The organism is Thalassotalea profundi (genome assembly GCF_014653195.1).
In the GTDB taxonomy this organism is placed as follows: Bacteria; Pseudomonadota; Gammaproteobacteria; order Enterobacterales; family Alteromonadaceae; genus Thalassotalea_B; species Thalassotalea_B profundi.
In genome coordinates, this window is the sequence record NZ_BNAH01000010.1 from 1 (window position 1) to 57,671 (window position 57,671).

Genomic DNA, 57,671 nt, shown 5'->3' on the forward strand with positions numbered 1-57,671 from the left:
ACTCGAATATCAACGGACACAAAATACATCGGAATAACAGCTAGTTAGAAATGCAACCTTTCTCGATACCATCATCTATACCATGCGTAGAATTTTTTTGATTTTTTGCGTCTCGTCGGCGTTTTAGTTCTACTTTGGCCCAAGCTGAGGATTCTTGCATATCACGACGAAGCTCTTGTATCTCTTCAACACTAAGCCGTCGTGGACCCGAGGTAATTCTATCCATCTTGTGCCTCCAACTTGTCGCAGTACATTTTAAAACGCATCAAAACATGAGTTACCAGCAAGAAACCTTGGGGATATTTTTAGATTGTTTTTCATACACATCTTGAAAGCCATCAATACTGCCCAAAGATTATACAACGAGGAATAACCTCGTTAAATAAAAGGATCAAATCATGGGTTTGAAACCAGGACCAAAACCAATAGCCAAGTCGACTGGTAAACCAGATCAACGTCGACGTGACAACAAAAAAACTCCAGGAAACACTCCGGGCTTAAAGCCGAGTAAATCCTCGACCAAGTAAGGTGTCACCAATGCCGAGTCAGAGTAAGTGGTACTGACTCTTGTTGTTAAATTTCTAAATCGCAAGCACCCTTAGCCAATGTGAAACATTACATGCCCGTTCAACATATATACCCTAGAATGCCATCTAAATTATCAATCTACACGATCTGTTTGCTGAAACATACTAACTAAGTGCTCAGCATTATCATAAAACTTTACAGATGATTTTTTTATTTTGGTGTGGTTGCATTGTGTTGAGTTAATTGCTTGAAAAATATAATTACATAACAAAAAGGATGCATCGATGCCACTACAGACTTATGAAGATACTCTTCAGCAACTAGAAGAAAGGGAGCAGCCGTCAATACTGCTTGCTAATGGCTTTTCTCGGGCATGGAACAATAGAACATTCAATTATGAAAATTTGTTCGATGAAGCCAACTTTAGAGACAGCGACCGAGAGCTGAGAGAAATATTTGATCGTTTTGATACTTTTGATTTTGAAAAAATAATGCATGCTCTGCAATCAGCGGAAAAAGTTTGCGAAACCTATGACGTGAACATAGATATCATTGAACAGATTCAAGCTGACCAAGAGCAGTTAAAAGACTCACTTATTGAGGTAATTGCTAATACTCATCCTCACCGCCCCGGAGCCATTGCGGATGATAGTTTCACCTTAACTAGAAGATTCCTCACTCGTTTCAACAATATATTTTCTCTCAATTACGACTTACTTTTGTATTGGGCTGTAAACAAATGGAATCTACCTCCCTTTAGACCAGATCGATGGTGTGGTATGAAAGATGGTTTTAATGGCGATGAATGGCAACAACGTACTCAAAACTTGCACTTTCTACACGGGGGCCTCCATCTCTACAATACTGAGCAAGGTATTTATAAACGGGTTTATGACCAAGAAGATTGGGATGCGATCGTTGACCAAGTAAGACGATGGTTAGATGCAGGAGAGTTTCCCCTTTTTGTGTCTGAACCCACCTACCAAAAGAAGCTTGAGAAAATCAAACATAACCCATATCTAAATGCTTGCTACCAAGCGTTGGGTGAACTGAGAGGCACTCTCTACATTCATGGTCACTCAATAGCTCATAACGACAGACATATATTCGATCAGATTAATCGTAGTAGAGTAAACAAAGTCTTCATCAGTATCTTTGGAGATGAGAACCAGGACTTAAACCGAGAAGTAATGGCAAACGCAGATAGATTTCTTGACCGTCGCATAGATATAGAATTCTATGATGCCGCATCCACACCTATTTGGTAGCCGTTGATAAAGATGCATCTAAAACAATCCTGACAGCATCCAAAAATCACCAAATAAGAGCGACTATGTTTCAAGAGAGAAACTCATGTCATTCGTTATTTATCAATTAAGGGAGAAGAATATTGTCTTGGATAGAAGAATACCTAAGAGATTACACAAAGGAACGGGACAAGTTATTCAAAGAGCGTTGGTTTACAGCAAAAAGTTGGTTTGCTCGGTCTAAAGAATCTACTAAGTATCAAGAGCTAGAAATACTGCTAAGTATCGAGAAAGAATTTAACTCTAAGTGGTTGAAACATTTAAAGCATGCAGTGGTTAGATATAAATTGAAGGAGGATGATATAGCTGAAGCGAAGTTGCTTATAGACACTCATATATCCAAACATAAAGAGCGAGACTTTTTCCTCATTATTGTTGGTGTCCTGTTCGCTGCTTCTATAAAAGCCTTGGGGAATGACATCCTTTTTAGTTCAGCGGTTGTTCTCACAGCTCTTTTTCTTGGCTATGAACGCTTGTTTGGTAGTACGACAAAAAATAGCTTAGAAGAGTTTAAAGCGATACTGAATGTTGCATCGCAGCCTAAAACATAGCAAATTACCATGAATTAAATTTTATTAATCAAGTACCTATATAAAATACGATATATAATAAAAGCGGGCAGGTGTACCATTGCCAGCCCGTGAGCTTTATCACAAGACATTATGATACTTAACATCAAAAATATTTATCAATCATAGCTGATAGTTCAAAGTCATCCCTACTTATATTGTGTCTAAGACCTTTCACTATTCTCTCTAGTTTTTCATCTTTGACCCCATATTGATATCTAGCTAAGACAATATGAGAAATATATTCACATTGAGAAAAATAACCTTCTTTATCAAATTCTCTCATTGTTCTCAAAACTATACTCAAATAATAACTTTTCTTATCTTCATTAAACTTATCACTAGCTAAAACCTCATTCAGCATTAAAGCATATGACTCAATAATAAGATAAGAATCATACTTTAAAGTTTGTTTCATTCTGTCTTTAACCATTTCAAGCCAAGAACTTGTTACAGAAAATGATTCATAAATTAACCTGTCGTATCTAGTTGGAAATTCACAATCAATATCATCGACAAGGCTGTAATCAAGTTGTTCTACTATATTCTTAACAAATAGAAATATTTTATTTGGATATAAATGGTGCTCATATGCTTGTTCAACTGAAGCTCTTATCATAACGTCAAAAAAATGGATCGACATATAAATAGGGCAACTGAATGCTTTATCGGTATCGTAGTAATTTATGTGGGGAACATTGTAGGAATTATCCTTCCCAGTTAATTCAATAAAATCAGAGACATAATCATAAATTGATTGATAAACTTCCATATCATGGGCAACAGAAACATCAGAAAACAACTCTGTTAATAGTACATTCGTTGGATCTAATTCATAGCAGTCTGTTGTAGTAATGCATTGACATAAAGCTAACTCTCTATAAAGAGGACTAACCGAATTGCTAATCAAAAATTTAAAGAACTCGTGTCTGTACATTGACTCTGAACAAAAATCTTTAGTCAAAATTTTCACACCAAGAACTGGATTAGCAATTGCTAAATGATGCATATAAGATCTAGATTTATATAAGTAGAGAAAGTACTCTTTCACCTCATTTGAAAGCCAATAAGTTTTTGGAAAAAAATTGGAAACCTTGCTCCTTAATTCATTAATTTTAATTTCAATCCGTGATTTTTCATTCTGCCTAAATTCAAATATTATCAGTTCTGATTTTGGCTCTATTAAATTTCCAAAACGAACGAAAACTGATTTATATAAACAATATCTTCTTAATTGGAAATAATATTTATCGACGAAAAATGAAACATCCTTGAAATTATTATCTTTTAGTAATTGGCTAGTTGTTAAATTTAACTTACGAAAATTCTTTCTACTTATTCTAGAGCCATTTATCTTTAATATTGCGTACAATATGGCCACAATAGATACTAATAACAACGAGCTTTCTTTATCAAAACCGAATAACCAACTAAATGGTAAAGCCATGTTATTATTGATCAGGACATCAAGAAACAATAAATAAAGGCTAGAAACTGACAAGATAAAAACTATTATCCAATCAATAATTGTCATTCGAATAACTAAATCAAGGATAACTCTCCTTGGGAGAAGAGCAGCTCCCGTAAGTAGAACTGCGATAACCGTAAGTAAGCCTGATGCATCCATTTTTCTATTTTTCCATAAAGATCAAACTAATATAGTTTCCTTTAATTGAAATGTGAACTCAACAGCTACTTGATATATCACTTGCTCAACTTCGATATTATGTGTGGTTGCCATGTGTCACCTCTCGGTCAGGTGGTATGTGGAAATGCGGGCCGGTGCACCATCACCGGCCCGTGTGCTTTCTAACTACTTGCGTCGACCAACCGGCCAGCGTCTCATTTTGTCGATTTGATCGACCGATCTCGTCATGTCCTTGTAGGCACGCCCGGCCAGCTTGTTTTGGAATACCTCCATTTTGTCGGCAATGGCTTTCATCTTCGGCCCGTGCCTGATGTTGTGCAACCACTGCCCAAAAAAATAGAAGGCAAGCATCACAATGAACATCACGGCGAAGAAACCAAATAACTCCGCAAGGTTTTGAGGTGGAAAGCTAAACTCCATAATGAGTAATCCTTATCTAGTTAGGTCATGCGACCTTTTTTAACAAAACTGGCAACCTCTTCGTTGCGCTCCTGCTGGCGTTCCTGGGCATACGACACATAGTCCTCAACGTCGAAGGTGTGCTTTTCCAGATCGCGCTCTTGCCATTCTGCGTGTGCTTGTCGGGCTTCTTCCTGGTCCTCACTGGATAATCCATCAAAGCCGCCGGTTTGATTCATCCAGCCAGTGCTGCCACCGCCTAAGTTATCGTTGTCAAATGCAGGGGAAGCGTCGTCAGTCGCCCTCCTGGTCATCGCTATCCCCGTCATCTTTCGTGCTGTTTCGGATCGAGCTAGCTAGACGACCTCCTGTAGTGCCGCTGATTCTATCCCCGGCCATATCACCCATTCCCTTCATCAAATTTGCACCGGTATCCGCTGCAATACGCCCCGCTTTTACAGCGCTACCTTTAAAACCGCCAGAGGATTCGCCACCACTAGAAGATTGACCGGAAGCTTGGGTAAAGGAGCCAGCTTCATCAGAATCGCCGCCGCCGCTAAATGCACCGCCCAGGCTCGACATAACGTCAGTATTATTCGCTACGTTCTCGCCTGCTTTTGCAAATGCAGCCTGAATAGCAGACGCTCCGCCGGCGGTAGCCATTGCGGCACCGGCAGCCATACCACCAGTAGCAACAGCCGCTCCGGCCATCGCCCCAGCACTGATACTGCCAGCACCTGCCGCCGCGCCGCCTCCAGGGACTAGGCTGGCAACCACATTGGGAACCGAGTGAATGAGCATCACGAGAACCAGTGAAACGACAAAGATCACCAGCAGTTCACGCATAGGGGCATCATTGGATAAATCGGCATAGAAACCGTCCATGATCGACATGGCAATACCAATGAGCAACGTCATTGTCATCAACTTCAAAGCAACGCCCAATACGCTTTTGAAGTAGTTGATTGCTATATCTGAAGTCCAACGCGAACCACCAAACCCCAGCACGAAAACACCGGCATAGACCAATATCCAAGCCGTCACCAAAGCCAACAACACATTTGCCGCCACTACCGCCATACACGCCAAAATTGCCAGCGTGATTAAGAAGATAGACAAGTTATCTATCGGGCTTGTGATGCTATAGGACTCACCAGCTTTCACAATAATGTCAAACGCAATACTAATAGGCTCTGACGGAGTTAGGTCTCTCGAAAGGCCACCGGCTTGAGCACCGATCGTTCTCAATGAGTCGATGATTGACGTGGCAAAATCTGGGCCGTTTCTGAGCAACCAGAGAAAGAAACCAAACGTCAAAATGAAGCGCACGAACTCGGCAAAGAACTCCCTTATATCCGCTTGTTTAAGAATTAAGGTCCCGCCAGTCCAAACAAGGGATATAGTGCCCAGCGTCCAGAACAGCCAGGCGGCATAGTTTGTAATTACCGTGCCCCAAGTAGCACTTGCTGTCATGAAACGCACGGCCACTTCATCCAAAACACCATTAGGCTCAATGGCCGCTGATGCTGTTTGCGAAGTCAGTAAAACGATCAGAGTCATCACAAGTCGAATGAATACCTTGCTCATGATTAGAATCCCTTGTTCTTGGAGCGGTCAGTGGGTTCGCCCATATCCCAAAAGCAATGTCCTTCTTCCCTCTGCTCTTTCGTTAGGTTTGGGTTGTCACAGTCGATCGTTGCAGGCTTGGGCCCGTCATCTTCACCGCATCCCACCAGAACGAAGGAGACCAACGCACTAACGATAAAAACTCGTGTGATATTTTTCATAATTAAAACCCCCTGTTTTCTGAACGGTCGGTTGGTTCACCCATATCGAACAACCTTTCACGGGACGCTTGATATTGCGCTTCTCGGTCAGCATCCGCCTGCATTCGTGTGCCAACGGCATTCTGCTGAGCGATCAGCAAGCTGCGGATTTGCAGGAGCTGGTTGGCCTGGTTGCTAGCGAGCTGGTTAGCATAACCAATCGCAGCCAGTTGGCCGTCCGCACTCTGAGCACCAGATTGCAGGCGATTGAGCTGGCGGGCATCGGCTTCCAAGTTATCTTGCTGCTGTTCCAGACTCCTAAACAGTGCGTCGTTGGCCTTTTTCTGCGATTCTGACGCAAGGCGTCGGTTCTCGGTCATTGCGGCTCGTTCAGCATCACTGCACCCCACTGACGAGAAGCAGGGCGAACTGCGGTAATAGGCCACGTCCTGGAACTTGCCCAGGTACGCATCGAGACTACCAAGCTGGTTTTGGTAATAGGCGAGTGTGTTGGTAGCCTGATTCAAATCGTTGATGGTGCGTTGCGCTTGGTCCCAAACATAAGAAGCCGGGGCCATCGAGTTTTGCAGCATGTTTTCATACTGCTGCAACTGGGTTTGATACTGCTGAATTTGCTTAGCAGTCTGTGTAACAGCTTCCATTGCCGACATGATGTTCTGAACTAGATTCGTACCATCAGCAACCGGAATCCCCGCATATACAGGATTAGAAAGGTTTAACGCCAAGGAGATGGCAAGCACGGGAATTTTAGCCGCTAAAATTTTTCGTTTTAGCATGGTTAATTACTCTTAGTTGTTATGACTAAAAGTTGCATTCACCAACCTGTAGAAACTTGATCTCTACTCCTGCCGTTACCAGCGGTGAATGTGGGCCTGTACAGAGCTAGCTCGCCACTTACTATCTCGGCGCCCGACCAGCGCGACACCGTTAAACGCGCGGTCAAATAGGGTTAAACATCGGTGTCATTACCAACCGAAGCGGTTAGGGCTTCCGTCGATTCCTATGCCATCACATCAACGTGATCGGCTCTTATGTTGTCGTTTCGCTTTTTTAGCTGCCTGCTCAGCTTGCAGCTTGGCTTTACGCTGCTCTAATGCTGGCATGACCACCGCTTTTTCAGTTACAGGGGCTGACTGAATAGCTAAAACCTCTAACTGAGATAGATTCTGCAACCGGCCACGGCGTGAAGGTGGCACTTTGCCAATCGGTAACACACCAGGCTTATCTGACCGTTTGGCCTTTTTGCTCTGGGCTATTAATGCCTGACGGCGACGCTCTAGCCCTGGGTCGGCAAACTTTATAGACAGGTTGCCATCTACTGCCGCCTTGATCACTCGCGCCTTGAACTCAGGCGAGCCATTCACGGTAATACGATCACCGTAACGCTCCATTGCTACCTTTAGCGCAGCTAAAACACTGGTTTGGTTGGAAGCCGTCGACACTTGTAGACGCTCACCATCATCACGCACGGCGCTGTTACCTGCTCGATAAATAATGGTGCCTTTTTTCGTAATCGTATCGACCGTTGCTTTGAGCTCTGTCTGAACTGCATCCCCTTTTAGCGTGTTGCCTTTAAGCTTTTGTGCCGCTTCTCGGCTACGTAGCGCTTTGAGGGCTTCGCTATCTCCCTGCAATGCTTGGCTTTTTAACCAATCCGCCCAGGCTTGGCGTTTATTGCTTTGATATATCGTTTGCCGTTGCTCTTGGTAACGCTTGTGAATGCGCTCAAGCTCGCTTTTCAATGCATTGCTGGCCTGTTTGTACAAAAGCTTCTTAGTAAGCTTATTGCTGCCAGTTAACTTAATCGCCGCACGACGGCCTCGCCCTTTTCTCTTGGCGTTTTCAACCTGTCGATCTTTATCACGGCGGGCCTGTTCAAGGGCTTGCGTTTTACTCTCTGCGGCATGTTTCTGCTCTGCTTGATAACGGGCATATAGCTCGGTGGTATTCACCTTTAAGCGAACAGGTCGGTGTGTATATTGGCGGCTCGGCTTAACAGAACCCGATGCAGTCGCTTCAAAGGGACCAAGGCGCGCTTCGAGTCTGGGTTTAGAAAACTCACGTCCCAAGGTGCTCGCTTTGATGATCGCTTCACCATCGGCAACGATCACTAGGCCATTTCCTCTGGTTCTTAACTGCAAACCATTGTCCTGCATGACTTGGTGCAACGCCTGCCAGCTATTGGCTGATTTAATCTCGTCCATGCATTCGCGCTTCACCCAGCCCACTAAGCTTTCAATACCCGAATGGCGCTCCATATCCATCGCACGAGATTCCGCCCCGCGCTTGCGCGGTATATGATTATCCGGCTGTAAGCCATAGTCTTGCTCGATGGCCTCGCACATTTCCGCTAGCTTCTTATGCGGGTAGTTCGGCTCATGGATTGTGTTGCGAGTAGGGTGAATCTTGTTAATTGCGATATGGATATGTTGATTGTCCGTATCGTTGTGTAAAGCACTGACACGCTGATGCTCGCCATAACCCAACCCTTGGCAAATGCGCTCTTCTATCGCGGCCAAAGTATGCGCTTCTAACTGTTCACCATTAGGGAAGCTCACTATGAGGTGATAGGTTTTATCACTCTTCGCTCGGGTATTCGCGAATTGAGTTGCTAACACTTCGCTGATCGCATCGCGCACGGTTTTCGCTTCACAGTTATTTAAACGAACGTTACCGAGTCGATGCTCTTTGCTCTGGTGATCGGTGATGTAATTCACCAAGCCCGCAAAGTCAGATTTCCCCTGAGAACGCATCGGTACATGCTTGGCGATCATTGGTCCGCCCTCGGGCGAAGAATAGACTCCATAAGTGAACTCATTTGATCTTGCGTCGCTTCAATACGATTAAGCACCGCTAAGATTGTATTGACTCCCACATTCGCTACCTTGGCATCATTACTAAGCCATAACTTAAGCAAACCACCCAAACGCCCTAAGTCACCATTCACTCTTACCAGTTCGCGTACCTGTTCTACATCGGTAATACCTTGAATGCGATAACCTTGGCCGACTTCACGTAGATAAGTAGAAATACTAAGACCTGCTTGCACAGACAGCGACTCGATCAACTCACGCTCCTCTGGCAGACAGTAAACCTTAATCGGTGGGCTATTCTTTCGAGTGATCTTGTTCGTGCTGTTCCCCATGCTTTGCCTCCTCTTTCTGGCCCCGCAGGGCAGGATTAACGTTGAGCTCCGAAGGTGCGAATAAGTCCAAAGTGAAGAGGCTTCGCCATGCTTGCATGGTGTGCCTACTTCACACATCCTGCCCGCATTTCAACTTTGGTTTTATCATGGAAAGTTATGCATTCCCTTGTGCATTTCTCTGCATTTAACTGTTTATTCCCGTGTAAACCATGTTTACCCGATAAGTCCGATACTTATAGCGATATGACAGCGCACTTATAATGATTCAATAGCGCTAAAATAGCGGTCTACAGCGATTTATGCGTGTTGGCTTTACTCCAATATCACGACACAGAAAAACACAGCTTTCCTAACACTTTCCGCTCTAGGCTAAATTCAAAGCCTTCGTGTTTAACTGCCCCTCAAGTGTCAATGAATGTTTAGACGCCAAGAAAAAAAGAATAAAAAACACTTTATTTTCATGTAGTTGAAAATACATAACTTCCCAAAAAATGATTTCATTGACAGTTTTAAGCAGTTTATTTTTATAAATCTTATCCACAATATTTGTTTGCTTAACTACAGGTTAATTTTTATATAGGTATACCTACAGGAAAGTACTATAGGGAGTTCTACAACCACCTGTTATTAAAAAACTTTTTGGCACTTTGCGGGACAGAACATGCGCACTCCGGGACAAAACATGCGTAAGCCGGGACAGAACATGCGCAAAATACCCCCTTTAAAGCGGGACAGAACATGCGTGGATAACTTTCTAAATACCCAGGCTTAATAACATCTAGAATGGTGCGTACATACTGTTTCATACCGTTCACTCTATCGCTTTGTCCGTCGAGGTACTTGTGGAGCACTTGGTTTCAAAAGCAATCCTTTTTCGGTTGAAGTAGCATCTAGCTCTGGCCATGCATACTGAACCTTTTTAAGCCCATCGAGAAACCGTTTTCTGAAATCTCGATGTCCCTGAGGAGTATTAGGGTAATTGGCTCCTATTTGGTCCATTAGTCCTTCCCAGGGAATGACTGTTGAACGTTTTAAATAGCTGACTCGGTATGTTGCCCAGCAATATATATCGAGAGCCATAGGAGAACGCTTAATCAACCGTAATACCCTCATATCTAGAGGAACTGGTTTATCTGTTATCAGTTGAAAAAACTTTGGCGACAGATCTACCCAAGAGCCCCATAATGAATTTTGATCTGGATGCTTTGTGCTCCACCATATATGTGAAACATCCGCTACTCTGGCACCAATCTCATCCTCAGAAATATATTCATCACCTTCATTATGTTCCGTAAACATAACGCTAATGGTGGTTTTAAAAAGTTTGCTCATCTGCTCACGCAAACGCGGAATAGAACCATCTTTCCCCCCAGTTCCCGATAACCCTAGTTCGGCCATAAAGCTTCTCTGAGAATTCCCTAATTCAAGCCTACGCGCCTCTGTCTCACCGATATAACCCTTATCCAATCTGGACTTGTTTCTTACTGCTTGAGTGGTCATCCAAACCAGAAGCAAACGTGCATAGCAACCGTAAGGCAAACCTACAGATGAGGGGGCCATCATGTGCATTGTGAAATTACCATTCTTCCGACTCCACTCATTCGATTCTGGCTTACTGTGCGGTATGGTTGCTTGAATCAGAAGCCGAGCAATAAAACCGAGTTCATTAGCCTCCTGAGCACTGCACTCCTGGATTGCTATGATGTTGTCTATATATTTCGTGCTTAGCTCTAGTTTACCGCTGGCACCCGAGGCACTTTTTTGCCGAATAGTTCCCCTAGCCTGAACATCCGTTACATCTTTAAGCGTCATGTGAACTCAGACTTACCAAATAAAACCAGGTCTTGCGGCTTTTAACGCAGACCTGCGCTTTTCTTCTATCCAGTTCTCCACTTCAGCCAGGTCCCAAGCAACACTTCGGCTGGTCAGAACAATACGACGAGGAAACTCACCGCGCTGTTCCAGGTTATAGATGGTTCGATCAGACAAAGGGATCATGCTGAGTAAGGTTTTGCGATTTATCAGCGTTTTGTTTGTCATTGATGGATTCATAACCTTCTCCTTTTCAACATTCTTGGGTTGATAATGCCAGGAGCTGCCTGTAGATTAGGCTAATCATTGGACAAAAAAGTTGGATATGAAAATATTTGAAACTGAGATGGATGCGTCAGAACGACTAGGTCCGTTTTATATTCCTGTATGGGAGAATTCTGACAACTCTGTGGCAAATGCCATTCGCATTTTTAGGGAGAAATGGCATTCATACTCGGAAGAGTCTAAAAGCCACAGCATCATAAACTTGATTAAACAGGTGATTGATCCCGTGGTATCGGAATACTTGAGTAGCCTTCCAAACCAGTATTTGTCCTATTGCCCTATCTCAAGAGAAAAGTGTAACTATAGTGCTCTCATCAAGTTGAGAGGTTTTCGTTATACGGCCGACCAAATTCACTTTTATTTACGCGACTTTGTTGATAAGAGCTCCCACACAGAGCAAGACATACTATTCATATCGACTCAGGATATGCTCAAATCATTGTTTATGATTTGTGAAGGAAAGAAACCTAATAGATCAAAACTAGCGCCTGATATCAGTTTAAAGTCGGATAAAAAAACACGACTGTGTGCCTTGTGTGGAAGCCCAACAGAGTTTTCACAGTTCATGCATACATGGACGAAACACGGATATATTGAGAGAGAAAACAATGATCGTGACAATGATGAAAAAGACGGAAAGAAAAAGCGACCAGATCTGAGTACGAATTACTGTCTAAACCATCGTCCCAAGCTTCATGGCCGATGGAACTCTCTATATAAGCAAGCCAAGCGCTCTGCAGAACAATTTGAGAAAGAAGTCTTGAGATTACGACGCCAAATCGCTCATCCAGACCGTCATAACGCTAAGTCCGGAGATAGATTAATTGATGAGTACTTTTATCACTTCATGCTGAACTCTTCACTGGCCCCAACTAATGTACCCGAACTGCGCAATTTAGCGCGCAAGATGGTAGATTCTCGGATAACGGACAATAAAAAACGCATGCTGGTTCTTCGCAAACAGAACAAATCTAATGAAGATATTGGTATATTGCTGGGTGAAATCACGGGTAAGCTTTTGTCAAACCAGGCAGTTTCTAAAGCCTTGGGAACCATACGTGATGAGTTTAAACTATGAATATCCAAACCCTGTCAGAATCTTAGAAGGTAAGGTTAGGATAAGATCATCGACTAACCTTATCCTTAGTAACTATATCAATCGTTAAAAACTTAATCTTCTAAATACTCAATTCTAAATAATTTATCACTCTCAGATAGTTTAACCACAAAATAATCTTCATTATTTAGAGAATCTGGCAATTTATCTTTCAAAATTGACGCAACAAATTGAACGTTATTTTTATCAACTAAATCAGCTATTTTTACTAGTTGATTATCATGCATTAGCTCTTTTTTATCATTTAATAAAAAATGCATACACGGTATATTTTCTTCATCTGCAAAAAGAGTATAAGCAATGTCAAAACAAGAAATTTCACCCTGTTTTTTTCCTGAGCTAAAATTAGTATTAAACGCAGAGAACTTGTATAATCTCTGACCTTTTTTATTTATTATTTTATCATATTTTAAAGCGTACTTTTCACCATAGAGATTCTGGGACGTGGCTGAAAAATGCTTATTAAATCTGTTAACCTGCTGTTTAACCACTGCCTCAAATTCATCAGAAAACAATTCATTATCTATATCACTTAATTGTGACTCATAATTTTGTATATTTTCTTCAACCTCTATCAATTGACTTATAATACTTTCAAACTCGCCTTTATCACGATACTTATCATTAAGTTTCGATATTAGCACTTCAAGATCCTCAAAGGAGGAACTTTTCGACACCAGTTCTGCTAAATCTTTTTCCACTTTCAAAAAATTATTTAATTCATGATTTTTTGACTTTATTTTACTTTCTATTATTGGAAGTTCTTTTGTAATATAAGAAATTCGTTCATTCACCATTTTATTATGGTAACTTACTAACTCACCGAAAGTCTTATTTAATTTACCTAAATTATTAGAAGCTTGATTATAGATTGATTCCAATTGAGATAAATCAATATAAGAAGCAGTAGAAGATAACTCTGATTTTGTTTCTTCTATTAAATCTTTCCTTAAATTAAGGTTACCCAAATCATTACTTACGCGGTTAATTTCATATCTAACTTTGTTTAGTTTATTAAGATCTCTTTCAAAGTTCTCGTTAATGTTTAATGAAGATTTTTTTCTATCTAACTCATCAATTTCAGTCTCAACAATAGCAAGCGCAGCTTCGTACGCTGATTTTGTTTGTACTTTTTCCAATCGATTTTTAAACACATTTTCTTGATGTATATCTTGAAGAATCTTCTGTTTAGAGCTTCCCTGAGAAAAATCACACCCTAATAAATACAGATATAAAGTTTCATATTCTGCATCACTAGTATAATTATCGAGTGTTTTTAATGTATTAGATACACTGAGATCACTATAGCGAATATTATGTGATATAATTTGACGAAATGTTGGTTTTTTCCCAACTTGGCTAGGAAAAAATATTTCCGTGAGTTTATCTTCAAATTCGCTCTCGGTATATTTAATCCCATCTATTTTTCTTATAATTTTACTTCTAGCGAGAAAATTCCTTTCTATAACAACTGTTCTTGAGTTCTCATCGTCTAAATTTTCTGATAAATAGAGAAATATTGATACATTATTATCCACTAGGTAGCCTTTGACTAGTGAATAGATCTCTTTTTTATTCTCAGGGTCTTCATATATGATTTTTGGCTTGGCTCCAAGACAAAAATCAATCAACTTCAATACGGTAGTTTTTCCGACACTATTACCAGTTACCTGACCATCACTCTCATCAACAACAAGATTTAACCCCTTATGGAAAGGTATCTCACGAATAATATGAGATGGAGTGGCTATAATAATTTTTTTTATAAACATAATTCAACGTCACCCGAGTTTAAAACCGCCACATCAATCAAATATAACCAATCTAGACATAATATAAACAATGGAAATGATATAGTTTTTACTTCTCTTACTTTTTCATAAAGCTCTAATAACTCTACTTTCTTATATTCTTGAAGAATTTTAAGAACAATAGCTCCGTTGTAATAAACACTATTATCTGGATGAATATTATCAGGAAGCAGCATAACTATATCCTTCCGGGTTATCCATTATTTTACATCTAACAAATGCATCTACAACTAGTATATCTATACATAACTCAAGTTCATCTATAGGAATCTCACTGTAATTAGCACTTTCAATAACTTTATTCTTTAGCACTTCAATGACATTAAAGAATATTTCATCTGAATCAGAAGCTCCTTTCTTAGACTTAATATACTCTCTCTTAATTGTCGCCAAAACAGAACTACTTTTGTTACTACCTTGACTATCAAAAACAGAATATTTAGAATCAACTCTCCCATGGAACAGGCTATATTCTTCTATCAAATCTTTAGCGCTATCTAATTCATTATGAGATATTTTTCTTTCTATTTCAAACTGTTTGACAGTAGACTCACCCACATTACCATGCCAATTTTCTTTTGCTAGAATATTTATAATAATAGCAAGATTAGAGTCTAACTTCGCAACATCAACACCATTGCCTAACTCACCTTTAATGAAACTATAAACAGACATTTGTCCAGCTATATCTTTTTGTAAAATCTCATTCAATATTGATGTTATATCAATAATATCTCGTGATGGTGAAAAAGAAATTCCATGTGGATTTTTAAATTTACTCTTCCTTAAATTTGACGCATCTTTTGATATTGAAATAAACTTAAATTTATAACTTAAGTAATTTTTTATTATTTCTTTTTCTAAAGCAGACTCGACTTTGTTTTTTGTGCAAGTAGAAGACACTTGGATAATTATTTTGTTTTTATGATCAATTAAGTCAATAGCTTCAACATTCTGTAAAACCTTATTGAGGTTTTCAAGTTCATAACCGTATAATAAATTCAAAAGATGTAAGTAGAAGCTTTCTGAGTGCATATGCAAATGCAACATATTTAGCTTACCGTTGGTTTCGATTCTGTAAGCTAAGGTATGAATTTTTTCATCAATATAGTTATAATATGCTGTTCTATTCATTTATTTTTCTAGCCGAAGTCTGTTTTAAGAACATATGCGTTTAAACAATGGTTAAGTTATAAAAACTTAGTACTCAATATAACAGTTTTCACCTTGAATTTATACGGCAAAGTAACTCATCTTAGCAAAGAGTAAGTGACATACAAATCAATGAGATAAATATGTTTTCATTGTCCACTCATCAATCATATCTGCCCAGTCCTGTAGCATTGATGCACGTTGCTCTCGATATTCAGCTTTGTTGTAAACTGCCCTCACCCCTTTCTGTTCGTGCGCCAGGCATTTTTCTATCCAATCCGTGTTGTATCCAGCTTCATGCAGCAGTGTACTCGCTGTTCTACGTAGGTCATGCGGTCCAAACTTACTTAAGGACTGACCATCTTTCTGAGCAGCTTTATACGTCAATGCCAATACTCGATTCATCGTTGCACTACTCATTGGGGCATCTGAGTCATAACGGGAAGGAAGAATGTAATCAGATCCACCGGCAAATGTCTTCAAGGCGATCAAAATATCCATCACCTGGCGTGACAAAAACACCAGATGCGGGTTACGTCGTTTCATCCTTTCTTTAGGGATTGTCCACAACGCTTCGCTAAAGTTAATTTCACTCCAAGTTGCATTGGTTAACTCGCTTTTACGTACCATAGTCAGCAAAAGCAACTTTACCGCAGCACGAATCGAAGGCGTGGTTCCTACCTTTTCCATATAGCGGTACATCAAACCGATCTCAGCAGGTGTTAATGTTCGGTCTCTTGGCTCAAACCGAGCGATACTTGCAGGCCTCACCAAATCTGCCGGGTTCTCAACTTTCTGCCCTCTCTCAATTGCCCACCGATACACCTGGAGTACAATATCACGCGTGTGTACAGCCGTTGCGGGCGCGCCACGCTCTACTATCGCATCAGTCAGTGCTCGCAGATCTTCATGGGTGATTTCGGTCAGCTTCTGATTGCCAAATTTGCCCTCTAACTCTCGTGCATAGACTGAGCGACGCATATCCCGGGTAGATTCGGCCATCTGATAGCCACGCAGCCATTTCTGAGCCCAGGCACCAAAGGTTTCAGCATCTTTCGTTCTCGCCTTAGCACGTGCTTTCTCTTTGGCCGGTGACTTTCCATCAGTAACCATTCGCTTCGCTTCATTGAGACGCTCACGCGCTTCAGCTAACGTGATGCCTCCTACTCCGTAACGACCAAAGGTAATAGTTTCTTGTCTGCCATTGATCGAGTAGTTGTAGCGAAAAGAGATAGAGCCTGCGGTAGTGACAGCAACATAGAGGCCATCACGGTCATTGACTTTGTAAAGTTTATCTTTGGGTTTGAGATTGCGTAGCTTGGTATCAGTCAGCATGTTTCGACCTTTTATTCTTGTTTGATACCATGCTGAAAAACCTCTAAAAAAATAGAGATTAATATTTATAAAACAGATAGATATGTAAATTTAATACCATGTCCCATCAAAAACACTCAGCATGGTATCGGGCGTAATCCATGGCATTACCGATGAATCATACCCATCAAAATACCACGGTCAAACCGTGCTTGGCGTTGCCAGACATTGCCAAAAATGACTAAGCCAAAAGCAAAAAAAGTCCGCAATTACGCGGACTTAAGTATGATTTGGTGCCTGTTAATGCCAGACCTTTCTTAAAGGAGCATTATTCCCATTCTATGGTCGCTGGCGGTTTCCCTGAAATGTCGTATACCACGCGTGAAATACCATCAATTTCATTAATAATACGGTTAGATACTAACCCTAAGAAATCATAAGGTAAATGCGCCCAATGTGCTGTCATAAAGTCAATAGTTTCTACTGCGCGTAAGCTTACTACCCAATCATATTTACGCCCATCCCCCATTACTCCAACTGAGCGAACCGGTAGAAACACAGTAAAGGCTTGGCTAACTTTATTATACAAATCGTGCTTGTGAAGCTCTTCAATAAAAATATGATCAGCGCGACGCAATAAATCAGCATATTCTTTTTTCACTTCACCTAAAATACGTACACCTAAACCTGGTCCCGGGAAAGGATGGCGATAAAGCATGTTATAAGGTAAACCAAGTTCTAAACCAATTTTACGCACTTCATCTTTAAATAATTCACGTAACGGCTCTACCAAACCTAATTTCATATGCTCAGGCAAGCCACCTACGTTATGATGAGATTTAATAACATGAGCCTTGCCTGTTGCTGATGCTGCTGATTCAATTACATCAGGGTAAATCGTGCCTTGAGCTAACCATTTGGCATTAACTAACTTACTCGCTTCTTCATCAAAAATATCAACAAAGACATTGCCAATAATTTTACGTTTTTTCTCTGGATCATTTTCTCCAGCTAAACGGTCTAAAAAGCGCTGCTCAGCATTGACATGGATAATATTAAGACCAAAATGGTCCCCAAACATTTCCATTACTTGTTGACCTTCGTTTAAACGAAGTAAGCCATTATCAACAAATACACATGTCAGTTTATCGCCGATAGCACGATGCAACAACATAGCGACAACTGATGAATCTACACCACCAGATAAACCTAATACCACTTCATCATTGCCAACTTGCTCTTTCATTTTAGCAATTGCATCTTCAATAATTGATGCTGATGTCCAAAGTTTTTCACACTGACAAATATCAACAACAAAGTGCTCTAAAATACGTATACCTTGTTTGGTATGTGTCACTTCTGGGTGAAATTGAACGCCATAGAGATTTTTCTCTTCATTGGCCATTGCAGCATAAGCACAGCTAGGAGTTTGAGCAATAGTTATGAACCCCTCAGGTATTACCGATACTTTATCGCCATGACTCATCCAAACATCTAACAATGCATTACCTGAGCTGCTCACACTGTCTTCAATAGCATTAAATAAAGCTGATTTAGCAACAACCTCAACTGCCGCATAACCAAATTCTTTGTGCTCAGAACTTTGCACTGCACCACCAAGCTGTTCAGCCATAGTTTGCATACCATAACAAACACCTAACACAGGTACACCTGCATTAAACACATACTCAGGTGCACGAGGAGAGTTATGCTCAGTCACACTTTCAGGGCCGCCGGCTAAAATGATACCGCTAGGGTTAAAACCTTTAATTTGTTCTTCGGTTACATCCCACGCCCATAGTTCACAATAAACACCTATTTCACGTACACGACGTGCAATTAGTTGGGTGTATTGTGAACCAAAATCTAAAATTAAAATTCGCGAGTCATGAATATCTGTACTCATGTGTGTTTTCCTACTGTTACCTAAAAAGGTATTATTGATTAATAACAACACCCTGATTTGTAATTAAACCAAGGTGTTTAAATTTTTCTTTATAAGAATATCGTTTTATAAAGCAGCTTTGTTCGACAACAAAAAAGTATGCAGTTAACGTTAGCCATTACCCCGTACATTCTGTACTTCGCCTTACAGGCCAACGTACTGCTTTTCAAATTCTTTCCCGAAGAATTTATGAGTACTTCTAAAACAGCTATCGCTGACTAGCAAGAAATATTCAGCTTAGCCCATGCGGTAATTGGGCGCTTCTTTAGTGATAGTCACATCATGTACATGTGATTCTCCCATACCTGCAGCAGTAATCTTCATAAATTCAGGCTTAGTACGCATAGTTTCAATATCTTTACTACCAGTTAACCCCATAGAAGAACGTAACCCTCCCATTTGTTGATGGATTATTGCAGAAACAGGTCCTTTATAAGCCACACGTCCTTCAATGCCTTCAGGGACTAATTTATCAGCCTCTCCATCAGACTTTTGGAAATAACGATCACTTGAGCCTTCTTTTTGACTCATTGCGCCTAAAGACCCCATACCTCGGTAAGACTTGTAATATCGGCCTTGATATAGTTCCACTTCACCAGGTGCTTCTTCAGTACCCGCAAACATTGACCCTACCATTACACAATGAGCTCCAGCAACAAGTGCTTTAGCAATATCACCTGAAAAGCGAATACCACCATCTGCAATCACAGGAATCCCGGTTCCTTTAAGCGCATCTACTGCATTTGAAATAGCGGTAAGTTGTGGCACACCCACACCAGTAACAATACGAGTAGTACAAATAGAACCCGGACCTATACCTACTTTTACAGCATCTACGCCAACATCGGCTAATGCCTTAGCACCGGCACCTGTTGCTACGTTACCCGCAATAATTTGTAAATCAGGATATTTAGCACGTGTTTCAGCAACACGGTCAATAACCCCTTGTGAATGGCCATGTGAAGTATCAATGAGTAATACATCTACACCAGCAGCGACTAATGCATCAATACGCTCATCTGTGCCTGCACCGACGCCAACAGCGGCACCTACGCGTAAACGTCCTAACTCGTCTTTACATGCATTAGGCTTACTTTCAGCTTTTTGATAATCTTTAACCGTTATTAAACCGGTAAGTTTAAACGCATCATCAACCATCAATATTTTTTCAATGCGATGCTCATGCATTAAACTTAAAATTTCTTCGCGCTTGGCTCCTTCTTTAACGGTCACTAAATTCTCTTTTGTGGTCATTAATGCAGTCACTGGTTTTGTTAAATCAGTTTCGAAGCGCAAATCACGTCCTGTAATAATACCGACTAAGTTATTGGTGCTATCAACTACTGGAAAGCCTGAAAAACCTAATTCATCAGCAAGGTCCATTACTGATTGAATACTGGCATCTGGGCTGACTGTTACCGCATTAGATACAATGCCGCTTTCAAACTTTTTAACTTGAGATACATTACGTGCTTGTTCTGCAATAGTCATATTTTTGTGGATAAAACCTAAGCCGCCTTCTTGAGCTAATGTAATAGCTAAGCGAGCTTCGGTTACTGTGTCCATAGACGCAGAAACCATTGGTACATTTAGGTTGATTTTACGGGTTAATTTAGTTTTTAAATCAGCCGTGTGGGGTAATACCTGTGAGTGAGCAGGCACTAAAAGAACATCGTCAAACGTTAAGGCTTCTTGGGCAATTCGTAGCATTGCAACATCTCTCTACAAAAGTGAATTAGGGATGAAATATTGCGGCAGAATTTTAACCGTTTTTACAGAATAGGTAAACTTAAATTTCACTATTTCATTTAAAAACTTATAATGCGATAGTAATTCTTGGAAAATAAATAATCGAGTATGCTTTAATGGCGCAACAACATATATTACAAGTAAGCGAACTAACAAAAAAAGTTAAGTTTATGTTAGAAAGCGAACTTAATACCGTTTGGTTATCAGGTGAAATTTCCAACTTTGTTGCCGCTAGTTCCGGACACTGGTATTTATCATTAAAAGACAGTCGTTCTCAAGTACGTTGTGCTATGTTTAAAGGAAATAATCAACGCGTACGTCTACCTTCTCAAAGAATACCGTCAAATGGTCAGCAAGTGCTAGTAAGGGCTAAAGTATCGCTATATGAACCGCGTGGAGATTTTCAATTAATAATTGAACTTATGGAAGATGCAGGAGAAGGTTTATTACGCCAGCAATACGACCAACTTAAAGCCCATTTAAATGCACAAGGTTTTTTTTCTCAAACCCATAAAAAATCTATCCCAGCACACGCTACCACTGTCGGTATTGTTACTTCACCAACAGGTGCTGCAATAAAAGATATTTTGACTGTGTTAAAACGAAGAAACCCAACAATAAAAGTAATTATTTACCCGAGTTTAGTTCAAGGTGATCAAGCAAGTGAAGATATTGCTCAAGCCATTCATATAGCCAATCAACGTCAAGAATGTGATGTACTTATTGTAGGTCGTGGTGGCGGATCGTTAGAAGATTTATGGTGTTTTAATAGCGAAGTTGTAGTTAATGCTATTTATCAATGTCAAATACCCGTTATCAGTGCTGTCGGCCATGAAATAGATACAACATTATCCGATCACGTTGCTGATCTAAGAGCACCAACGCCATCAGCAGCGGCAGAAATTGTTTCACAAGACAATAGCGAGTTAATTAATAAAGTACTCTCTTTTAGCCAACGACTTCAACGAGCGATTCAGAACCAATTGGTAAAAAATCAGCAAGTCTCTATCCAGCTAACTCATCGTCTCAGTCGTGTTCACCCTGTTGCGCAATTACAAATACAACAACAAAAATCAGATGAATTACACCTTCGTTTACATACAGCTATTCAGCGCCGGTTAATAATATTAAAACATAAGCCTGAGAACTTAGTGATTAGACTTATCAATGCATCTCCACATTCAATGATAAGTAAAAACCAACAACAAAGCTTACAACTTGATCATCGACTAAAACAGGCTATTGGTCAGTTATTAAAGCAAAAGCAGCAAAGTTTTGCAGGGATAATCGAACAATTAAATATTGTCAGCCCTCTAGCAACAATTGCCCGTGGCTATAGTGTCAGTAGATCACAGAAGAATGAAATTATTCGTTCTGTTGATCAAGTTGAAGTAGAAGAAAATATGACAGTAGAGGTAGGTGACGGCATTTTAACCGGCAAAGTTTTATCTAAACAGCCTCATCGATAATCACTTGGTTAATGAGTTTAATAACATTTTCTCGTATTTCAGGTTGAAACTTAACTCCTAAAGATAAGTCTTCATTACTACTTTTTATGGAGCATATCGTAGAATCAAGAATCAGGTTTTCTTTATCGAGAAAGTCTTCAATAATCATATGAAGACTATCCCCCTTTGCCATGGTAATACTATCGCCATTTTGAATAAGTATCTGACAACCACTAATAGAAATGTCGGTAATCAAGGCTTGCCAGTATTCTTGAGCTATTTTAACCTTTGCGGGAATTTCAGTATCAATTCGAATAGCAGTCCTTAAGCTTTGGACACTTACCGTTTGCGGAAAATCTAGCACCATAATACGAGATGGCAGCTGTAATGTTTGTTTTATTGAAGAAACAAATGCAGCCACGGAACCTTCATGCCCTTCAATCAATCCTCTAACCGTTACTGCAGTTCCTTGTGTTATAAAACGAGAAAAATTGCCTATTCGGTTATTATCTGGCATTTGAATGAGTACATATTTTTTGGGTAAGTAACCAATAAAAACAGTTCTAAATTTTACCTTTTGGCCTGCAGGAGTAGAAATATCAATTGTTACCATCGAGCCAGCTTGTAATAAGCCAAGATTCCGATTCAAACGCTCTGTTGTTTCAATTTTTACTGGTATGGTTGACATAAAACAATGTTCTAGCCGTATAAAGTGTTTTCACATTAGCAAATTAAATTCATTTTGCAATCTTATGAACAATATATTTCTATCATTGATACATCGAGTAGTGCGAAATACTAGCTTAAAGACTAAAGCCAACCCTTTGTTAGCTTTAGTTGATTTCGATATTTTCTGTAAAGTTATTAATAGGTAACTACTCGGCTTTTTTGTACCCTTGGGTTTTACGAGCAAGTTTTTTTTGCTCTGAAAAGCTTAAACGTTTTTTACCCGCAAATGGATTACTTGTTTCTCTAAATTCTATTTTGATAGGTGTCCCCATCATTTTTAAAGCTTTACGGTAATAATTCATTAAGTAACGCTTGTAAGACACAGGTAAATGTTTAGCTTGATTACCATGAATAACAATAATAGGTGGGTTATAACCACCAGCATGCGCATATTTAAGTTTTATACGACGACCATTGTGCATAGGAGGTTGATGATCAAATACTGCCATATCTAATATTTTAGTTACCATAGAGGTCGAAATACGTTTAGTGGCAGAAATAAAGGCTTCTTCGACTGATTCATATAAATGACCAACACCGGTACCATGTAATGCAGAAATAAAATGCATACGCGCAAAATCAATAAAACCTAAACGACGATCAATTTCAGTTTTAATACGATCTTTAGCATGTTCTTCTAAACCATCCCACTTATTCACCGCAATCACTAAAGAACGACCGGCTTCAAGAATAAAACCTAAAAGACTTAAATCTTGATCCGACAAGCCCTCTTGAGCATCAATAATCAATAAACAAACGTTAGCATCTTCGATGGCACGTAAGGTTTTGATCACTGAGTACTTTTCAACAACATCTGTCACATTTTTACGACGACGAATACCAGCAGTATCAATTAAGGTGTATTGGCGGCCTTTATGCTCCATAGGGATATACACACTATCTCGAGTAGTGCCTGGCATATCGTAAACAACAACGCGCTCTTCCCCCAAAATACGGTTCGTTAACGTTGATTTACCCACATTAGGTTTACCAATGATCGCTAATTTGATCATATCGTCTTCTTCTGGCGATTGCTCAATTAACTCTTCATCGGTTAATTCTGCCGATAACTCATCGTCACTGTCAGGTGTTTCGTCAGCTAAGTTTGTTAACGCTTCAATATGCGGTGTTAATGCGAGTGTTAATAATTGAGTCACACCTCGACCATGTGCTGCCGCTATTTGATGTACGTCACCTAACGCAAGCGCATAAAATTCAGCAACAGCAGAATCAGCATCAATACCATCAACTTTATTAGCTACTAAGAAGACTTTTTTATTTTGCTTTCTTAAGTGCTCAGCAATACTTTGATCTGCAGACGTTAAACCAGCCCTAGCATCAACAAGAAATAAAACCGCGTCAGACTCTTCAATGGCCATTAAAGATTGTTCAGCCATTAAAGCATCAATTCCAGTTTCATCACCATGTATACCGCCAGTGTCTATGACGATAAAAGGATGTTCTTCAACTTGAGCTTGGCCATACTGGCGGTCTCGTGTAAGCCCTGGATAATCAGCTACAAGGGCATCTCGACTACGAGTTAATCGATTAAATAAAGTTGATTTACCAACATTAGGACGCCCGACTAGCGCTACTACAGGAAGCATGAAAACCTCAAATTATTCAGTAGCAATTAATAAAATTGTTATCATTAATTGCTCATATTATATAAACACAACGGCTCCACCAGCGAAATGCTGTGGAGCCGTTTCTAATTTTAGCACAATAATACCAACAACCGATTGGTGTTATTATTGTTACTCTTTTAAGGCGCTTTTATCGCCTCTAAGTCACCATCTCTTGATTGTACAATGACTAAGTCATTCACAACTGTTGGGGTAGTATTCAATCCACTCCCGTCAACGTGATGACGTGCAACTATATCGCCGCTTTCTTGTGATATCCAATGTAGATAACCTTCAAAGTCACCCACTACAACATAATCACCAACTACTGCAGGGCCTGTTACGCCACGATTAGTTAACGCTAATTGACTCCACCTCTCTAAACCATTAAGTCGATCAATAGCGTATACATGACCTTTTATGTCTGTTAAGTAAAGATTGTTTCCATCAATAGATACTGAATAAAATGAAGAGTATTGACGCTCCCAAAGCTTACGACCAGAACGTAAATCAACCGCAGCCAAATGACCTCGAGCTGAAATAGCATACACTTTATCGTCATACGCAACTGGCGCTGCATCTACATCAATAACACGCTCAAGCTCAGTTGAACCAGTAGCTTCCCCTACTTCAACTGTCCAGCCTTGTTGACCATTTTCTAATATATATACCACTAGCAAGCCATCGGCGGTTCCCACTAATACACCGCCAGCAATAGTGGTTGGAGCACTGATGCCCCTCAATGTTAACGCAGGAACATCTTGCTCTATTTGCCAACCATCTTCACCTGTTGAAGCATTGAAACTTTTCATTACGCCTGAAGAGGTATTAACAACAACTGTACCTTGATCAAATGCTGGAGCAGCAATAACTTCGCCTTTAACTTTTCCTTGCCATACAACTGATCCGTTATCTGCTTCAAGCGCATAAACAATACCATTTTCGCTACCTAAGAAAATCTGATTGATACCCGCTGTAGGCCCACCACTGATTAATGCAGAAGTACGATTACTAAAGAAACCACGCGCATTATCTAAATCACTTAAATCTTTATGCCAAACTTTTTTGCCGGTTAGTAGATCAAAAGCGTAAGCATCGCCTTCGCGGCTTGCAGTAAATACTTTATCGTATGCAACAATAGGTCTAAGTTGAGAATAATAATCGTCTACACCACCTACACTTTGGTCCCAAACAACTTTAGGCTCAAATTTAGCTTGTATATCGACTAACTCAGCTGGTTCGTTTGGGTCAATCTCATCTTCCGTTGAAGAACATGCCGCTAAACCGATCGACATAAAAAGTATTACTAATAATTTTTTATTTAAACTAGGCACTTAACACTCCTAAAATGGATTTATTGGATAGTGAATTAATTAGCTAGGCTAATATTTTCAGCCAAATCATCCAATTTCATTTGCAATGTAGGCGCTACAACATCCCCACTCGCATCAATAGCCGCTTGGTAAGCATTGCGTGCTAATTCATTTTTATTTTGAGCTAAGTAAGCATCACCTTTAATTTCTTCTGCTGAAGCTTTAAACGCATCAGATAAAGGCATAGCTAAAGTTTCTAAAGCCAAAGCCGCTTGTTCTTGTTGTAATTGAACACGTGCTTTACGTAAAATAGCAATACCTTTTAATGCCATATCATCTGATTTTTCAATAGCTGTAGTTAAATAGCTTTCAGCTTTTGCCCAATCTTTATGGGTTGCAGCATCTTTTGCTAATGCAAATGCTGTTAACACTGCATAATTTGAATCGGCATGTTCAGCGATAAATTGATCACCTTGCTGACGAAATGTTTCATTGTTTTCGTCTGTAATAGTTTCAACAACTGATTGATAAGCTTCAGAGGTAGCAACTTCATTTTCAAACTGTTGTTCTTGATAATAATTAAAACCAATAAAACCAGCAAAACCGATAGTTAAACCTGCTATTATTGAAGTACCATATTCAGACCAAATACGTTTGATTGTTTCTACTTGTTGTTCTTCTGTTTGATTGATATCCACAACTAACCCTTAATTAAACTTTCTAATAAAGCTGGCACATCACTAAATGCCACACTTTGTTGTTCATGTTGTCCGCGTAAATATTTTACGGTGACACTTTCTTGGCTCAGTTCATCTTCGCCTAGAATTATCGCTATTTGAGCACCTGATTTATCCGCGCGTTTCATTTGCTTCTTCATATTGCCACCACCTACATGATTTTGAATACGAATTTCTGGTACTTTATCACGCCATTGTTCAGCCAATCCGCTAGCAGCAATATCAATACCATCACCTAAGCTAATTAAATATGCATCAACTTGCGGCCTAATATTAGTGACTTTGTCTAAACTAGTCAGCATTAATACTAAACGTTCAATACCTAAAGCAAAACCAAACCCTGGCGTAGCTTTACCACCTAGTTGCTCAACTAAACCATCGTAACGTCCGCCTGCACAAATAGTGCCTTGAGCACCTAAACTGTCAGTAACCCATTCAAATACTGTACGGTTGTAATAATCTAAGCCTCTGACTAAACGTTCATTAATCACATAATTAATACCAGCCGCATCTAAGCGTTGACAAACCTGTTCAAAATGCTCTAGTGACTCCTTGCCAAAGTATTGTGATAACTTTGGCGCATCAGCTAATGCAGCTTGAACTTCTGGATTTTTACTGTCAAGAACACGTAGCGGATTAGTATGCATTCTCCGCTTACTATCTTCATCAAGTAATGATTCTTTTTCAGTTAGAAATTCAACAAGTGCGTCACGATAAGATGCTCGTTCTTCATTTGAACCTAACGAATTCAACTCTAGTGTGACAAACTCATTGATGCCAAGTTCCCGCCATAAACGAGAAGTTAACAAAATAACTTCTGCATCTATATCTGGAGTCGCTATACCAAAGGCTTCTAGGCCAAATTGATGGAACTGGCGATAACGACCTTTCTGAGGACGTTCATGACGAAACATTGGCCCCATATACCATAAACGTTGTTCTTGGTTATAAAGTAAACCATGTTGATTGCCTGCACGTACACAAGATGCCGTCCCTTCTGGACGTAATGTTAAACTATCGCCGTTACGATCTTCAAAGGTATACATCTCTTTTTCTACAATATCGGTTACTTCACCGATAGAGCGTTTAAACAGGCCAGTAGATTCAACAATAGGCATGCGTATTTCAGCAAATCCATAATTGCTGGCAACACGACGTAATACGGATTCAACCATTTGCCAAATATTAGTTTCTGATGGCAAACAATCGTTCATACCTCTGATCGCTTGAATAGCTTTACTCACGTCGTTTATTCTCTCTCTTAATACATTATCTCAGCGCAGCGCGCATTATAGGCAGATTCGAGCAAAACGTAAAATATAACTTTACTTGTTACTCATTAATACAAACTATTAAAGTTAAACTTCTTTAATATCAATTTTATTTTTTGCATCGAGTAGCTTAGCTTTAGCCCGAATTCGTTGTTCAAGTTGGTCAACTAAATGGTTATTGTCAAAACGCTCTCTTTGCCTAATACCATCTAAGTAAAAACCACTTTTTTTACTGCTACCAGTTAACCCAAGGTCAGACACCGTAGCCTCGCCAGGTCCATTAACAATACAACCTATAATAGAAACATCCATTGGTGTTAAAATATCTTCAACTCGCTGTTCTAACTCATTAACGGTCGAAATCACATCGAATTCTTGTCTTGAACAACTTGGACAAGCTATAAAGTTAATACCGCGACTTCTCAGTTTTAATGACTTTAAAATATCAAACCCAACTTTAATTTCTTCCACAGGATCTGCTGCCAATGAGACACGTAATGTATCACCAATTCCTTCCGATAGTAGCAGTCCTAAACCAACAGACGATTTAACAGAACCTGAGCGTAATCCTCCGGCTTCTGTAATACCTAGGTGTAATGGATTATCTATTTGTTTTGCAAGCAATCGATAAGCGCCTACAGCTAGAAATACATCTGAAGCTTTAACGCTGACCTTAAAATCATGAAAGTTTAAACGATCAAGGATATCCACATGACGCATAGCCGACTCTAATAATGCTTCAGCTGTCGGTTCGGTGTACTTTTCTTGAATATCTTTTTCTAATGAGCCACCATTAACTCCAATTCTAATCGGAATATTTTTATCCCGCGCCGCGGAAACAACCGCTTTAATGCGATCTTCTCGTCCTATATTTCCAGGATTGATACGTAAACAATCGACACCGTATTCAGCTACTTTTAATGCAATACGATAATCAAAGTGAATATCAGCAACTAAAGGCACTTTAACTTGTTGTTTAATAAGTTTAAATGCTTCAGCAGCGTCCATTGTAGGGACACTCACTCGCACAATATCAGCGCCAACAGCTTCTAATGATTTAATTTGTTTAACCGTTGCTTCTACATCCGTCGTTAGGGTATTTGTCATTGACTGAACCGCAATTGGTGCATTACCACCAATAGGTACGTTGCCAACCATAATTTGACGAGATATACGACGAATAATAGGTGATTCTTTAAACATAATGACTCTTAAATTAACTTTCGTAAGGATTAGACCAAATACTAATAAGGCGATATTTCGATTAAATTACTCTAATGGAAGCGAAAATTTTGCAATATTTCCACGATTAAATTGTGACATATCTACTTCAGAGCCATCAAAAACAATTGAGACTAATTCGGGTTTACCTAAGGTAATTGAAAATGGTGGATGACCGTTAATCTTCATCTCATATTCTGCTTTTTTAATACCCCAAGCAATTCTTTCGCCGCTGGCATCATAGATATTAACCCAGCAATCACCCAAAAAGGTAAAACTAACTTCTACAGGATCTGCTAATATTTCAGTGATTGGATCAGAAGTGGAATTTTCAAGATTTTCTAAAAATGCTGTTTCCGTATTCGTATTGTCATCAGTATCATTTAAGACGGCATCACTTTCAGTTGAATTATTGTTATTTTCATTCGTGCTAGACATTGCATTTTCTGGAGCGATTGCTTCATCTTCAATAGTTTGCTCAAACTCTTGTGAAGGTAAAGATTCAGTTTCAGCAACATCAGCAATATTATCATCAAGAGTTTCGCTCACCGCAGTCACGGTTTCATTGCCTAGGTTTGTTGTCGCATTAGTGGCTTCTTCAGTCGTATCATTATTAAGTTGAATGGCATCAAGCTTTCCATCTTGAAGCCACCACATTAATGTAGAACCTACTAAAATAGCTAAAATTAAATAACTCACCCACATTAAGCGATTATTTTCAGCTTGTTTCTCTGTTTCTTTTGAAAAACTTTGTAATACAACATGTTGTATTCCAGCATCCTGCTCTTCGACTGCTGAAAGTTTTTCATAACTTTCTAAAACTTCACTTTCAGAAATGTTGACCAGTTTTGCATAACTTTTCAGATAGCCGCGATTATAGGTTGCAGGTAATGTTCTATCAAACTGATTTTTTTCTATATTTTCAACTAAACCTAAACGAAAATTAAGTCGGTCTGAAACATCCTTCGTTGATAAACCTTGCTGTTCACGCGCGGTAGCAAGTAATTTTCCAGGGCCAACAATTTCGGTAACTTCTGGTTCTTCAATAATCGTAGTTGTATGGTTTTGGCTCATTATTTTATTGTTTCTCTTGCGATTTTTCTGCAGTTTCAGGGTTGGCGATATAAAGTACTTGACCTAACCGCAACACATTTTTTCGGCTAATTTTATTCCAACGCTCTATAGCTTTCATATGTATATTATATTTTTGTGAGATAGAGAATAAACTCTCTCCTTTTTTAACCACATGAATAGGCAATGTTACCGTTTGTTGTTCATTATCATTGTTCGCTGACTCATTAGTTCTAGCGGCTTTACTTTCATTTAACGTATCAAACGCAGTGATTGCATCAACCGTAGAGGAAACCATCTCTTTGTTATTTGCTTTTTCTTGTTCTGCTTTTGTTTCCTGCTTTACCGTTGATGCTGCTTGCGAATTATCCACGCCATTAGATTTGAAATTTTCTGACTTATTACTTGAGTGAGACTTATCCGGTGATAACACTACTACACGCTTTTTCGGTGCTTGTTTATTTGATGTAACTAATAAATATTCTTGTGCTAATTGATCCGCTTCAATCGTCGTCAAGCCATTCAATATATATTGCTTAGCTTCATATGACGCAGGAAACATTTTAACCAACATACCAGCATAGTTTTTAGCCGTCTTACGATCATATTGCTTTTCAAATACTTTAAACGCTAGCGCAAGTGCATCAGGAGTAAATCGTCTAGTAGATTTTTCATATCGTTGAAAATACTTCTGTGCATTCTCATAATCGCCTTTAATGTATTGTAAACGCACCATTTGTAATAATACGCTTGCATTATTTGGACTGTGTACAATGGCTTTTTTTAAGTAAGATTCGGCTTTACTAAACTGTTTTGCTTCTAATTGGCAAATAGCTAAATTCTGATAACTTTGTGATACAAGTAAATAGCTAGGGACGGCAATCGCTTTTAAAAATTGCTTTTCTGCAGCTTGATATTGCTCATGCTTACATAAAAATGCCCCATAATTATTCAATGTATCTGCGTTATCACGCTGTAGAGATAATGCAGTTTCATATGAGTCTATCGCTAATTCAGGCTCTGAAACGGTATCGTAATAGTAAGCAAACGCTGTATGAACTTGTACTAAATTTGGTGAAAAACGTTTGGCTTTTTCTAAGTTTAATTTGGCTTGAGTGGTATTCCCCATTTTCAAATACCCTAAACCTAAAGATATTCTAGTCATAGCAATTTCATTATTAGTAGATTCATTTTCTACTAATGGTTTACTGCCATCGCCATCATATTGTTGAGTCACACAAGCAGTGAAAAAAATAAGGCATAAAAGACTCAAAACAATTTTATTAAAATTTACCATAATCCGTATGCGTCACTTTTATAATGTAGTTATCTTACTATTTTTACTGATATCTCGTCAGCTTTCACCTGTTTTTTTTCTGCAATACTTGCTGTTCGCTTAGTTCTATCTAAAACATCACCTGCTAATTGTCCACAAGCAGCATCTATATCGTCTCCTCTTGTTCGCCTAGTAATAACCGTAAGTCCATAACTTTGAAGTACTTTATCAAATCTATCGATACGTGAATTACTCGAACGTTTATACGGTGAACCAGGGTAAGGATTAAAAGGAATTAAGTTAATTTTACTTGGTAAATCTTTTAATGCATGTGCTAATTCATGAGCTTGTTCCGTACTATCATTAACATGGTCCAACATTACATACTCTATTGTCGCTTGTTTATTTGCTTTTGACCCATCTATGTAGCGAGCAGCAGCAGAAATAAACTCTTCTAAAGGGTACTTTTTATTAATTGGTACTAATTCATCACGTAATTTATTATTAGGCGCATGGATAGAGATAGCTAAAGCACAGTCAATTTTTTCTTTCAACATATCAAGTGCAGGAACAACACCAGAGGTACTTACTGTAACACGTCGTTTAGAAAGACCATAACCTAAGTCATTTAACATAGTATCAAGAGCGGGGATCAGGTTTTTCATGTTCAATAATGGCTCCCCCATTCCCATCATCACAATATTAGTAATAGGTCTCTTACCTGCAATACGAGTAGCTCCAATATCATTTGCAACTCGCCATACTTGGCCAATAATCTCACTCATCGATAAGTTACGATTAAAACCTTGTTGTGCTGTTGCACAAAATGTACATTCAAGAGCGCAACCTACTTGTGAAGAAACACACAAAGTCGCCCTATCGTTTTCAGGGATCCAAACCGTTTCAACCTCTTGCCCCCCTTCAAGCTTTAACGCATATTTTATGGTGCCATCTTTAGATACTTGTTTTTCTGCTATTTCAGGGGCTTTAATTTCAGTATTTCGTTGTAACTTCTCTCTTAACTTTTTATTTAAGTTAGTCATTTTTTCAAAGTCATCGTAACCAAAGTGATACATCCATTTCATGATCTGATCAGCACGAAACGGCTTTTCGCCAATAGACGCAAAGTATTCACGCATCATTTGGTGATCTAAGTTAAGTAGGTTAACTTTTTTCTTCGTTTCAGGGGTTACAGTTGTTACAACATCAGTCATGTAAAAAATTCCAAAACAGCAAATTCAAAGGGCTAAATTGTACACTTTTCACTCAAGTGTAACAATTTTGTCTAAAGATTTTATCAAAAAATAAAGCCTATTGTTTCTAATCACTTTCAATTAAAAAGAATAGGTTTTAGTTCTTTATCGTTATTCTTAAATGATGAATATAGCCCATCATATAAATAACAAAAGGATTTTACTGACCTGCAGTAAAATCCTTTCGATTTGACTTAACAGTAATTCCAACTAACGCTGGAATTTACAATCAAATTAACGAGTGCGTGGGCAAATTTCATCATCAGAGAAGAAATAAGCGATTTCACGCGCCGCAGATTCTAGCGCATCTGAACCGTGACAAGCATTTTCGTCGATTGAATCAGCATAATCTGCACGTAACGTACCAGCTAATGCGTCGCTTGGGTTAGTTGCACCCATAATTTCACGGTTTTTAAGAACAGCGTTTTCGCCTTCTAAAACTTGAACCATAACAGGACCTGAAGTCATAAATTCAACTAATGCACCAAAAAATGGACGTTCGCTATGCTCAGCATAAAAGCCTTCAGCTTTTTCTTTTGATAAATGAACCATTTTTGCAGCAACAATTTTTAAACCCGCTGTTTCAAAACGGTTATAAATTTGACCAATTACATTTTTTGCAACTGCATCTGGTTTTACGATTGAAAACGTACGTTCGATAGCCATGATAAGCCCTCTTAAATAATTAATTAATAACTTGTGTAAAAATTTGGGCGCGATTATAGACCAATTAAAGAAAAATAACTAATGTTATCCTTCTATGACTATTAGTTGTTAAGAATTAATTCTTGGTATAGTTGTTTAAACGTTTGGTGACTTGATTGATCAATCCAATCGGTATGGGCTTTATAATAGGAAGGTTCTTGATAACTATTTGTCAGAGCACTATTAAACTGATTGATAATATCTCGCCCTTGCTTAGTGTTGCTACATGCTAAATAGCCAAATTGAAATTTATCACCCGACGCTATTCCATAACTAGTTAAAGGAGATGCGCTACTAAATTTACTCGCATTGTACATCACATCTGGATATTCAATGATGAAATCAATTTTATTATTGTATAGCATCATGACTAACACTAATTCATTTGAGCTACCGCTCATTAAATATTTATTTTTAGAAGGGATTAACTGTATTTGCTGATCTAATGTTTCACCATAAGAACGTTCGTGTTCGATCCCAAGTATATAATTAGGGTTATCTTTAATAAATTGTACTAAATTAATTTTATCTGATTTATTTTTTTGATAATTAACTTTCGATGACAGTTCAGGGTTTAAATAAACTCTAGCGCCAAGGTATAATGTCTGTGGTTGGCTAAATATAAATAACTTCTCACGTTCTGGATTTTTTACAAGATTTCGAATACAAGTATTAGGGTATTTTTCCATATAGCTCAACGCATGATGATAACTCGATATTTTGTATTTGGGTTCAATCTCTTCTAATCGCTCAAGAATTAGTGAAAAAGTTTGTTGCTCTGAGTTTACCGATTCTAATTCAATACCTTTAACTTGAGTAACTTTAGCCAAAGTAAAGAAATTAACCAATGTTTTCTCGGTTGCATAACTAAGTGAAGACGTTAATATTAACGAACAGATTAGAATAAAAATAAAGGGAAACTTAACCTTATAAATAATAGTACAACATTTCGCAACCACACCAACACCTATAAAATCACACGTCTATAAGCTGAATTAAAATTCAAAGTTAATTCATATAAATTCAAAATCAAAGCATAATTTAAATTTATATGTCTGTGCAACCCAGATATAAACTTTATTTATCAATATTATTGTTTCAAACTAAAAAGACAGATCCCTATCTATAGAAACCTGTCTTTTAAATAACTTTTATAAGTGTCTAAGATTAATTAAAAATTGTAGTGAACATTAGCTGAAATGCTTCTACCAGCTTCTGTAACATTACTTAACGTTGAACTATCAACATGTCCTGCTCCGTTTATATAGCGAATATACCTTTTATCAGTTAAATTAGACACAGATACATTAATTTTAACGTCATCGTTAAATGCATAACTTGTTAACAAATCAAGTGTGCCATAACCGGCAACTTCCACATTGTTTTCATTCACTTTATCCATACGTTTAGCCCAATTTAAAATTAATTCAGCAGACAGTTTTTCTCCTTCATAAGTCACACCACTCACACCAGATAATGGCATAATACTAGTAATATACTCATCAGTTTCATCATTTTTACCGTCTTGGTATGCTGCATTTGCAAATAGCGAAACTGTATCATTTAAATGATAACGCACACTCGCTTCAATACCTTTAGTTGTTACAGAGTCTATGTTTTGATATTGATATACTAATACTTGAGCTTCTTGCCCAGAATAAGGATTAATACTCGTCTCAATATCAATTAACTCAGTTGATAAAAACTTATCATATTCGTTGTAATAAACCGCGGCATTAAAGAATAAATTATCTATATGTCCCTTTAAACCTAGCTCGTATGAGTCACTTTCTTCTGGAGATAAATTGTCACTCGGCACTACTTTATAACCATAGATTGAATTATCATGATCTATATACGCAAGGTCATAAGCTGGCACTTTAAAGCCTTCACCATATTGAGCAAAGATCGCGACAGTATCGCTAATTTTATATAAAGCACCAAGATTAAATGACACGTGATCTTCATCAAAATTGGCGTATGCTTCACCATCAGCCTTTAAGGCATTATTAGCATCCATTTCATAAGTATCAAAACGCGCGCCTGGTGTAATAATTAACCTATTATTTAATAAAGATATTTCGTCATTAATAAAAATACCCGCTCGCGCGACTTCAGTTTTTGGGAATTTATCTGTGGTTTGAGGGTAACCTGCTTTAGGGGTACCTTCAACAGAATAAAGTTTCACCTCATTTCGTGTAGATTCTGAATTTTCAATATCTAAACCATAACCTAAAGTATGAGTATCATTAATTTTTAAACTTGCGTTAGAAAGAAAACCTTGAGTTTCCTGATGATACACCGCTGTTTTCCACATATCCCTAATTTCAATAACAGGGAAACCAAAATTAGCATTAATATCTAACTGACCATATTCAACATCTTCTTGTGTGGTTTCATTTTGATAAATAGAAATATTTAATTGATCATAAAAAGCAGTAGGTGATTCAGAGTGATAGCGTAATTGGAACGACTTATTTTCTTTTGTACTCGTATTCTTTTCTTCAATAATATTATAACCCGCTAATGTTCTAAAATAATCCAAGAGACCATAAGTAGTATCTCCTTTAACATCTTGTTCCCAGACATCAGCTGTAAAACTAATAAAGTCATTTTTATTTAAGTTATATTTTGCATTATAAAAATAACTTGTTGAATCAATATCAAGTTCTGGCTTGGTATTATCAAAATTTTGTGTCTCTTCACCATCTCGCTTTGACACATTCAATAGATGCTCTAATGTCCCTGTTTTAAAAGCAATTGTAGAACTTAGATTACTTTGTTTTCCTTGCTCTGTATAACCAAGTTTTATTTTCCCTGCAAAATTCTCATCTTGATCTAAATAATCAGATGCTGATTTAGTAGTAAAAACAACAATGCCGCCTAATGCATCTGAACCATAAAGAGAAGAAGCAGCACCTTTAGCAACTTCCACTTGCTTTAGAATATCGGTATCGATAAAACCACGGCCTACAATGTCATTTAAACCATCGGCACCATAGCCTTCATTCATTCGCATACCGTCTTTAATCATTAAAATACGATCGCCACCCATACCTCGAACAATAAAATTTTGCGCATCACCTGTATTGCCGCTTACTTGAATGCTTGGATCATATTTAAACAATTGACTCATATCAGTCGTCACTTGTTTATCAAGATCTTCTTGAGTAATAACTGAAATACTGCCTGCCACATCTTTCAGAGGCTTTTCGGTTTTACTACCGCTGATCACGATCACTTCTAGGTCAGAGTTTACTGCTACATCAAAATTTTCATTAGCCTGTGAAACAGATGGTAAAGCCATTGCTGATAAAATAGCACTAGCTAATAGAGTGCGTTTGAGCATACACATTTTTTTATTTCCTAAGTTTAAAGAGTAATGCCTAGCGCTTACTAACAAATAAATACTCCGGGGGGAAATATTCACCTGTTAGCAACTACAGCGGGTCGGCATTTTTGGGGCTTTCTAATCAATCGTTTTTTACTTTACACGTACAAAATCATTTTGTAAACACAAATAACAACTATTATCATTTAGATTGCTTGTAATGTTTATTACCGCTCTGTACAATTAATGCGTTTAATTTAATGAGGTAATTAACAACGTGAATATTCAATTTTTAGAAATAACCATGGCACAAGCGTCAAAGTTATTAATGGCGCCTGTCATAGTGCTAATTTGTGCTTTAGTTATTTATGCCTTTTACGCTTTAGGGCAATTTGCATCTCAATGGCTTTTAAGAAAAAAAAGTAGAGTAATTTATACCCAGCAGTTATCGCAAAACTATACCGACACGATAACCACACATGAAGGGTACCCAATTCATAATTATTTTATTAATAATCCTCAAGCAAGTGACGATGAATTAGAAGTTGTTGCTTTAAAACAACTTGAGACGTTAAGAGTTGTTACCCGAATTGCGCCCATGCTTGGACTTATCGCAACCATGATCCCTATGGGGCCGGCATTACAAGCTTTAGCTGACGGCAATATACAAGGCATTAGTGAAAATCTAATCATTGCCTTTGCCGCAGTAATTTGGGGCTTGGTTATTTCAACCATTACCTTTTGGCCTGCCTCTGTGAAAAAACGTTGGTGTGCCAATGAATTAATCAACATACGTAAATTAAAAGGCTCAAGATAATGCGGTTTTTAGATGAAGATGAAGAACTCAACCCTATTGTAAGTGCCGTAAATTTAGTTGATGTGTTCTTAGTTATTATTGCTGCACTACTCATTGCACTTGCACAAAATCCACTCAATGTATTTTCAAGTGATGATGTAACGGTAGTGAAAAATGCCGGAAAGCCGAATATGGAAGTAATCATTAAAAAAGGCAAAGAAATAAAACAATACAAGTCTACCGGAGATATTGGCTCTGGCGAAGGCATGCGCGCAGGTGTCGCATATAAAATGGCAGACGGTAGCTTTGTTTATGTCCCTGAAAATGAAACATCAAGTAGTTCAGCCTCTGCAGAACCGAGTAAAAAATAATGTTAAAAACAATCGTCACAAAAATATTATCACGTATCGCCATCAGTACCTTTGTGGTTGGTATTTTAACCAGTCACCTCGCTTTTAGTAGTGAAAAGTCCACAAATACTAAGCCACAAGTTTTGTTAATGATGTCATCACATGCCTCTAAACCTAAAGGTGACTTGCTAAAAGAATTAGCAAAAGACCAACCGTTTGAGCTTGTAATATATTCGACTAAAGGTAAAACAGAAGAAGAAATTAATTTAGCCTGGTCACAAGCTAAATTAATGATGTTAGATGGTATAAACCCTGCATTATCAAAATTCATGTTTGCAAAATACCAAGATAAAATCACGCAATTTCCCAATGTTCCTGTTATTTCATTAGGGGATTTAACAAATACGAAAATGAACCATGGTTTAACCGATGAACAAAATGCCACTATCGGTAGTTATTATAAAAATGCAGGTAATGATAATTACCGAAATATGATGCTATATCTAACCAGTAATTTACTAAAATTATCGGAGAATTCACCCGCTTCCCCAGTGATAACACCCACCGTAGGCCTTTACCATTATGCCTTTAAAGGGCAAATAACCGATGATGAAGATGCCTTTTTTGAATTTTTACAAACAGAAAAAAAACAACCCGTCATTGCAATAGGTATTCATCGCAGTGTTGTTGATTATCAACAGCAACAAATTGTTGATGCCATAATCAAAGGGCTAGAAGAAAAAGGTGCTAAAGCATTTGGCTATTTTTTTGAGGGTGAAGATTTACCGCTAAATTATACCGACTTATTAATGGTTGAAGAGGATCCTATGAGTAGATCAAGAGTCGATTTAGTCATTAATTATCGTTCATTACATTATGTAGAAAAGCGCCGTGCTGAATTTGAAAAGCTAGGTGTGCCTGTATTGCACGCACTAAATTACACAGAAGGAGCGCAAAGTGAGTTTGAACAAGATAATGCGGGTATTTCACCTTCATTAACCCCTTTCTTTTTAGTGATGCCAGAAGATACAGGAAGTGCAGACCCAACCATAATTGCCGCTAATGAAAAAGGCGCAAAAAAAGTTATCCCCTACCAATTAGACGCTTTAGTAGAACGTGCCTATAACCACGCAAACTTAGCGCACATTAGTAATAAAGATAAAAAAATAGCGACCTTTATTTGGAATTATCCTCCCGGTGAAAAAAATATTGGCGCCGCCTTCTTAGATGTTCCTCAATCAATTGAAAATATCGCCATCGCAATGCAAGAAAAAGGTTATCAAGTTAAGGTAAAAACTAATGAAGAATTAATCGAATCAGCAGGAAAACTTTTACGTCCTTATTACCGCGGCGAAGATGCTGAAGCACTTATAAAACAAGACTTAGCTGAATATATGCCATTAAGTACCTATTTAGCGTGGTTTAACAACCTACCCACTTCAGTAACAACTCCAATAATTGAGCGCTGGGGTAAGCCAGAAGACAGTGGTATGTTACGAGATACCACTATTGAAGGTAAGCCGATTAAAGCTTTTGTTATCCCTAGAATGAACTTAGGAAATATGGTGGTGTTACCGCAAGGTGTTCGTGGTGAAAATGCCAAAGAACATGCTAACCTTTATCACAGCACCAAAACGCCAATTAACCACAGTTATTTAGCAATATATTTATTTGCTCAAAAAACATTTAATGCCGATGCTTATATTCATTTAGGCACACACGGAAGCCAAGAATGGTTGACGGGTAAAGAACGCGGGCTTTCAGTTTACGATGCACCGAGTCTAGCAATTGGTAACTTGCCAGTGTTTTACCCTTACATAATTGATAATGTTGGCGAAGCAATGCAAGCCAAACGTCGCGGTAGAGCGACCATGATCAGTCATTTAACCCCAGGTTTTGCAAAAGCAGGCTTATATACTGAAATTGCTGAATTAAATGAAAAGATCACCAACTATTTAATGCTCTCTGATGGTAAAACAAAAGCAAATACCCAAGCTGAGATAACCACGATGGCAGAAAAGCTCAATATGCTTAACGATCTTGCCTTAGACAAGCAAACTCTCGCGACAGAATTTGATCAGCATATTGATAAACTACAAGACCATTTGCATTCACTCGCTCAAATGAGCCAGCCATTGGGCGTTCATGTTTTCGGTGATTTACCTAAAACAGCTCATCTATATAGCACTATTCTACAAATGTTAGGTGAAGGTTTCACGGATCGAGCCGCTGTTTATGAAAAAGTACATCACTTAGCATTACCTTTAGAGCAACATTTCGATCATCGAAATGTTCGTAATCTCGAAGCACTTGAAGGCTATCAACTCCTTAAAAAATATCTAAATGAGCCAAACACATTAACAGATGTAGATGAATTATTAGCCGCGGATCTGACTTTAGCTAAGAGTTATTGGGATAATTTTCAAGGCATCGCTGAAACAAGCAGCTTATTATCTGCACTTGAAGCTAATTATATACCTGTGAGTTACGGTGGTGATCCTATTCGTAACCCAAATGCAGCCCCTACCGGTAGAAACCTAATAGGTTTTAATCCAGCAAAAGTGCCCTCAAAAGAAGCGTACGATGCCGGTGTTGAGTTAATGGATCAAACCATTGCAGCTTATGTAGAAAAACATGGTAAATACCCTGAAAAGTTAGCATTTTCATTATGGTCGTTAGAAACCATGAGACATCAAGGTGCGCTTGAAGCGCAAATACTTCACGCATTAGGATTAAAACCAAAGTGGAACAGCCAAGGCAATGTCGTTGATACCGAGGTTATTCCTTATAGTGAATTAAAACGCCCACGTATTGATGTAGTAATTTCCGCGACAGGCTTATATCGCGATGCTTTTCCAAACGTAATGCTATGGTTGGCTAAGGCGATTGATAAAATAGCTAAAATGAAAGAAGACAATAACTTTGTTTATCGCAATGCTAACGCCTTAAAAAGCGAATTATTAGCTCAAGGTAAAAGTGCTGAAGACGCTAACTATTTATCTTCTATTCGTATTTTTTCCAATGAAACAGGCAATTATGGTACTGGTTTAGCGAGTGGCTCTTTAGCCTCTGATACATGGGAAACAGACGACAAATTGGCTAAATTATATCTCGATAGAATGGGATTTGCTTACGGCCATGATGAAAAACGTTGGAGTGAAAACGTAAACGATACCTTTGGTGAAGAGGGTGGTGGCTTGTACAACAAGGTACTATCAGGTACTGATGGTGTAATCTTTTCACGTTCAACTAATTTATATGCGCTTATGACTAATGACGATCCATTTCAATATTTTGGTGGTATTGGCTTAGCGGTAAGGCATTTAGATGGAAAAACACCTGAGATGTATGTCTCTAACTTGCGTAAAAAAGATCAATTAAAAGCCCAAACCCTGGAGCAATTTGTCAATCAAGAAATGCGTAGCCGTTACTTTCATCCACGTTGGATAAAAGCTATGCAAGACTCAGGTTATGCTGGTGCAACTGCCATTCTCGATCGTATGAATAATATGTGGGGTTGGGAAGTCATGACACCAGAGGCAATACGCGATGATCAATGGCAAGAATTTTTTGATGTGTATGTTGAAGATAAATACGAAATGGACATGCGTGAATTTTTCGAAAAACATAATGCGGAAAGTTTAGCGCAAATTATTGAACGTATGCTAGAAGCGGTCCGTAAAGGTTATTGGAAAACAGACGAGGCTACTATTAAAAAGATGGTTGAAACTTATACTGAAATTGCTGCTGAGTTTGATGTCGTAACAGATAACGAGAAGTTTAACCAATATATGGACAGTACAGCCGCAGGCTTTGGTTTAATGCCGTTATCTCAAGCTTTGGCACAAGCACTTGCACAACCGGTGGCATCGCCAGCAAATCCTGCTCAACAAACACAACAAGTGCAAGGACAAAAACTTGAAGAACAAGCTAAAACAGAGCAAGTAGACACAGATTACACATTGCTATATATACTATTTGGCATTTTCTCCTTAGGGTTTATGAGTAACTTTCTTATTAAGTCTCAAATAAGAAAAATTTCATAAACTTTCCTCTTAACCGTACTAAAAAAGCAGATAAGTATTTGAAATTCTTATCTGCTTTTTATATCTCAGCACATTGTGTTATTCTCTACCTCGGTTTTTGTAACTACCCACACATACTGTATTGACTTGTTAATTCACTCGCCGTTTCACGATCTTCTGCTGCCTTTTCAAAATGAGCATTCATAGTATCTGACTGACGTTGAATAAAGCTATTGAGTTTACCTATACTCTTGTTGATATTACCTAGACGCGTTTCTAGTGACTTCATTGCATGATTAAAGTCACGATGAAAGTCTTTAAACTCTTCTGACTCTAAATAACCAACAGTATCATAAGATTGTTGCTTTGCTTTTCGGGCTATTTTTTCGAACTTACTAATAAATGTCGTGATAACTCATCGTCACTACTAAAGAAACTAGAATATCTTCATTCTCAAGCTCACGTGCTAGTTCATTAGCATCTTGTGCTTGTTCAGCTCATAATAAATTACCAAAAAACATTAATTTATCAATAAATTAAAAATAGACTTTGATAAAACAACCTGATACTAATTTATTCTTATAAAGGTAAATGAAAATATTTATTGTATCCGTATAATAAAGACAGAGCTGCCTCTTCTAATCAAAGGAAAAGTAAATGATAGATTTTAATAATAAAGGCTTTTTTAAACTTAAACAAAATAGTGACTACGCAGAAAAAGTGGCTGAATTACTACTAGACGACGAGCAAGTTATTGATGCTTATAAGTCGATGCGTGATGGCGTAGTATTTACCAGCAAAAGAATTATCGCTGTAAATGTACAAGGAATTACCGGAAGTAAAAAAGACTATACCTCATTACCTTATAAGAACATTGTTGCCTACTCTGTTGAAACATCAGGCACTTTCGATCTTGATGCTGAGTTAGAAATATATTTTTCTTCATTAGGACAAGTAAGATTCGAATTTACAGGTCAAACAGCATTACTTGAAATATCTAAAATAATATCTGAGCATCTACTTTAATCTTCAAGGTTTGGATAAAAACACCAATCTACAACTGTAGATTGGTGTGATAAAAATCAACAGCAATGTCGTCGATTGATGAAGATAATTAAATACTGATTCGGCGATACTCTCTGTAAGCAGGGCTCCAAAAGTTTTGCTCAATTTTTTCAAGTAGCATTTCATCGCTAATTTCTAATGCTAAGTCTTGTTCAAAAGCAACTTTAGCAATAGCAAAAGCTATTTGTTTACTTAAATTTGAGATTTCAGTTAATGGTGGTAATAACTCACCCATACCTGTATTAGCTAAAGGAGATGATTTTGCTAATGTTTCACTCGCAACCATTAACATTTCATCAGTAATACGATTGATATTCGCCGAGATAACTCCCAAACCAATACCGGGGAAAATATAGCTATTATTACACTGGGCAATATTGAATATTTTTCCTTTATATTCGATCGGATCAAACGGACTTCCTGTTGCAACAATAACTTCACCGTCAGTCCAATGAATCACTTGTTCAGGTGTTGCCTCTACTTGCCTTACCGGATTACTTAATGGGAAAACAATAGGCATTTCACAGTGGCTTTTCATGGTTCTGATCACTTGTTCTGTGAATAAACCAGCAACACCAGAAACACCAATTAATATATCGGGTTTAGCTTCCTGCACTACTTCTAACAATGACGCATACGCACCAGAAATTGACCAATCAACTAGCGCACTTGCCTTCTGCACCAACTGTTGCTGAAAGTCTCGTAGTCCATCCATACCTTCAGTTAAAAGACCAAAGCGATCGACCATATACACTTGACTGCGAGCTTGTTCAGGTGATGCTCCTTCTTTTATCATTTGAGCAATAATTTGTTCTGCGATACCACAGCCAGCAGAGCCACTTCCAACAAAGACGACTTTTTGCTGAGATAATTGTGCGCCCTTGCTATGACATGCTGCAAGTAATGTCCCTACGCTCACAGCAGCAGTACCTTGGATATCATCGTTAAAACAACAGATTTGATCGCGATAGCGAGAAAGCAATGGCATAGCATTAGGTTGTGCAAAATCTTCAAATTGTAACATCACATGCGGCCAACGACGTTTAATGGCATTAATGAACATTTCTAAAAATTCATCATATTCTTCTTGTTCTATACGTTTATGACGCCAACCCATATACATAGGATCATTCAATAGTTTTTCATTGTTCGTACCCACATCAAGCATCACAGGTAAACTATAAGCGGGACTAATACCACCACAAGCAGTATACAAGGATAGCTTTCCAATAGGGATCCCCATACCACCTATCCCTTGATCGCCTAACCCTAAAATGCGTTCACCATCAGTTACCACAATAATTTTAACTTTATTTTTTGTGGCATTACGTAAAATGTCATCAAGATTATGACGTTCAGCATAAGAGATAAATAAACCGCGAGAGCTACGGTATATATCTGAAAACTGCTCACATGCATCACCCACTGTTGGGGTATAAATAATAGGCATCATTTCAGTAATGTGAGCTTCAATTAACTTAAAAAACAATGTTTCGTTATTGTCTTGTATCGCTCGTAAATAGATATGTTTATTTAAATTAGTATCGAAGCTACTGTACTGCATATAAGCACGATTAACTTGCTCTTCAATTGACTCGTAACGTGGCGGTAACAATCCCATTAAATTAAAGTTTTGTCTTTCTTTCGCAGTAAATGCACTCCCCTTGTTCAAAAGAGGTGTTTCTAAAAGAGTTGGACCTGCATACGGGATATATAAAGGGCGTTTGATGTCAGTAGTCATAAAGTTGTTTACGCTTGCTATCTATTTGATGAATATTAAAAATTCACGATGTGAATGAGCTGGCGATAGTATAGACGATTAAAGGTTAGTAAAAAAGAAATCAAACATTAAATTCGATCAATATTTCTAAAAAATCAAATGAAACCATAAAACATCAGCAAGCATCATTAACACTAACCATAAAATAGTCATACGCGCTTTACGACAAAACTGACAATCGGTGTGCCATAATTCTTTTAGTGTTTTTTTCAACAATGGAATGCCATATTATATAAAAAGATGAATAATAGCTGATATCAATCAAATTAACTTACCATATTCACTTGAGTGAGGCATTAAAAACAACATGGATTTTTCACCGCAAAAAAAAGAACTCTTAATTAATAAGTTACAACACTATTTTTCACGTGAGTTAGACTTTGAACTTGAGCAATTTGACGCCGACTTTTTATTGGACTTTATCTGTAAAGAATTAGGAGGGCACTTCTATAATCAAGGTTTATATGACACACAAGCTTTAATATCACAACGTTTTGACGTTATCTCTGATGATATATTTCAATTAGAAAGGCCCGCAGATTAAATCCGACAAAATATTGATCTACATCGTACCTATTTAATAAAAAAGGTCTTATGATTAATGCAAATACCTTTGTTGTAATACCTAAGTTTTAATAAAAATGATGCAAATTACCGATCTTAAACAAGAGCAGAAAATACCGCCAATTTTACGTTTAGGCTTCCGCCCTTTCTTTTTATTCGGCAGCGCTTTTTCTGTGTTTTCAATTTTAGCTTGGCTACTTTTATTAGAAACAACGCTCATCTTTTCCCCTTTTGGCGGAGGCTTATGGTGGCACATCCATGAAATGATATTCGGCTTCTTTATCGCAATTGTTACTGGTTTTTTATTAACAGCTGTACAAAATTGGACTGGAATCCCTGGTATTAAAGGAAAAACATTACTCTTTCTTGTTATAATTTGGGGCTTAGGCCGAATAGTAATGAGCGTACCAGAGCTTTTAGGACAGAGCATGTCATCTATTATTGATCTTAGCTTTTTGCCTATAGTCGCTTTTATTTTAGCTAAGCCTATTTGTGCTATTAAGCAATATCGTAACCTTTTTTTTGTACCTCTATTACTAGTTTTTTCATTAATTAACTTAGAAATGCATTTAGCCGTTTATTCACCTGAGCTGGTTTCATTGAAGTATGCTGGTTATGCTGGTGTTATTATGGTTAGTTTTCTCATTTCCGTGATGGCCGGCAGAGTAACACCAATGTTTACTGCTAACGGCACCCAAACACCTAAAGCAAGCCCAAGCCCTTTCTTAGATAAAGTAGCTAACGGATCGATTGCTGTTTTAGGGTTAATACTAATATTAGCCCCATTTATGGCCATTAATTACACTGTATTTGGTTTAGTCTCAATATCTGCAGGTATCACTCAGCTAATAAGACAATATAGATGGCGGCCATGGATAACCTTAAGAGTACCTTTATTATGGTCATTACATGTTGGGATCTTACTTTTAGGCATTGGGTTAATTGTTTTAGGATTTAGTTATTCCTTGGGCGGGTTAAGCGTCAATCATGCCTGGCACTTAGTAACCATAGGAGCAATGGCAACTACAGTACTTGCAATGATTGCTAGAGTATCATTAGGGCATACAGGCCGCCCATTAACTCCACCTAAATTAATGTCATTTGCTTTTATAATACTAGTTTTTTCAGCACTAGTTCGAAGTTTTGCTCCTTGGGCTTGGCCTGAACATTATAATATAATTCTTAGTATTGCTGGTTTATCATGGATATTATCATTTATGATTTTTATTTTTTTCTATGGTCCTATGATGCTTATGCCACGTGTAGACGGTAGACCAGGTTAACGATTAAAAATCGAATTACTTCATTAAGGATATTATTAATGCACGCGGTGTTTTTGGATCAGAAAACCTTTAGTGACCAACTTTCTTTTAACGCAATCAAAGATCAGGTAACTGAGCTTACTTGTTATCCATTAACAACAGAAAAGCAAGTGCTCTCCCATTGCCAAGACGCTGACATTATTATCACTAATAAAGTTAGGTTAACTAAAGAAGTGTTAAATCAGTTACCTAAGTTGTCTCTTATTTGTATTGCTGCAACAGGCACTAATAATGTTGATTTAATAACAGCTAAAAACCTAGGTATTACGGTCTCTAATGTACGTGGCTATTCAACACCTTCGGTAACACAATATGTTTTTGCTCAAATATTAGCGTATTTTAGTCAAACTCATCAGCATGATAACAATGTGAAAGAAGGAAGGTGGCAAACACACCACTCTTTCTGCTATCACGGTGATGGCAGCACTGAAATTTCCGAAAAAACGCTAGCGATTGTTGGTTATGGTGAATTAGGAAAAGGAGTAGCTAAAGTCGCAAATGCCTTTGGCATGAAAGTATTAGTTGCTGAAAGACCAAATGCCAACAAAATTCGAGAGGGAAGAGTAAGTTTCACCTGCGCATTACAACAAGCAGACGTATTAACATTGCATTGTCCAGAAAACGAACAAACTAAAGGGTTAATTAATACCGACTCATTAGCACTAATGAAACCTACAGCTATGTTAATTAACACCGCTAGAGGTGCAATTATTGATAATATTGCGTTAATAAAAGCCTTAAAAAATAAGCGGATTGCTTATGCCGCACTTGATGTATTAGACCAAGAACCTCCCCCTGCTGAGCACCCTCTACTACAATATAAATTGCAAAATAATAATTCAAATTTATCAATTACCGCACATATTGCCTGGGCAAGTATTGAATCGCAACAACGTTTGCTTAATTTAATTGCTCAAAATATTGCTGACTTCAAAGTAGGTAAAACGACAAATTGCGTTGTTTAATTGTAGTTATTTATTAGTTTTATTGGATATACATGGACTTTTAACAATCAGGCTTTTATGATTTAGCGTATTATAAATATAATTATTTCAAGAGATATTTGATGAAAAAGCTTTGGTTTGTCTTAGTTTTTACCTTTGTTGCATTAATAGGTTGCAACGGTAGTTCTGGCGAAAACACCACCGTTACTGACGGCACAACCGTCGCTGCAACCCTACAGTTACAAACCCTCAATGCCAGTGATGAAACTCAATCTAGTTTTGATAAAGAAAGTCAGATCACGGTACAAGCGACAGTACTAGACAGTAGTAACTCGCCAATCGCTAATCGCCGAGTTAATTTTAATGCCGATTTAGGTGAGCTATCTGCATCCTCTCGTTTAACTAATGCTCTTGGCATTGCAGAAATAACCATTAGTAACCCTGAATTGATATTAAGTGCAGGGACAGCTTCAGCAACAGTCGATACACTCAATGAAATCGTTGATTATGAATTCATTAATAATGAAATCAGTACAATTATCCCTAGCCTATCATTAACAATGAATGTTAATGGTGTTGCAAGTAACCAATTAAAAGCTGACGAACAAGCACAATTATTAATTACCTTAACAGATGAAAGTTACCAGCCAATAGCTAATGAACTCGTCAGCATTACTGCTGATGTAGGTACATTAAATGCGACTACAGCACTGACAAAAAATAATGGCTCAGCGATAGTCACTTTAACCAGCGACGGCTCTATTGGTGCGGGTGTTATTACCGTTTCTTTAGTGGATGACAGTACAACGAGTTCACGTATTAATTATGAAATTGTAGCTGCTGACACAGTGATCAATGACGATGTTCGTATCGGTTACTTTGATACAAGTGGAGACTTCCTAGAAGGAAAAATAGCCACATCAATCACTAACAATATCATTAGTGCTGGCGGTACTTTAGGTATATATGTTGACTTAATAGACAGTAATAATAATCGCATTAGTACACCAACCCCTGTAACCTTTACTTCAAACTGCGTTAGTAATGACACTGCAACAATTGACGAAACAGTATTCACTATTAGAGGTAAAGCAAGTGCTACTTTTGAAGATTTAAATTGCGCGGGCATTAGCGGTAGTGATGATGTTATTGTTGCTTCAGTAACCGTTAATGGCAATACTAAAACTGCATCAGAAGTTATTGTTATCCAAGGTGAACAATTAGGCTCGATTGAGTTTGTCTCATCATCACCTAATAGCATTGTATTAAAAGGTAGTGGCGGTCAGGAAACTTCTACTTTAACTTTTGTTGTTAAAAGTGCTTTAGGTAATCTATTGCCTCAACAAGAAGTTGAGTTTAGTTTAGACACCCAAGTCGGCGGTATTAGCTTAAGCCGCTTCTCAGGCTTAACCAATAGCCAGGGATTAATAACAACTCAGGTGATATCAGGTACTACCCCGACAGTTGTTCGTGTTACAGCTTCAGCCACAATGACTAACGATGGATCAACGAGTACCGTTCAAACTCAATCAAACGAACTCTCAATTAATACAGGACTACCTGAGCAAAGTAGTTTTACAATTGCTTCCAGTACCATTAACCCTGAAGCAAGTACTATTGGAGAAAAATCAACGATTACTGCGTGGTTAGCAGATAGTTTTAACAACCCAGTTCCTGATGGCACAAGCATTAATTTTACTACAGAAGGGGGAAGTATTCAGCCAAGCTGTAATACCGTAGGTGGTAGTTGCTCAGTTGAATGGACTTCAAATGGCTCATTATTTTCTGATCATCGTAGTACCATATTAGCAACAGCTTCTGGGCATGAAACTTTCTACGATAGCAACGGTAACAATACTTTTGATGAAAATGATGGTATTGCTGTTACTAATGCTAGCGTATCTTCTGGATTTGGACGTCAATCACCGTTAGCCTCAGGCTTTGTTGATATGTCGGAAGCTTGGCGAGATGATAATGAAAACTTAGTCAAAGACGCAAACGAAGTGATATTTTTTGACGACAATGGTGATGGTGCATTTAGCCCCGCCGATGGCAAATTTAATGGTCCGCAATGTAGTGGCGATTTGTGTGATGAACAGGCTAAAAAGTCAACACTTCGTAAAGCGTTAGTACTTATTATGTCGAGTGCAAACAACCCAAGTTACATATTGTCTAGCGAAGATGATACTATAATTTATCAAAACTCCGATGGTAGTAGTATTGCATTACCAAGTATTGCAGACGGTAGTTCACTTGCATTAAAATTTAGCTTTGCAGATAGTGCATTGCAAACTTTACCTATGGGGTCAAACGTTTCCGTTGCGCTTGAAGTTGGCTCGCTAACAGGCACCACTTCTTATGATGTTGGAAATACGGGCAGTAGTGGCTATAAAAGTATTAGTTTTTCTATTGAAAATGAGCTAGGAAATGCCCCTGAAACTGGTCGTTTAACCATCACTATTTCAACACCCAACACCCTGGATAATATTGTTATTAATAAAGAAATTTCGTTGCCTTAGTCGCTACGACTTTTTTATTAAATATAAAACTAAAATAAACACCCCAAGCTATCTTATTATCTTGGGGTGTTTCTTTTTAATGTACTAAAACCACTGATCTTTAATTTTTCCATAATGAAAAAATCCCCATTGTCCCACTCGTCTTAAGGGAGCAAAAGGAAACGTTGGCAACGGTTTATTATATAAAGGTAAATCAGGTAGTGTTTTTTCTGCAACTTTTTCTGCTAAGCGCTTTCCTGCTTGCGCCGAGAAAGAAACCCCACTACCGCAATAGCCCATCGAATAAAAAACATTTTTTTGTTCGTTTTGATAAATATGCGGTAAATCATCTAGCGCCATACAAATCCAACCTGACCACGCATAGGCAATATTGAGTGATTGTAAAGCAGGGAAACTAGTTTTCAAAATCGATAATAAGCGATTAGCATAATAGGGATCTTCAGCCGATTTACCCGTAATGGCACCTCGCCCACCAAATAAGATACGATTGTCTGGTAGTTTACGATAGTAATATTTTAGTTCTCGTGTATCCATAACCACGTTATTAGTTAAAAAATTGCTCGCGGCAATTTGCTCATCTGATAACGGTTCCGTAACAATAATTTGAGAGAGTACAGGTAACGTTTTATTGGTAATTAATGGATGAAAACCTTTCGGTGTATAACCATTGGTGGCAATAACGACTTTATCTGCTGTAACAGTGCCATTAGGTGTCACCAAACGGTGTTGACTATCTTTTTTGTTATCTGAATGTAACCAATGTTCGACCGGTGAACCTGTATGTATCTTTACACCAGCATTTCTGGCAAATTTTTGATAGCCCCATGCTAACTTTAAGGGATTTAACCCAAAACCATCTTGATATCGAATAGCACCATAAGCATTTTGATCCGCCATATATTGCTGATGCAACTCTTCTCGTGACAAAATTTGCACATCATAATTAAACATCTTTTGCTGGAGTTTGGCTAATGCGATTAAATCATCTAGCTTATTAGCTTTATGAGCTATTTTTATATAACCCATAGATTGTTTGTCGCAATCTATACCTTCATCAATTAACTGATTTACCGTAGCAACACCAGAAGCCATTTCGTTATAGATACCACGCATAACTTCTTCGCCCCATTGTTGCTGCATAGTTACAAACGATTTTCTACCCGAAGACTTTAAAATAAAGCCGGCATTACGTCCGCTACATCCCCATGCGGTTTGATTAGCTTCAAGTATATGCGCTTTGATCCCATGTTCTCGAGCTAAATGTAATGCACATGAAAGTCCTGTATAACCGGCACCAACTATAGCAACGTCAACATGTATATCTTGAGCAATAGCACCATCATCTTTTGGTGCATTACCAGCTGTTTTGGCCCAGTAACTATTTGGATAAGGTTCGAAGCAACCTGGTGATTTATGATGAAGGGGGTCGTACATGTTTTTACCAAAATAACAAAAGTTTATCTTAACCTACAATATCTTAGAAAAGCTTGATAAGCTATTAACCTTAATAAATTAATTCGAAATAATGTACCTATAATTTATGCTGAAAACGGAACGAAATGCTCAAGCCAACATGCTTTACCGTGAAATGTCGCCAGAGGATTTTCATGGGATCATTAAACTTGCAACAAAAGTACACGGCGAAGGTTATATGGATGAAGTGGTGTTACGCCAATGGTATAAAAAAGGTGTATATCATAATATTAATGCAAGCTTTGTCGCTTATTGTGACAATTTGCTCGTAGGCTTTCGAATAACCTATGCACAGCAACAATGGATGATAGATCAATGGTGTACTCCTGAATCTTGGTCAGTTTCACCTGAACACGTTTGTTATTTCAAATGTAATACTGTCGATGAAAACTATAGGGGGTTCGGTGTTGGTTCGCAGTTATTATCACTCGCAATTGAAGCGGCTAAGAAACAAGGCTCATTAGCGGGGGTAAGTCATTTATGGCGCCAAAGTCCCGGCAATAGCGCAGTAAAATATTTTAGTAAATGTGGTGGCCAACTCATTAAAAATCATCCTGAACGGTGGAATGAACTGAGTCAAGAAGGCTATGTATGCCCTGTCTGCGATAATGACTGCCACTGTGTTGCCGCGGAGATGATTATAAATTTTTAATACGCTATAGAAAGTGATGTGTCGCAGACTTTTGATGTACAGGTTTCTAGAGTCTGCAACCTTATAGTCTATCCAAAGAGCTTTTTAATAAATGAAGGCGTTTTTTCTGTCGTTTTTCTATCGATTAATGCAGAAAAACTATCCAGACTTGGATACGTGATATTTAAATTTGCATGACTAAAGTCACCACAAGCAGGATCGAAACGGTATTCCTTGCTCCATGCTTCTATATTTTCAGTAACTTGATTGATCGCATCAACAACAAACGCCACTTCTTTATCAGTCATAGTCGGATGAAAAGATGCTCTTACCCATCCTGGTTTCCCTGCAAAATCACCTAAATCTATTTGCTGAGTGATTTTAGAGGAGGTATCTTGATCAACATTTAATAAAATATGTCCATATGTACCTGCACAAGAACAGCCACCTCGAGTTTGTATACCAAACTTATCATTCAATAACCGAACGACAAGGTTATAATGAACATCTTTAACATAGAAAGAAACAATAGCTAAACGGTCACGAATACTTGGTTCCAACATGACAACACGTTCATTTTCACTTAACTTATCCATGACGTAATTCGTAATTTCTTGTTCACGTAAAGCAATATTATCGACCCCCATAGCATCTTTAACTTTAATCGCCAGTGCCGTTCTTATACATTGTATAAATCCTGGTGTACCACCATCTTCTCGCATTTCAATATTGTTAAAAAAGCTATGCTTTCCCCAAGGATTAGTCCATGTTACCGTGCCGCCACCAGGGTGATCTGGAACTCTATTTTTATAGAGAGCCTTATTAAACAATAAAACGCCAGAACTCCCAGGGCCCCCTAAAAATTTGTGGGGTGAAAAATAAATAGCATCTAACGCTTGTTTAGCATTTGTAGGGTGCATATCAATATCTACGTAAGGTGCAGAACAAGCAAAATCAACGAAGCATAAGCCACCATGGTCATGCATAATCTCAGCTAGCTGGTGGTATGGTGTCTTTATCCCCGTGACATTTGAACATGCGGTAAAAGAGCCTATTTTAACTTTACGCTCTGCATATTTTTCTAAAAGGTGCGCTAAGTGATCTAATGAGGGTAAACCTTTATCATCAGGATCAACAATCTCTAGGGTCACATCACATTCATACCATGAGGTTTGATTTGAATGGTGCTCCATATGAGTAATAAAGACAACTGGTTTATCTTCATCAGAAAAGTGAACCTGTGATTGCATTCGCTCAGGAATGCGCAAGCCAAGTAAACGTTGAAATTTATTAATTACCCCTGTCATACCGGCATCTGCCGTTATTAAAATATCGTTATCGCAGGCATTAACATGTTTTTTTATGATTTTTTGTGCGTCATGATACGCATGTGTCATCGCACAACCCGTTAAACTTGTCTCAGTATGAGTATTGGCAACATAAGGCCCTAAGACCTTTACAATATAATCTTCAACTGGCTGATAAAGTCGACCACTTGCCGTCCAGTCTGCATAAACGATTCTGTGCTCAACGCCATTAATAAGATGTGTTAATTCTTGACCAATAATATGACGACGAAATTGTGAAAAATAATTCTCTAAAGACATAATAAATGCTAAAAAACGACTAAAGTATATTTAAATTCTAACAAAAGGCTTTTTTTAAGCAATTAATAACCAATATTTAAAAATTAAAAGCAATATAATTCTAATTTGAAGAAAAATATGAAATTTACATATTGATTCGTTGTGTTAAATACAGTTTTTTTGAAAAACCATTTCAAGTCAAAACCAACCAAAAAAATTTTGTTTGGAAAAACTAAGATTGGACCGTATTTCTTCCCTTTTCCTTGGAGTAATACAATAAATTATCTACTCGCTGAAACAACTCATCTAATGTATCACCTAACTTATATTGTGAAACACCAAAACTACAGGATACAGAAATATCATCACTCATTTTATTTTCATTAATAAGTGCTTTAAGTTTCTCACAAGCAATATGAGCTTTCTCACGACAAAGTTCAGGAAATATAATAACAAACTCATCTCCCCCCCACCGAGCAAGAAGATCTACATCTCTGATATTTGCGGAAACCAATTCACTTAGATGACATAAAATACGATCTCCTACTTTATGTCCATAGCTGTCGTTGATTTCTTTAAAATGATCAATATCAAAAATAACTAATGACAACGCATGATGATAACGATTGGCACGCAGGACTTCTTGCTCTAATTCATTTTCAAATTTATTTCGGTTAGCCACTTTCGTTAATGAATCAATATTGGAGATAGATTTTATTTCAATAAGCTTTTTTTCAAGTAATTTATTTTTCTTTTCAAGCTGTTCGGCTTTCTTTCTAACTATTTTTTCAAGGGTGAGATTCCCCTCTTTCAGCAACTGGTTTTGATGACTGTATTCAAGTTCGATAGATTTTTGTTTATCAATATTATGATGAGCACCTATCATTCGTGCAACACTACCATCTTGGTTAAACTCAATAGCTTTTCCGCGATCAACTATCCATAAGTAAGAACCATCAGACTTCCTACAGCGGTATTGAATTTCGTAGTGATCCAACTTTCCATAAAGGTAAGACTCAAAATGTTTCATCACTCTTGAGTAATCATCGGGATGAATGATATTTTCCCAAGTAAAGACGTCATTTTTACTATAATCTATTTCGTATTCAAGCATACGAAACCAACCCGGACTTCGTGTTACTTGACCTGTATTGCTATTCCAATCCCACACCCCCTCAACGATTAACGCTAATATTGAGTTTAAAGTGTTGTCGGATTGTTCAACTGTTTGATGTTTATAGATGTTTTCCATAACCTAAACGATTATCCTTAGTAAGTATGATTCTCAGCCTTTACTTAGGCTCATATTGTAAATATCAATCTGTAATAAAAGAAAGACCCTCTTTAAAAGTAGCATAAATTTTAACCATTGAAAGTTTTTACGGTGTGATCTGTTAAAATAGCATTAACCAAAGATTAATCTATGACAGACACCAGTTAATTGACTTAATACCATGTTGTTCAAGCCAGTTATTGGCTTTAGAAAAATGCTGACAACCAAAAAAACCACGATACGCAGACAATGGAGATGGATGTGGACCACTTAACACATAATGTTTGTGGCTATCTATATGCTTACCTTTCTTTTGTGCATGACTTCCCCATAACATAAAAACACAACCTTTATTATTAACATTAATAGCATCAATAATTGCATCAGTAAATGTTTCCCATCCTAGTTTAGCATGGGAATTCGCTTGCCCTTGCTTTACCGTTAGCACAGTATTTAATAATAATACGCCTTGCTTAGCCCAAGCGGTTAAGTTGCCATGTTCAGGCGTTTTAAAGTTATTAATATCTTGGGTTAACTCTTTATAAATATTAACTAACGATGGTGGTGTTTTTGTGGGTGATTGAACTGAAAATGCAAGTCCATGAGCTTGTGGCTGTCCTTCCTGACCAACACCATGGTAAGGGTCTTGTCCTAAAATTACAACTTTTACATTGGGTAAATCACAATATTGAAAAGCAGAAAAAACGTGTTCTTCTTCTGGAAAAATCACTTGAGCATTTGCTCTTTGTTGTTTGATATCTGTTTCTAATTTTTTAAAATACGCTTTATTTTGTTCTTGTTCTATGACAGATTGCCAACTCGGAGGAATTTTCATTTTAAACCTTAAATAGCGTTTGTAATTATACTAAGCAAAAAAGAGCAGCTTAAAGCCGCTCTTTATATTACGCTCAAAAAATGTAATTAATTCCCAGCGATTAGGTAAGCTCTCATATCAGCAAAATTTACTGCCATATCTTCAGATAGAATAGACTCACTAGCACAGTCAGCTAATTCTTTGGGTAAGCCAATTGGCTGACCTAAGGTACTTTCAACCACATCTTTAAATTTAGCTGGATGTGCTGTTCCTAAGAACACTCCAAATTCATCATCATTAGCATTATATTGCAATGCTTTATACGCTACAGCTGCGTGTGGTTCGCTGATATAACCTAATTTTGCTAGAGAAATAACCGTCATTTGTGTTTGTTCTTCATCAATTGATACTGAGCTAACACAGCCTTCTTCAACGATGCCTGATTTAAGCATATGTTCAACTCGAGGCCAATTGTTAGGATTACTCACATCCATTGCATTAGACATAGTAGCCACAGTTTCATTTGGCGACCATTCACCGGTTTTTAAGTAGCGCGGAACCGTATCATTAGCATTAGTTGCCGCAATAAAGCGTTTAATCGGTAACCCCATGGCTTTTGCAAATAAACCAGCAGTTAAATTACCAAAATTGCCACTTGGTACTGAAAAAACAATATTTTCTAACGCTTTACTGCCTTTTTGACGATACAGCTGTGCTACGGCTTCAAAGTAATAACAAATTTGGGCTAATAAGCGACTAATATTAATTGAATTAGCCGAGTTTAAACCGATAGTTGCTTTTAGTTCATTATCATCAAAAGCTTGCTTAACTAACGATTGACAATCATCAAAGCTACCATCTATCGCAAGGGTTTCAATATTACCACCTAAGGTGGTAAACATTTTTTCTTGTAGTAAGCTAATTTTTCCTTTCGGATACAAAATAACCACACGAATATTAGCAATACCATGAAAAGCATGAGCAACTGCAGCCCCGGTATCACCTGATGTCGCAGTTAAAATTGTGATTTTTTTATCTTTGCTAAACGCTTGTAAACATTTAGCCATAAAACGCGCACCAAAGTCTTTAAAAGCAAGTGTTGGTCCATGAAATAACTCTAAAATGGCACGATTTTCACTAATAGGCTGGACCTGAGCTGGAAAATTAAACGCTTCAGTAACAATCTCTAATAGCTCTTTTTTCGTTAAATCATCACTAACATAGGGATATAGTACTTTAACACTACGTTCAACCGAAGGCATTGCTAATAACTCTTCGATATTATCCAAAGTAGGAACATTTTCAGGAAAAAATAACCCTTGATTACGCCCCAACCCCTGCTTAACAGCACCTGCAAAACTTACTACTTCATCATTTTCTTTTAAATTATAAAATTTCACTCTAAAATCCTATCAAACTTATTCAATATAATGCTATGTGTCAGTATTTAATACACAGGCACCTTGACTATCTACCTTACAAACATGAACAAAACCGTAGTTATTACCATCAGCCTCTGTTTGTAAATAATTATTTGTTAACCATTGTTCAAATTCTTTAGCTTTATCTTCATCATCAACAACACAAAACAACGTTGGCCCTGACCCTGAAATTCCAACAGCTAAACTTCCCTGCGATAATAGATATTGCTTTGCTTCTGCAAATTTTGGTAATAAATGCTGACGGTAAGGTTCTGCCACCACATCAGTTAATACCGAGAAAGCTTGCACTTTATCATTACGATGACACGCATCAACAAAAGTCGCTAAGTTCTGTCCAAAATGAATTAAGTCTGCTCGGCTATATTCTGGAGGTAACACTTCGCGTGCAGCTTTAGTTGAAACTGAGATACCAGGATAAGCCATTACATAAAAGCAATCATCAAATTGTGGCAAGTTACGACTAATTATATCGGCATCAGGTACCATTAATTGCATACCGCCTAAATAGCAAGGCGCAACATTATCATAATGTAAACTAC

52 protein-coding genes (1 of these 52 running past the window's edge) are annotated in these 57,671 nt (G+C 37.9%); 13 read left to right on the top strand and 39 right to left on the bottom strand.

What is annotated here, in order from left to right; all coding sequences use genetic code 11:
* Window positions 1–40: 40 nt before the first annotated feature.
* Complete coding sequence (locus tag IE155_RS12380; protein ID WP_031430549.1) at window positions 41–226, bottom strand: hypothetical protein; 186 nt, start codon at window positions 224–226, stop codon at window positions 41–43.
* 586 nt (window positions 227–812) lie between these two features.
* On the opposite strand from IE155_RS12380, the gene IE155_RS12385 reads away from it, so the two are divergent.
* Entirely contained in the window at window positions 813–1,796 is a 984-nt protein-coding gene (locus IE155_RS12385; RefSeq protein WP_031430547.1) for a DUF4917 family protein, read from the top strand.
* Window positions 1,797–1,918: 122 nt separating this feature from the next.
* On the top strand, window positions 1,919–2,386 hold the full coding sequence (locus tag IE155_RS12390; protein ID WP_031430545.1) for a hypothetical protein: 468 nt from the start codon (window positions 1,919–1,921) through the stop codon (window positions 2,384–2,386).
* A gap of 124 nt (window positions 2,387–2,510) precedes the next feature.
* Here IE155_RS12390 and IE155_RS12395 read toward each other — a convergent pair whose 3' ends face one another.
* The 11 genes from IE155_RS12395 to IE155_RS12445 form a co-directional block, all read right to left on the bottom strand.
* Complete coding sequence (locus IE155_RS12395; protein ID WP_031430544.1) at window positions 2,511–4,031, bottom strand: hypothetical protein; 1,521 nt, start codon at window positions 4,029–4,031, stop codon at window positions 2,511–2,513.
* 21 nt (window positions 4,032–4,052) lie between these two features.
* Complete coding sequence (locus IE155_RS12400; RefSeq protein ID WP_189378575.1) at window positions 4,053–4,145, bottom strand: type I toxin-antitoxin system ptaRNA1 family toxin; 93 nt, start codon at window positions 4,143–4,145, stop codon at window positions 4,053–4,055.
* 72 nt (window positions 4,146–4,217) lie between these two features.
* On the bottom strand, window positions 4,218–4,472 hold the full coding sequence (locus IE155_RS12405) for a hypothetical protein (RefSeq protein WP_031430542.1): 255 nt from the start codon (window positions 4,470–4,472) through the stop codon (window positions 4,218–4,220).
* A gap of 20 nt (window positions 4,473–4,492) precedes the next feature.
* Complete coding sequence (locus IE155_RS12410) at window positions 4,493–4,690, bottom strand: hypothetical protein (protein ID WP_031430540.1); 198 nt, start codon at window positions 4,688–4,690, stop codon at window positions 4,493–4,495.
* Between the two features lie 55 nt (window positions 4,691–4,745).
* The gene (gene trbL, locus IE155_RS12415; RefSeq protein WP_031430538.1) at window positions 4,746–6,038 is read right to left on the bottom strand and encodes a P-type conjugative transfer protein TrbL; all 1,293 of its coding nucleotides are present in this window, start codon (window positions 6,036–6,038) and stop codon (window positions 4,746–4,748) included.
* A gap of 2 nt (window positions 6,039–6,040) precedes the next feature.
* On the bottom strand, window positions 6,041–6,238 hold the full coding sequence (locus IE155_RS12420) for a hypothetical protein (protein ID WP_030000427.1): 198 nt from the start codon (window positions 6,236–6,238) through the stop codon (window positions 6,041–6,043).
* A gap of 2 nt (window positions 6,239–6,240) precedes the next feature.
* A complete protein-coding gene (trbJ, locus tag IE155_RS12425) occupies window positions 6,241–7,014 on the bottom strand; it encodes a P-type conjugative transfer protein TrbJ (protein ID WP_004729338.1) in 774 nt (257 codons plus the stop codon).
* 237 nt (window positions 7,015–7,251) lie between these two features.
* Window positions 7,252–9,012: a TraI/MobA(P) family conjugative relaxase gene (traI, locus tag IE155_RS12430; protein ID WP_031430533.1), complete on the bottom strand. Its 1,761-nt coding sequence runs from the start codon at window positions 9,010–9,012 to the stop codon at window positions 7,252–7,254.
* Window positions 9,009–9,500: a conjugal transfer transcriptional regulator TraJ gene (traJ, locus tag IE155_RS12435; RefSeq protein ID WP_444545873.1), complete on the bottom strand. Its 492-nt coding sequence runs from the start codon at window positions 9,498–9,500 to the stop codon at window positions 9,009–9,011. Before traJ ends, traI begins: the two co-directional genes overlap by 4 nt.
* Before the next feature lie 699 nt (window positions 9,501–10,199).
* Window positions 10,200–11,195 (bottom strand): replication protein RepA, encoded by a 996-nt coding sequence (locus IE155_RS12440; protein ID WP_031430529.1) that lies wholly within the window; start codon window positions 11,193–11,195, stop codon window positions 10,200–10,202.
* Window positions 11,196–11,207: 12 nt separating this feature from the next.
* Window positions 11,208–11,435: a helix-turn-helix transcriptional regulator gene (locus tag IE155_RS12445; protein WP_001069954.1), complete on the bottom strand. Its 228-nt coding sequence runs from the start codon at window positions 11,433–11,435 to the stop codon at window positions 11,208–11,210.
* Window positions 11,436–11,520: 85 nt separating this feature from the next.
* On the opposite strand from IE155_RS12445, the gene IE155_RS12450 reads away from it, so the two are divergent.
* Window positions 11,521–12,558: a hypothetical protein gene (locus IE155_RS12450; RefSeq protein ID WP_031430525.1), complete on the top strand. Its 1,038-nt coding sequence runs from the start codon at window positions 11,521–11,523 to the stop codon at window positions 12,556–12,558.
* Window positions 12,559–12,650: 92 nt separating this feature from the next.
* On the opposite strand, the gene IE155_RS12455 is transcribed toward IE155_RS12450, so the two are convergent.
* From IE155_RS12455 to guaB, 6 genes are all read right to left on the bottom strand, one after another.
* Window positions 12,651–14,369, bottom strand: coding sequence for a DUF2326 domain-containing protein (locus IE155_RS12455; protein ID WP_031430523.1), 1,719 nt, complete (start codon window positions 14,367–14,369; stop codon window positions 12,651–12,653).
* Window positions 14,360–14,584: an ABC-three component system middle component 6 gene (locus IE155_RS12460; protein WP_000926259.1), complete on the bottom strand. Its 225-nt coding sequence runs from the start codon at window positions 14,582–14,584 to the stop codon at window positions 14,360–14,362. The genes IE155_RS12455 and IE155_RS12460 overlap by 10 nt, the downstream gene beginning before the upstream one ends.
* Window positions 14,571–15,542, bottom strand: a complete 972-nt coding sequence (locus IE155_RS12465) for an ABC-three component system protein (protein WP_031430519.1) — start codon at window positions 15,540–15,542, stop codon at window positions 14,571–14,573. The genes IE155_RS12460 and IE155_RS12465 overlap by 14 nt, the downstream gene beginning before the upstream one ends.
* 147 nt (window positions 15,543–15,689) lie before the next feature.
* Window positions 15,690–16,895, bottom strand: coding sequence for a tyrosine-type recombinase/integrase (locus IE155_RS12470; protein WP_031430517.1), 1,206 nt, complete (start codon window positions 16,893–16,895; stop codon window positions 15,690–15,692).
* 307 nt (window positions 16,896–17,202) lie between these two features.
* Window positions 17,203–18,780, bottom strand: a complete 1,578-nt coding sequence (guaA, locus tag IE155_RS12475) for a glutamine-hydrolyzing GMP synthase (protein WP_189378576.1) — start codon at window positions 18,778–18,780, stop codon at window positions 17,203–17,205.
* A 276-nt stretch (window positions 18,781–19,056) separates the two neighbouring features.
* Window positions 19,057–20,529, bottom strand: a complete 1,473-nt coding sequence (guaB, locus tag IE155_RS12480) for an IMP dehydrogenase (RefSeq protein WP_189378577.1) — start codon at window positions 20,527–20,529, stop codon at window positions 19,057–19,059.
* A gap of 155 nt (window positions 20,530–20,684) precedes the next feature.
* Between guaB and xseA the strand changes: the two genes are divergently transcribed.
* Window positions 20,685–22,037 (top strand): exodeoxyribonuclease VII large subunit, encoded by a 1,353-nt coding sequence (gene xseA, locus IE155_RS12485; protein WP_189378578.1) that lies wholly within the window; start codon window positions 20,685–20,687, stop codon window positions 22,035–22,037.
* Here xseA and IE155_RS12490 read toward each other — a convergent pair.
* The 12 genes from IE155_RS12490 to IE155_RS12545 form a co-directional block, all read right to left on the bottom strand.
* Window positions 22,018–22,704 (bottom strand): PilZ domain-containing protein, encoded by a 687-nt coding sequence (locus IE155_RS12490; protein WP_189378579.1) that lies wholly within the window; start codon window positions 22,702–22,704, stop codon window positions 22,018–22,020. The two genes, xseA and IE155_RS12490, sit on opposite strands and share 20 nt — an antisense overlap.
* Window positions 22,705–22,891: 187 nt before the next feature.
* Entirely contained in the window at window positions 22,892–24,352 is a 1,461-nt protein-coding gene (gene der, locus IE155_RS12495) for a ribosome biogenesis GTPase Der (protein ID WP_189378580.1), read from the bottom strand.
* A 158-nt stretch (window positions 24,353–24,510) separates the two neighbouring features.
* Window positions 24,511–25,704, bottom strand: coding sequence for an outer membrane protein assembly factor BamB (bamB, locus tag IE155_RS12500; protein WP_229817277.1), 1,194 nt, complete (start codon window positions 25,702–25,704; stop codon window positions 24,511–24,513).
* 35 nt (window positions 25,705–25,739) lie between these two features.
* Window positions 25,740–26,381 (bottom strand): YfgM family protein, encoded by a 642-nt coding sequence (locus IE155_RS12505; RefSeq protein WP_189378581.1) that lies wholly within the window; start codon window positions 26,379–26,381, stop codon window positions 25,740–25,742.
* Window positions 26,382–26,383: 2 nt separating this feature from the next.
* Window positions 26,384–27,664: a histidine--tRNA ligase gene (gene hisS / locus IE155_RS12510; protein ID WP_189378582.1), complete on the bottom strand. Its 1,281-nt coding sequence runs from the start codon at window positions 27,662–27,664 to the stop codon at window positions 26,384–26,386.
* 114 nt (window positions 27,665–27,778) lie between these two features.
* Complete coding sequence (gene ispG / locus IE155_RS12515) at window positions 27,779–28,894, bottom strand: flavodoxin-dependent (E)-4-hydroxy-3-methylbut-2-enyl-diphosphate synthase (RefSeq protein WP_189378583.1); 1,116 nt, start codon at window positions 28,892–28,894, stop codon at window positions 27,779–27,781.
* Window positions 28,895–28,960: 66 nt separating this feature from the next.
* Window positions 28,961–29,986, bottom strand: a complete 1,026-nt coding sequence (locus IE155_RS12520; protein ID WP_189378584.1) for a RodZ domain-containing protein — start codon at window positions 29,984–29,986, stop codon at window positions 28,961–28,963.
* A 4-nt stretch (window positions 29,987–29,990) separates the two neighbouring features.
* Window positions 29,991–31,280 (bottom strand): type IV pilus biogenesis/stability protein PilW, encoded by a 1,290-nt coding sequence (pilW, locus tag IE155_RS12525; protein WP_189378585.1) that lies wholly within the window; start codon window positions 31,278–31,280, stop codon window positions 29,991–29,993.
* A 29-nt stretch (window positions 31,281–31,309) separates the two neighbouring features.
* Window positions 31,310–32,473, bottom strand: a complete 1,164-nt coding sequence (gene rlmN / locus IE155_RS12530) for a dual-specificity RNA methyltransferase RlmN (RefSeq protein WP_189378586.1) — start codon at window positions 32,471–32,473, stop codon at window positions 31,310–31,312.
* Window positions 32,474–32,746: 273 nt separating this feature from the next.
* Complete coding sequence (ndk, locus tag IE155_RS12535) at window positions 32,747–33,178, bottom strand: nucleoside-diphosphate kinase (protein ID WP_189378587.1); 432 nt, start codon at window positions 33,176–33,178, stop codon at window positions 32,747–32,749.
* A 101-nt stretch (window positions 33,179–33,279) separates the two neighbouring features.
* Window positions 33,280–34,176: a hypothetical protein gene (locus tag IE155_RS12540; RefSeq protein ID WP_189378588.1), complete on the bottom strand. Its 897-nt coding sequence runs from the start codon at window positions 34,174–34,176 to the stop codon at window positions 33,280–33,282.
* Between the two features lie 212 nt (window positions 34,177–34,388).
* On the bottom strand, window positions 34,389–36,566 hold the full coding sequence (locus tag IE155_RS12545) for a TonB-dependent hemoglobin/transferrin/lactoferrin family receptor (protein WP_189378589.1): 2,178 nt from the start codon (window positions 36,564–36,566) through the stop codon (window positions 34,389–34,391).
* A 259-nt stretch (window positions 36,567–36,825) separates the two neighbouring features.
* Here IE155_RS12545 and IE155_RS12550 point away from each other — a divergent pair, with 259 nt between their 5' ends.
* The 3 genes from IE155_RS12550 to cobN are packed head-to-tail and all read left to right on the top strand — an operon-like array spanning window position 36,826 to window position 41,740.
* A complete protein-coding gene (locus tag IE155_RS12550; RefSeq protein ID WP_189378590.1) occupies window positions 36,826–37,365 on the top strand; it encodes a MotA/TolQ/ExbB proton channel family protein in 540 nt (179 codons plus the stop codon).
* Window positions 37,365–37,715: a DUF2149 domain-containing protein gene (locus IE155_RS12555; protein WP_189378591.1), complete on the top strand. Its 351-nt coding sequence runs from the start codon at window positions 37,365–37,367 to the stop codon at window positions 37,713–37,715. Before IE155_RS12550 ends, IE155_RS12555 begins: the two co-directional genes overlap by 1 nt.
* Window positions 37,715–41,740: a cobaltochelatase subunit CobN gene (gene cobN, locus IE155_RS12560; protein WP_189378592.1), complete on the top strand. Its 4,026-nt coding sequence runs from the start codon at window positions 37,715–37,717 to the stop codon at window positions 41,738–41,740. Before IE155_RS12555 ends, cobN begins: the two co-directional genes overlap by 1 nt.
* A 103-nt stretch (window positions 41,741–41,843) precedes the next feature.
* On the opposite strand, the gene IE155_RS12565 is transcribed toward cobN, so the two are convergent.
* Window positions 41,844–42,008, bottom strand: coding sequence for a hypothetical protein (locus IE155_RS12565; protein WP_189378593.1), 165 nt, complete (start codon window positions 42,006–42,008; stop codon window positions 41,844–41,846).
* A 368-nt stretch (window positions 42,009–42,376) separates the two neighbouring features.
* Between IE155_RS12565 and IE155_RS12570 the strand changes: the two genes are divergently transcribed.
* Window positions 42,377–42,745 carry a PH domain-containing protein gene (locus IE155_RS12570; protein ID WP_189378594.1) on the top strand — a complete coding sequence of 123 codons (369 nt, stop codon included), beginning with the start codon at window positions 42,377–42,379 and terminating at the stop codon, window positions 42,743–42,745.
* An 88-nt stretch (window positions 42,746–42,833) separates the two neighbouring features.
* Here the strand turns inward: IE155_RS12570 and IE155_RS12575 are convergent, their stop codons facing one another.
* Both IE155_RS12575 and IE155_RS18080 read right to left on the bottom strand, forming a co-directional pair.
* A complete protein-coding gene (locus IE155_RS12575; protein WP_189378595.1) occupies window positions 42,834–44,525 on the bottom strand; it encodes an NAD-dependent malic enzyme in 1,692 nt (563 codons plus the stop codon).
* Between the two features lie 126 nt (window positions 44,526–44,651).
* Window positions 44,652–44,777 (bottom strand): hypothetical protein, encoded by a 126-nt coding sequence (locus IE155_RS18080; protein ID WP_268245255.1) that lies wholly within the window; start codon window positions 44,775–44,777, stop codon window positions 44,652–44,654.
* Window positions 44,778–44,871: 94 nt separating this feature from the next.
* On the opposite strand from IE155_RS18080, the gene IE155_RS12580 reads away from it, so the two are divergent.
* The 4 genes from IE155_RS12580 (at window position 44,872) to IE155_RS12595 (ending at window position 49,913) form a co-directional block, all read left to right on the top strand.
* Window positions 44,872–45,108: a DUF2164 domain-containing protein gene (locus IE155_RS12580; protein WP_189378596.1), complete on the top strand. Its 237-nt coding sequence runs from the start codon at window positions 44,872–44,874 to the stop codon at window positions 45,106–45,108.
* A gap of 97 nt (window positions 45,109–45,205) precedes the next feature.
* Window positions 45,206–46,411, top strand: a complete 1,206-nt coding sequence (locus tag IE155_RS12585) for an NnrS family protein (protein ID WP_189378597.1) — start codon at window positions 45,206–45,208, stop codon at window positions 46,409–46,411.
* A gap of 38 nt (window positions 46,412–46,449) precedes the next feature.
* Entirely contained in the window at window positions 46,450–47,415 is a 966-nt protein-coding gene (locus IE155_RS12590) for a D-2-hydroxyacid dehydrogenase (RefSeq protein ID WP_189378598.1), read from the top strand.
* A 101-nt stretch (window positions 47,416–47,516) separates the two neighbouring features.
* On the top strand, window positions 47,517–49,913 hold the full coding sequence (locus IE155_RS12595) for an Ig-like domain-containing protein (protein ID WP_189378599.1): 2,397 nt from the start codon (window positions 47,517–47,519) through the stop codon (window positions 49,911–49,913).
* A gap of 84 nt (window positions 49,914–49,997) precedes the next feature.
* On the opposite strand, the gene IE155_RS12600 is transcribed toward IE155_RS12595, so the two are convergent.
* Window positions 49,998–51,347 (bottom strand): NAD(P)/FAD-dependent oxidoreductase, encoded by a 1,350-nt coding sequence (locus IE155_RS12600; protein ID WP_189378600.1) that lies wholly within the window; start codon window positions 51,345–51,347, stop codon window positions 49,998–50,000.
* A 106-nt stretch (window positions 51,348–51,453) separates the two neighbouring features.
* Here IE155_RS12600 and IE155_RS12605 point away from each other — a divergent pair, with 106 nt between their 5' ends.
* On the top strand, window positions 51,454–52,038 hold the full coding sequence (locus IE155_RS12605; protein WP_189378601.1) for a GNAT family N-acetyltransferase: 585 nt from the start codon (window positions 51,454–51,456) through the stop codon (window positions 52,036–52,038).
* A 68-nt stretch (window positions 52,039–52,106) separates the two neighbouring features.
* On the opposite strand, the gene IE155_RS12610 is transcribed toward IE155_RS12605, so the two are convergent.
* From IE155_RS12610 to thrB, 5 genes are all read right to left on the bottom strand, one after another.
* A complete protein-coding gene (locus IE155_RS12610; protein WP_189378602.1) occupies window positions 52,107–53,624 on the bottom strand; it encodes an aminotransferase class V-fold PLP-dependent enzyme in 1,518 nt (505 codons plus the stop codon).
* Window positions 53,625–53,835: 211 nt separating this feature from the next.
* Window positions 53,836–54,855, bottom strand: coding sequence for a sensor domain-containing diguanylate cyclase (locus IE155_RS12615; RefSeq protein ID WP_189378603.1), 1,020 nt, complete (start codon window positions 54,853–54,855; stop codon window positions 53,836–53,838).
* A 169-nt stretch (window positions 54,856–55,024) separates the two neighbouring features.
* Window positions 55,025–55,711, bottom strand: a complete 687-nt coding sequence (ung, locus tag IE155_RS12620) for a uracil-DNA glycosylase (RefSeq protein WP_189378604.1) — start codon at window positions 55,709–55,711, stop codon at window positions 55,025–55,027.
* A gap of 86 nt (window positions 55,712–55,797) precedes the next feature.
* The gene (gene thrC, locus IE155_RS12625) at window positions 55,798–57,090 is read right to left on the bottom strand and encodes a threonine synthase (RefSeq protein ID WP_189378605.1); all 1,293 of its coding nucleotides are present in this window, start codon (window positions 57,088–57,090) and stop codon (window positions 55,798–55,800) included.
* A gap of 33 nt (window positions 57,091–57,123) precedes the next feature.
* Window positions 57,124–57,671, bottom strand: the 3' portion of a protein-coding gene (thrB, locus tag IE155_RS12630) for a homoserine kinase (protein ID WP_229817281.1). Its footprint extends 457 nt past the window's final position; 548 of the gene's 1,005 nt are visible here — the last part of the coding sequence; the start codon falls outside the window, past its right edge; it ends in the stop codon at window positions 57,124–57,126.

What these genes read in the sequence shown, in the direction of transcription:
- IE155_RS12465 (WP_031430519.1), bottom strand. Translation starts at nt 15,542, where the DNA reads ATGAATAGAACAGCATATTATAACTATATTGATGAAAAAATTCATACC.
- guaA (WP_189378576.1), bottom strand. Translation starts at nt 18,780, where the DNA reads ATGAGTACAGATATTCATGACTCGCGAATTTTAATTTTAGATTTTGGT.
- IE155_RS12395 (WP_031430544.1), bottom strand. Translation starts at nt 4,031, where the DNA reads ATGGATGCATCAGGCTTACTTACGGTTATCGCAGTTCTACTTACGGGA.
- IE155_RS12555 (WP_189378591.1), top strand. Translation starts at nt 37,365, where the DNA reads ATGCGGTTTTTAGATGAAGATGAAGAACTCAACCCTATTGTAAGTGCC.
- IE155_RS12570 (WP_189378594.1), top strand. Translation starts at nt 42,377, where the DNA reads ATGATAGATTTTAATAATAAAGGCTTTTTTAAACTTAAACAAAATAGT.
- IE155_RS12410 (WP_031430540.1), bottom strand. Translation starts at nt 4,690, where the DNA reads ATGAATCAAACCGGCGGCTTTGATGGATTATCCAGTGAGGACCAGGAA.
- IE155_RS12590 (WP_189378598.1), top strand. Translation starts at nt 46,450, where the DNA reads ATGCACGCGGTGTTTTTGGATCAGAAAACCTTTAGTGACCAACTTTCT.
- pilW (WP_189378585.1), bottom strand. Translation starts at nt 31,280, where the DNA reads ATGGTAAATTTTAATAAAATTGTTTTGAGTCTTTTATGCCTTATTTTT.
- IE155_RS12470 (WP_031430517.1), bottom strand. Translation starts at nt 16,895, where the DNA reads ATGCTGACTGATACCAAGCTACGCAATCTCAAACCCAAAGATAAACTT.
- IE155_RS12585 (WP_189378597.1), top strand. Translation starts at nt 45,206, where the DNA reads ATGATGCAAATTACCGATCTTAAACAAGAGCAGAAAATACCGCCAATT.
- IE155_RS12450 (WP_031430525.1), top strand. Translation starts at nt 11,521, where the DNA reads ATGAAAATATTTGAAACTGAGATGGATGCGTCAGAACGACTAGGTCCG.
- IE155_RS12440 (WP_031430529.1), bottom strand. Translation starts at nt 11,195, where the DNA reads ATGACGCTTAAAGATGTAACGGATGTTCAGGCTAGGGGAACTATTCGG.
- IE155_RS12615 (WP_189378603.1), bottom strand. Translation starts at nt 54,855, where the DNA reads ATGGAAAACATCTATAAACATCAAACAGTTGAACAATCCGACAACACT.
- IE155_RS12455 (WP_031430523.1), bottom strand. Translation starts at nt 14,369, where the DNA reads ATGTTTATAAAAAAAATTATTATAGCCACTCCATCTCATATTATTCGT.
- IE155_RS12545 (WP_189378589.1), bottom strand. Translation starts at nt 36,566, where the DNA reads ATGCTCAAACGCACTCTATTAGCTAGTGCTATTTTATCAGCAATGGCT.
- trbL (WP_031430538.1), bottom strand. Translation starts at nt 6,038, where the DNA reads ATGAGCAAGGTATTCATTCGACTTGTGATGACTCTGATCGTTTTACTG.
- IE155_RS12380 (WP_031430549.1), bottom strand. Translation starts at nt 226, where the DNA reads ATGGATAGAATTACCTCGGGTCCACGACGGCTTAGTGTTGAAGAGATA.
- ispG (WP_189378583.1), bottom strand. Translation starts at nt 28,894, where the DNA reads ATGTTTAAAGAATCACCTATTATTCGTCGTATATCTCGTCAAATTATG.
- IE155_RS12575 (WP_189378595.1), bottom strand. Translation starts at nt 44,525, where the DNA reads ATGACTACTGACATCAAACGCCCTTTATATATCCCGTATGCAGGTCCA.
- IE155_RS12565 (WP_189378593.1), bottom strand. Translation starts at nt 42,008, where the DNA reads ATGAAGTCACTAGAAACGCGTCTAGGTAATATCAACAAGAGTATAGGT.
- IE155_RS12595 (WP_189378599.1), top strand. Translation starts at nt 47,517, where the DNA reads ATGAAAAAGCTTTGGTTTGTCTTAGTTTTTACCTTTGTTGCATTAATA.
- IE155_RS12520 (WP_189378584.1), bottom strand. Translation starts at nt 29,986, where the DNA reads ATGAGCCAAAACCATACAACTACGATTATTGAAGAACCAGAAGTTACC.
- ung (WP_189378604.1), bottom strand. Translation starts at nt 55,711, where the DNA reads ATGAAAATTCCTCCGAGTTGGCAATCTGTCATAGAACAAGAACAAAAT.
- cobN (WP_189378592.1), top strand. Translation starts at nt 37,715, where the DNA reads ATGTTAAAAACAATCGTCACAAAAATATTATCACGTATCGCCATCAGT.
- rlmN (WP_189378586.1), bottom strand. Translation starts at nt 32,473, where the DNA reads ATGACTGATGTTGTAACAACTGTAACCCCTGAAACGAAGAAAAAAGTT.
- trbJ (WP_004729338.1), bottom strand. Translation starts at nt 7,014, where the DNA reads ATGCTAAAACGAAAAATTTTAGCGGCTAAAATTCCCGTGCTTGCCATC.
- IE155_RS12605 (WP_189378601.1), top strand. Translation starts at nt 51,454, where the DNA reads ATGCTGAAAACGGAACGAAATGCTCAAGCCAACATGCTTTACCGTGAA.
- IE155_RS12400 (WP_189378575.1), bottom strand. Translation starts at nt 4,145, where the DNA reads ATGGCAACCACACATAATATCGAAGTTGAGCAAGTGATATATCAAGTA.
- IE155_RS12600 (WP_189378600.1), bottom strand. Translation starts at nt 51,347, where the DNA reads ATGTACGACCCCCTTCATCATAAATCACCAGGTTGCTTCGAACCTTAT.
- IE155_RS12445 (WP_001069954.1), bottom strand. Translation starts at nt 11,435, where the DNA reads ATGAATCCATCAATGACAAACAAAACGCTGATAAATCGCAAAACCTTA.
- traI (WP_031430533.1), bottom strand. Translation starts at nt 9,012, where the DNA reads ATGATCGCCAAGCATGTACCGATGCGTTCTCAGGGGAAATCTGACTTT.
- guaB (WP_189378577.1), bottom strand. Translation starts at nt 20,529, where the DNA reads ATGCTACGAATTGCCCAAGAAGCCTTAACGTTTGACGATGTTCTTTTA.
- IE155_RS12385 (WP_031430547.1), top strand. Translation starts at nt 813, where the DNA reads ATGCCACTACAGACTTATGAAGATACTCTTCAGCAACTAGAAGAAAGG.
- xseA (WP_189378578.1), top strand. Translation starts at nt 20,685, where the DNA reads ATGGCGCAACAACATATATTACAAGTAAGCGAACTAACAAAAAAAGTT.
- IE155_RS12420 (WP_030000427.1), bottom strand. Translation starts at nt 6,238, where the DNA reads ATGAAAAATATCACACGAGTTTTTATCGTTAGTGCGTTGGTCTCCTTC.
- IE155_RS12610 (WP_189378602.1), bottom strand. Translation starts at nt 53,624, where the DNA reads ATGTCTTTAGAGAATTATTTTTCACAATTTCGTCGTCATATTATTGGT.
- traJ (WP_444545873.1), bottom strand. Translation starts at nt 9,500, where the DNA reads ATGTGTGAAGTAGGCACACCATGCAAGCATGGCGAAGCCTCTTCACTT.
- IE155_RS12580 (WP_189378596.1), top strand. Translation starts at nt 44,872, where the DNA reads ATGGATTTTTCACCGCAAAAAAAAGAACTCTTAATTAATAAGTTACAA.
- IE155_RS12460 (WP_000926259.1), bottom strand. Translation starts at nt 14,584, where the DNA reads ATGCTGCTTCCTGATAATATTCATCCAGATAATAGTGTTTATTACAAC.
- IE155_RS12490 (WP_189378579.1), bottom strand. Translation starts at nt 22,704, where the DNA reads ATGTCAACCATACCAGTAAAAATTGAAACAACAGAGCGTTTGAATCGG.
- ndk (WP_189378587.1), bottom strand. Translation starts at nt 33,178, where the DNA reads ATGGCTATCGAACGTACGTTTTCAATCGTAAAACCAGATGCAGTTGCA.
- der (WP_189378580.1), bottom strand. Translation starts at nt 24,352, where the DNA reads ATGCTTCCTGTAGTAGCGCTAGTCGGGCGTCCTAATGTTGGTAAATCA.
- IE155_RS12405 (WP_031430542.1), bottom strand. Translation starts at nt 4,472, where the DNA reads ATGGAGTTTAGCTTTCCACCTCAAAACCTTGCGGAGTTATTTGGTTTC.